Here is a 49,176-nt window from a genome sequence, read left to right as displayed (position 1 = left end):
GGGGGTGGGGTTGGTATTGATTAGCGATTTCCGGGTTGTTGGCGGGTGGTTTGTTTGTGGTTGTGTGATGGAAAGGTGAAGGTGACGGATGAAGGCTGCGTTTTTGAAGAAGATGGGTGAGGTCCAGATACGGGATGTGGCGATACGTGGGCCTGGGGATGATGAGATACGGGTGAAGGTGGATGCGTGCGGGGTATGCGGGACGGATGTGACGTCGGCTCTGGACGGGAAGGAGGAGTATCAGGGTTTCGGGCATGAGATCGCGGGGACGGTGCTGGAGTTGGGGCCTGGGGTCCGGAACGTTTCGGTGGGTCAGAAGGTGGTGTTGGAGAGCGGCAGCGCGTGCGGCCGGTGCGCGAATTGCCGGAACTGCCGGCAGGAGCTGTGCACGGACGTTCAGTCGTTCTGGTTCACGCAGTATTTCGGGTTCGCGGAGGAGATGATCACGCCGGCGGTGACGGCGATACCGTACGAGGGGGTCTCGCCGCAGGAGGCGTGTCTGTCGGAGCCGGCGGGTGTGGCGGTGGACATGCACCGGCTGGCGGATATCCGGATCGGGGATCACGTGGTGGTTTCGGGGCTGGGTCCGATCGGGCTGATGGCGCTGCGGTTGGCGAAGCTGTCGGGCGCGGAGAGAATCTACGGCTGTGCCAGGTCGCATTCGACGGCGCGGATTGAGCTGGCGCGTCGGTTCGGGGCGGATGAGATTATCGAGATCGACAAGACGCCGGTCGAGGAATACCGGTTCGAGCGGGCGCCGGACCGGTTCATGGTGAGTTCGCCGCCTCGGACGCTGCCGGCGATGATCAAAGTCGCAGCCAAGGGGGCGGTGATTTCGTACATCGGGATCGAGTACGGGAAGGGCGCGGATATCACGTTCGACGCGAACGAGTTTCACTTTAAGAAGATTCAGTTGCGGGCTTCGTACGCGTCGCCGGCGATGTATACGCCGATGGCTTTGAATCATATCGTGAGCGGCCGGATCGACGCGGCGGCTTTGATCAGCCACACGTTTCCGCTGGCGCAGATCGGCAAGGGTCTGGAGGTGGCGGCGTACGACAAGGCCGGCGCGGTGAAGGTCATCATCAATCCCAACGCGTAGAGAAGTGAAAACGAGTAGACAGGTAGAAAGGTTTGTTCATGGAGCCGAAATACGCTTTGATCGGATGCGGGAGCATATCGCCGTTTCATTTTAATGGCCTGAGGAAGGTGGGCGGCAAGATTGTGCGGGTGGTGGATATCGACGTGGCGAAGGCATCGCGGATGGCTGAGCCATTCGGGGCGAAGGTGGGGGCCGATTTTCGGGAGGCGTTGGCCGATCCGGAGGTGACGGTGGTCAGCGTGTTGACGACGGCGAAGTTTCATCCGGAGATGTGTCTGGCGGCTTTGGACGCGGGCAAGGACGTGATCTGCGAGAAGACGCTGGGGCGGACGGTGGAGGATGCGCTGACGATCGTGAAGGCGGCGAAGGCGAGCAAACAGCTCTTTTTCACGGCGTACATGAAGCGGTTTTTCCCAGCGGTGGTGAAGGCGAAGGAGCTGCTGCCGTCGTTGGGCAAGCTGTTCAGCGTTCACGCGCGGACGTGGCAGTGCTGGGGCGATATGTACAACATGCACGATCCGTCGAAGCTGGACTACGTGACGGAGAATCACGGGAGTCCGTCGCTGAAGTGCTGCGGCAGTCACATCATCGACGGGTTGCTGAATTTGTTGGGGCGGCCCAAGAGCGTGTATGGCAAGGTGGATTACATCGGCGGCTCGGACGTGGCGGATCGGAAGGCGATCGCGCTGCTGGAGTACGAGGGGTCGCTGGTGGTGAGTTTTGAGGCGGCGACGCACCCGCTGAAGAAGATCGGGTTTGAGCGGAATTCGTGGGACGAGCGGATCGAGATCAACGGGACGGAGGGTCGGATCGATCTGCTGACTCCGATGTGGGACCACTCGGATCGGAACTCGGCGCGGCTGATTCATTATAGCAATGCGACGATGACGTCGACGGAGTATTGCTTCGACGCGGTGACGCCGTTCGATTTTGAGGTGGCGTACTTCCACGAGTGTCTGATGCGTCGCGAGCAGGGCCGGCCGGACGTGGTGGACGGGTTATGCGTGGACGTGGTGATCGACGGGATTCAGCAGTCGCACCGTCAGCGGCGGGCGATCGATCTGGACTATCGCGGGTATTGAGGCGTTCGGTGGTTTAGGAATTTTGGGAGCGGCGGCTCTTTGGGGCCGCCGTTTTCCTTGCGCCGGCGTGAAGGGCCTGGTCGAGGTCGGCGATCAGGTCGTTGAGGTCTTCGACGCCGACGGCGAGGCGGATGAGGTTGTCCTTGATTCCGAGGGCGTATCGTTCCTTGCGGGTGAGGTTGTAGTAGCTGACGGTGGCGGGGTGGGTGATGAGGGTTTCGACGCCGCCGAGGCTTGGGGCGATGAAGCAGAGTTTGAGGGCGTCGAGGAATCGTTTGGCCTGGGGCAGGCCGCCCTTGATTTCGAAGGTGACGACGCCGCCGAAGCCGGACATCTGCTGGGCGGCGATGGCGTGGTGGGGGTGGCTGGGCAGGCCGGGGTAGTAGGCGCGTTGGACTTGCGGGTGGGCTTCGAGGAATTCGGCGATGGTTTGTGCGGCGGCGTTCTGGTGGGCCATGCGAATGGGGAAGGTTTTGAGGCCGCGCAGGAGCAGGTAGCAGCAGTGGGGGTCGATGACGCCGCCCATGGCCTTGTGGAGGTCGCGGATCTGGCTGACGAGTTCGGTTCGTCCGAGGACGGCGCCGGCGAGGATGTCATTGTGTCCGGCGAGGTATTTGGTGCAGCTGTGGATGACCAGGTCGACGCCGAATTCGAGGGGCCGCTGGTTCATGGGGGTGGCGAAGGTGCTGTCGATGAGGGTGAGGATGTTGTGTCGCGCGGCGATTTCTTTGAGTCGGACGAGGTCGAAGATGTTGAGGTAAGGGTTGGTGGGGGATTCGGAGATGATGAATCGGGTTCTCGGTTCGATGGCGGCGTCGAGGGCCTGGTAGTCGCCGAAGGGGACGATGGTGCAGTCGACGCCGAAGCGTTGGATGTAGGCGCTGCAGAATTCGAGGGTCTTCTTATAGGCGTCGTCGGTGATGACGATGTGGTCGCCGCTTCGGACGAGGGCGAGGATGGTGGTGACGACGGCGCTCATGCCGGAGCCGAAGACGACGCAGTCCTGTGCGCCTTCGAGGTCGGCGAGTCGTCGTTCGGCGACTTTTTCGGTGGGGTTGCCGTATCGGCCGTACTCATAGCGGTCTTTGCCGCCCTTGGTGTAGGCTTCGATTTCGCGGGAGTTTTTGAAGACGTAGGTGGAGGTCTGGACGATGGGGGTGGTGATGGAGTCGGCGTATCGCTGGCGGTCTTCGCCGGCGTGGACGGCGCGGGTGGACAAACCCGGGCGGGCGCCTGCGTGTTTGTGCTTGTGCGTTTGCTTCATGCTGTTAGCTCTCCTGGCCGACCTTGGCTCGGGCTTTGCGATGTTCAGACAAACTAAGTTATTGCGTCGGGTCGCGGCGGTCAATAGGTCTTTGCCGCTGGCGGCCAGACCTCTATGAGCAGGATCAAGATGGTCGCTGGCTTGACTCGGGTTTGGGCGTCGGTAAATTCCATATATAGGAACGATAGTTTTATTGGCTTTGCTTATACTTCACTTCTTGCATTGCTCAACGGGTGGGGCAAGTGGCGACTTCGTTCGGGTTTGACCTTCGTTTCCGACGCGGGCCAAGGGAGAAAAGGAGACGGCGATGGCCAACGAGCAGGGGAATGATCAGGAGCGGACATCGATGGCTGCGCCGGTGGAACAGCCGGAGCCGCTGAACACGGTGTTGAAGGAGGCGGTGTCGGAGCACGCGACGGACGTTCACATCGACGTGGTGGAGCGGCAGGTGGTGGTGCGGTTTCGGGTGGACGGGATGCTGCGTCACAAGCAGAAGTTTTCGCTGGAGTCGGGCCGTCGGCTGATGAATCAGGTGAAGGTGGCGGCGAAGCTGGACGTGGAGCGGATATACTCGCCGGTGGAGAGTCAGATCGCGTATCGGAACGGTCAGGTGCGCAAGCACTTGCGGGTGACGGTGGTGCCGACGTGGGATGAGGAGTCGGTGCATTTGCGGGTGTTGTCGGTGCCGGCGGACGTGTTGGATCTGGGGCGGCTGGGTTTTGGCGAGAGCGATATCGAGCGGATTCAGACCGGGCTGCGGGCGTATCACGGTTTGGTGCTGGTGGCTGGGCCGACGGGCGCGGGTAAGACGACGACGGTGTATTCGCTGCTGTCGTACCTGAAGCTGGAGAGCAAGATCGCGGTGTCGATCGAGGATCCGATCGAGTTCGACCTGCCGTATCTTCGGCAGATGGAGGTGGATGAGCGGCACGGTTTGTCGATGTCGGAGGGGTTGCGGACGATCTTGCGGATGGACCCGGACGTGATGTTTGTGGGGGAGATTCGGGATCGGGCGTCGGCGGTGACGGCGTCGCACGCGGCGCTGGCGGGTCGGCTGGTGATGGCGACGATTCACGGTCAGGACGCGGCGGCGGCGATTGAGGCGATGCACCGGTTTTCGGTGCCGTATCACATTCTGGGCGATACGCTGCGGCTGGTGATTTCGCAGAACCTGGTGGGTCGGGCGTGTTCGGATTGCCGGACGACGCGGCCGCTGTTTCCGCAGGAGAAGAAGTTGTTTGTGGAGTTCGGTCTGGAGGCGCCGGAGAAGGTGATTCGCGGGGCGGAGTGCCGTCATTGCGTGCCCGGCCGGACGCGCGGGCGGATCGGGGTTTTTGAGACGGTGCTGATCGATCAGGGGCTTTCGCGGCTGATCAGTTCTGGGGCGCATCCGGAGAAGCTCCGCGAGGCGTTCCGGAAGGGCGGGATTCGGTCGATCGCGTTGGACGCCCTGACGAAGGTGGCGGAGGGCAAGACGACGCTGGATGAGGTCCTGCAGTTCTATTGGCCGGGCAACGGCGAGGAGCAGGCTGAGGAGGCGGCCAGAGTCCAGCGGACGGTGTAGGCGTTCTCCTGTGCGCCGCAGACGGTCGGCGGACTTTCCATCGGATTCGGCGATTTTCCTGTTTGAGGGCCTTGTCAGGGGTCGAGGTGGACAGGTATAATTGCCGATGATCGAATATCGGTAAAGGAGAGGTGTCCGAGTGGCCTAAGGAGCGGCATTGGAAATGCCGTGTAGCCGTTTACGGCTACCGGGGGTTCGAATCCCCCCCTCTCCGTTCTGCTTCAGCACGTCCGTGGGGTTTTGTGTTCCTCAGCCGGAACGGGGTATCGGGTTCATGACGCTTGCGCCCATCAGGCCGATGACCACTTCCTGCGAGAGGGTTTCCAGGGTCACATCCGCGAGTTGAATGTTGGGGCGGAGAGGCCAGCCGTAGACCATCGCGCGGCAGTTTTCGCCGAGTTGGACGTGCGGCGGCGGGTCTTTGGGCAGCGAGAAGGCGTCGCGGTGGTAGTCATAGTCCTGGCCGCCGAAATGGCAGAGGGACCAGAAGTTCAGCGGCGGTATGAGTTCGAGCGTTTCCTGGCAGCCGTCGGCGTAATTGAACCGCAGGACGGCGTTGGCGATGCGGCCCTGCATGGGGTTGGTCGATCCGCACACGAGGAGCCAGAGGGCTTCGCCAGCGGCGTTGACCGGCATTGTCACCGAGCGGGGCCAGTTGTCCCATAACGAGGTGAAGGCGATGTTCTTCTGGTCACCCAGGGCGGCGAAGGGCACGTTCTGCGGCGTGGTGACCGGGCGGCTGGGGGTGGCGAGCTTGATCTCCGGCGGCGCGAGGTCCCAGTGCTTGAAGGTCCAGGCGCTGTAGCCGTCGTAACCGATGCGCATGGAGACGGTGTTTGGGCGCGGTGAGCGGTAGTCCTGTTTGAAGATGGTTTGCACGTCGCCGTTGAGGCGGCTTGAGATGTCGATCAGTTTCCAGGTCGCGTCTACTGGGGCCTGGCGGAGGGTTGGCGGTCCAGGCGGTTCGGGCACGTTGACTTTGGCGAGCTGATAGCGGGGGACATCGCCGTCGATCCTGTCGATGGCGAGGTGATGGCCGGGACGGCCATCGTGCCGCTCGGCGGTAAGATAGGGCAGTTGACCGGTGCGTCCGGCAAGCTCGACGGCGAGATCGGCCTTGTCGCAGGTTTCCATTGTGACGGTCAGCATGGCGCATCCGGCCCATGGCTCGATGTCCCACCTGGCCGGTTGGCCGTTGACGGTGACGTGTTTGACCTTGTTGGCTCGGACCGGTACGCGGAATTCGACGGTTGCCGATTGCGTTAGGGTGAGCTGGTAGAGGTCGGTTTCGCCTTCCTGCCGGTAGGACAGTGAGAAGTCCGGGGTGCGGATGGCGGCGCGGGTCCATGCGGACGGGAAGGATGGAGCGAGGCGGACGAGGTTGTTGGGATAATCGGGTCGATAGCCGAAGAGGCCTTCGACGGTCGCCCGGCAGAACATTGTGGACAGGTCGGAGAAATCGATGGCGCAGTCCGGATGGCTCAGGCCGCCGGGCGAGCGGATGTTGGGCGAGCCGGAGCGTTGGCCGCCGGGGAAATGGAAGCCGGATTTGGGTTGCGGATCGCCGTACATGGTCTGGAGCATCGTGCCGCGCAGGAGGTTCCAGCCGTCGTCGCCCTGGCCGCCGAGGAAGTAGCCCAGGGCCATGGCGAAGTTGTCGCCGTGGTAGAGTTCGCGGACGGACCATTTTCCGGGCACCCAGTTGGAGGTTTGGCGCATTTCGCCGCCGTAGGGCAGTATGAAACGTTCCATGGCCCATTCGGTGTAGTACATGGCCTGCCAGGTCTGCTGCGGGGTGGTAAGGCCGGCTTCGATGGGGACGTGCTGGGCATAGACCCATGCGTCGTCGTGGGCCCGGCGATGGCCGCCCTGTTCGATGAAGGAGGCAAACTGGCCCTTGTCGCTGAGCCACAGGGCGGCGTTCATGGCTTGGCGGATCTTGTCGGCTTGGGCGAGGTGTTCGGCGGCTTCGGCATGGTCGCCGGCGCGACAGCGCATGTCGGCGGCGGCTCGGCGGGCGTAGTGGACGTAGGCGGATTGCTCCGGCGTGGCGCCGCCGTTGAACCAGACCGAGTCGCTGGGCCAGGTGTTGTTGAAGCTCTCGTAGAGGCCGTCGTCGTCGGGGTCGAAGCACGCTTTGCACCAGTCGAGGTGGAGTTCCAGCATGGGAAGCAACCGCTGTTCGAATGACGGGTTGCCGGTGGCCCGCCAGTCGCGGATGCATTCATCGAAGAACTGGGTCTGGAAATTGTAGAGCGATCTGGGTCCGCAGCCTTCGTATCCGAGGAAGCCCGCGCCGTAGAATCGCGAGTTTTCGGCCTGTTCGCAGCCGTCTTCGGAGGGTGTGGGCGCCGTTTTGGCGTTGTCTCGTTTGACCTGGAATTTGTCGAAATGCTCCAGGGCTTTGGCCACGCGGTCGTGCCAGCCGTAGGCGGTCGCGCCGCCCATGACGCGCCAGCCGGGAAAGCGGAGCCGCCAGGCCGACCCGCCGTGGGCGAAGGCGGGTTCGACGTAGATGCCGTCAACGGCGGCGCAGGAGGCCGGCACGGCGGCATTGAAGTACGGGTCGGGCGTCTCGACGATTACGCGTTGTCCTATGGCCTGGGCGCGGGCGAGACCCTCGGCGAAGGCGTCGGCTGGGTCGGCCACGGAGGCCGGGTCCAGGGGGCGTTTGAAGTAGAGATCATCCTCATCGGCGGCCACGGCGACGAACTGTGGTTGGCCGGGCGTCAACGGGATCCATGCCACCAGGCCATCTTTGGCGACACCGGCAGCGGCCTCGCCCATGCCATCGGGCAGTTCGAAGGCGAAAGGCTCCCACTTGTCGACGGCGGCGGAGAAGCGGCCGAGCATGCGATCGAACCGCAAGCCGTCGGCCTGGCGGGTGGCCTGTCCCGGCGTTGGCGGCAGGATGCACCAACCGGCGGTGTCGCCGGGCTTTGCTTCGTCGACGGTGAGCTGGGCGGTGAACCCGCTGGCGTCGACGAGGGTGGTGGCGAGCAGGCGCACGGTCAATCCGGGCAGACGCGGATCGGTCATTTCCCATTCCATCCGGGCTGGGCGGTAGCGGGCCACCCGCTCAGCGAAGTGGTGGAGCGGTACGCGCGTCTCACCACGGCTGACGGCGAGGCAGAGCCTGCCGGTTGGGCCGGCCAGCGAGGGCATCTCACCGGCTTTGAAGAATGCGTATCGGCCGTTGGCGTAGAGTGGGCGGTTGTCCCAGACGTCGCCGTTGCGGACGACGATGGCGTCGCCTTCGGGCCAGTAGGTCAGTCCCGGCAGCCGCTGGGCGGCGGAGTCGGCTGTGGGATTCGCGGACGGTGGAACTGGTTTTTTGGGGTCTATGTCCATGGCGGCATCCGGGTCAGAATTGGGGCAGGTGCTTTTTATTGGCCTTGATCAGTTTGTCGAGAAGTTCGCCGGCGGTGCTCCAGTCGCGGACGAGCGGGTCGGCGGCCATGACCTGTTGGGCGAGGTCGCGGTCGCCGGTGAGGGCGGCGCGGATGGTCATGTTGACCCGGATCGCGTGCGGGGTGAGCAGGACGGCCAGTTCGTCGGGCAGAGGGCCGACGGTGTGCGGGGAGATCCGGTCGGCGGTGACGGTGGCCATGGTCTCGACGACCACGCCGAGAGGCAGGTTCTGGATCTGTCCGGCGTTGGGCAGGTTGACGACCTCGACGACGGGCTTGCCGGTAGTGAGAGAGACCATGAGGGCGGAGACGGCTTCGCGGGACGGTTCGAGGCTGATCTTCTCCGGGTGGCGCGTCAGGTCCCAGGTGCGTTTTTTGGAGTCGTTGAGCCACCTGTAGCGGTCCTTGATGCGGGTCAGCTTGATGTTGTACGCCTTGCCGTAGCCGGTTTCCCTGGTGAGGACATTGGGAACGAATTCGCTGGTGTGGCGGTCGCCGGGATAGAGCATGAAGCCGGTCCGGCGGAAGAACTCGCACATGAAGACGAAGACGCCGTGGGTTTCGGCGTGGGTGAGGTTGAGGTTGGGTCTGAGCATGTGGTTCAGCGGGTCGGCTGCGAGCTTGCGGAAGAGTCCGAAGCAGTCGCGATGTCGGTATCGGGCGGAGAGGATGAAGGCGAAATGGTTAAGTCCGGCCACTTCGAGGCAGACGTCGTCCCACTCGCATTTGCACTTGCCGCGGAGCCAGCCCCAGAGGCCGTAGAGTTCGTGGCAGAGGCCGACGGTCTTGCAGCCGTGCTCGCAGAGGACCTGGGTCAGGACGGTCATCGGGTTGGTGAGGTTGAAGACCCAGGCCTTCGGGCAGTGTTTGGTGATGCTCTTGGCGAAGCCGACGAAGACGGGGACGTTGCGCAGGGCGCGGGAGATTCCGCCCGGGCCGACGGTGTCGCCGACGGGCTGGAAGATCCCGTACTTGTATGGGATTTCCAGGTCGGGGCGCATGGCCTCGAGGCCGCCGGTGGAGATGGTGATGACGACGAAATCGGCTTTGGGCAGGGCCTGGTCGCGGTCGGTCGTGGCGTGGACCGTCCAGTCGTTCCTGACGCGGGTGAGCAGGGCTTGGCAGTACTTTTCGAGGTCGCTGAGGGCCTTTTTGTCGATATCGACGAGCCACAGCTCGGAGCCGGCCAGTTCGGGCCTGACGACCATGTCCCGGACCAGGTGGGGCATCCAGTTGTAGCTTCCGCCGCCGATCATCACGATTTTGGCCACGATTGGTCCTTTCCACTGTAGGATATTCGGCATATTCTACGCAGACGCCGGTGGAAGCCAATAGCGCTTCGGCAAGAGAATCTGCCGGCAAGGCGCGGATTTCGGCGGCGGCTTTACTTTTTGTGGGAAGTTCAGTATCAATGTCGTGCAAATCGCGGCGGCGACCGCGGAGGAAAGGTGACGGGAGATGCAGGAACCGACGAGAGAGACGATCGAGTGGTGCAATTTTCGGTGGCAGGACGCTCCGGACCGGATGCGGCGGCGGGTGCTTCTGATCGGCGATTCGATTGTGGCTGGGTATCATCCGGTGGTGGTTGAGGAGCTTGAGGGGGTGGTGAACGTCGATATGCTGGCGACGTCGAAGGCGATCGACGATCCGGCCATCATCAAGGAGACGCGGTACGTGATGGAGGGGTATCGTCACGCGATCGTGCATTTCAACAACGGGCTGCACGGCTGGCATCTGGACGACGAGGGTTATCGGCAGGGGCTGCGGGAGTACGTGCGGGTGTTGCGGGATCTGGCGGGCGATGCGCGGCTGATCTGGGCGTCGTCGACGCCGATCAGCGCAGCGGGCGATATGGGCAAGCTCTGCGAGGAGCGGAATCCGCGGGTGGTGGCACGGAACCGGATGGCAGCCGAGATTATGCGGGAGGCGGGGATTCCGATCGACGACCTGTACGGTCTGGTGGTCGGCCGGGCGGATTTGCGTTCGGAGGATTCGTACCATTACGTCGAGAAGGGTCGCCGCGTGCAGGGCCAGGCGGTGGCGGAGGTGATCCGCCGGACGCTGGGCGATATCGCGGATTGATCGATTGCCATTGGTTTGACAGGATCATTGTTATACCAGGAACACGCATGAAAAAGCCGTCGGCACAGAAAGCGGTAACGGGATCGGAGTGGAAGGAAATCTGCCTGAGTGGAAGCGACTGGCGGGTCACGCACTGTCTGCCCAGCGAGTACAACCCGGCATCGGGCATCAACGTGGGGGCTTTGGGTGAGTTGCAGACACCGGAGTGGATTCCGGCGGTGGTTCCGGGCGACGTTCAGAGCGACGCGATCGACGCCGGGCTGATCCCCGACCCGAACTATGGCCTCAACAGCCGGGCGTGCGAGTGGACGTATCAGCGAGACTGGGTCTACGTCAGGACGTTCAGCGTCGAAAAGCCCGCCGATCCGATGGAGAGGGTCATCCTTCGCTTCGACGGGGTGGACTACGCGTGTCACGTGTCGCTCAACGGCCAGTGGCTGGGGTATCACGAGAGCGCGTGGACGCCCTTCGAGTTCGACATCACGGACCGGGTGAAGTTTGGCGGCAGGAACATGCTGGTGGTGACGGTGCAGCACGCTCCGGACGAGCAGTGCCAGTGGGGTCGGACGAGCCTGGTCCGGACGCTCAAGGCGCGGTTCGCGTACGGGTGGGACTGGTGCACGCGCCTGGTGCCGCTGGGGATCTGGAAGGACGTTTGGCTGGTTTTCCGTGGGGCGGCGCACGTGGCGGACGTTTTCGCCCGTCCGGTGGTCGATCCGGCCGGTCCGACGGCTTCAGTGGAGGTGGAGGTGACAGTTTGGGCGGAGCGGCCGGTGGACGCGCGGGCGCGGCTGGAGCTGAGCCTCGACGGCGGGAAGGTCGTTTCGCACGATCTTGATGCGTCGCTGCAGGCTGGGAAGAACGGCTTGAAGGCGCGGCTGGAGGTTCCCGATCCGCAGTTGTGGTGGCCGAACGGGTTCGGCGAGCAGCCGGTGTATCGGTTGGCCTGTACATTGCTCGATGCAAAGGGCGGGCGGCTGGATGAGACGGCTGTGCCGGTGGGATTGCGGAAGCTGGAATGGGTGCGTAACGACGGGGCGCCGGACGATGCGCTGCCGTACTGCGCGAAGGTCAACGGCGTGCGGGTGTTTTTGAAGGGTTGGAACTGGGCGCCGATCCGGCAGCTTTACGGGCGGCGGCATCTGGAGGCGTATCGCCGTCGGCTGGAGCTGGCCCGTGAGGCGCACTGTGTGCTGCTGCGGGTTTGGGGCGGCGGACTGGTCGAGCGGCCGGAGTTCTACGACCTGTGCGACCAATTCGGCATCCTGGTCTGGCAGGAGACGTTCATGTCGTCCTGCTGCATCGACAATCATCCGTCGACCGATCCGCGGTACATTCAGTTGCTTAAGAACGAGGCGGAACAGGTGATTCCGCAGTGCCGGAACCATCCGTCGCTGGCGATCTGGTGCGGCGGGAATGAGCTGTGCGTTCGCGGCGACGTGGTCGATCGGCAGGGGAACGTGCTGCGGCCGGAGGTCGCGGGTTGGGAAGGGTACAAGACGAACGTGGGCGGCCTGCCGTGGCTGCCGCTGACGAGCGAGCATCCGACGCTGGCGGCGATCAAGGAGTGTGTCAACCGGCTGGACCCGGACCGGCACTGGCTGCCGGCATCGGGCAGCGGACCGTGGGAGAACGCATCGTTTGACTACGTGGGCGAGATGCACGACGTGCACGGCGGGTGGATGAACATGGGACCGGTGGAACACTACCGGTTTTTCAACACGGTTGACATGATGCTGCACGCGGAGTACGGCTGTGACGGTTCGGCGTCGGTGCGGGCGATCGAGGCGTTTGTGCCGGAGTCGCACCGGTGGCCGATGGACAAGACGAACACGGTGGCGTGGCATCACGGGCGGATGTGGACGGCGTCGAACACCTGGCGGGCGGAGGAGCTGTTCGGCAAGGTGGACGACTTGGCCACGTACGTTCGGGCCAGCCAGTACGGTCAGGCGGAGGGGCTGCGGTACGCGATGGAGTCGCATCGTCGCCGCAAGTGGCGGTGTTCGGGGGCGATGCCGTGGCACTTCGCTGAGCCGTGGCCGAACGTTTGCGACACGTGCAGCGTGGATTACTACCTTCAGCCGAAGCCGGCGTATTTCGCGCTGGCCCGGGCCAACCGGCCGGTGCACGTGTCGGCCAAGTATGAGACGATCGCGTGGGGCGGCCGGGCGGAGTTCGCAGCGGAGATTTGGGGTCACAATGCGCTGCCGAAGGCTTTCGAGGGCACGGTGACCACGAAGGTGCTCTCGGCGGCGGGCGACGTGGTGTTCGAGAACACAAAGCCGGTCGCCATCAAGCCGGAGTCGCCCGCCCATTGGGATAGTGTCGTGGTGCCGGCGGCGAAGCTTCCGCAAGGGGTGTTTATGCTCTACAGCGTGCTGACCGACGGTTCCGGGGTCGAAGTGTCGCACCACTGGTCGGCCCATTCGACCGGCGAGAAGTACCCGCTGGCGCCGATGCGGGAGCTTGCCGCAGCCGAGGTGAAGGTCGAGGCGTCGCCGGAGCGGATCACGTTGGCCAACACCGGCAAGGTGGTCGCGTTCGGCGTGTGGTTGGAGGTGCCGCTGGACGAGTACGTTTTGCTGAGCGACAATTGGTTGTGCCTGGTGCCCGGTGAGACCCGCCGGATTGCGGTGCGGGGTCAGTGGAGCCGGATGACCCTCAGCGGCTGGAACGTTGCGGAGACGGTTGTCGGCTAGGCGGTTAGCTTGTCCGAGGTCAACTCAAGAAAAATATTGCGCTTTTCCGTTAATTCTGGTAGAGTATCAGTGGAGTCTTTGGAGGAGCGGATCGCAGGGGACGGTGGAGTTGGCCTGGTGAGGTCGCTTCGCCGAGCTTGGAGTGGTTATATGATCTAAGTGGTTGCCGCGACGCGGTTTGCGTTTGTGGCGGGCGGCCGTCGAGGATCGCGGCCTGCCATGTGGTCAGTCAGGGAGGAGATGGAGTGGAATCGGCCGGCGAGGTGATCTTGGTGCTGAAGGTGGCGATGAACATCGCCCCGGTCGCGCTGTACTTCATCATTCTGGGGCTGGTGAACAGCCAGTCGCGGGTGCATGTAGTGAGCGTCCGGCGTGACTGGCTGGGGCTGATGCTGGTGTTTTTCCCGGTGCTGATGTGGCCGGTGCTGTGGCTTTCGAGCGCGGGATGGGTGTTGTGGGCGGCGTTGGCGTTGGTGTTCGGCGTGTCGGTGGTTTTTTTGGCTGCCCCGTCGAAATGGTCGGGATGGGTGGTGTACAACTGCGACCGGGAGCGGGTTCGGCGCGAGTTGGAGTTGGCGCTGAAGGGGCTGGGTCTTGGGTGCCAGGACGGTGAGGACCGGCTTGCGGTTCCGGATCGCGGGGCCGAGTTGGAGATCAGCGAGTTTCGGCTGTTGCGGAACGTGACGGTCAACGTCAACGGGGGCGATCGGGAGTTTTCCGACCAGGTGGGCCGGGCGTTGGAGCGGCGGATGACCGGGTTGGAGACCGAGCCGGGTTTCTCAGCCGTCGGCATGCTCGTTTCGGGGACGGTGCTGCTGATCCTTCCGCTGTCGATGATGGTCGATCACATCGATGCGTTTGTGAAGGTCGTTTCCGACCTGATTCCGGTCTAGACCCTTGGCGGCGCGGAGCACACGATCTTCTGATCCGCTGCCCGAACGGGTGGAGATTTCCCGCCACGCGAACGCGGTCTTCCGCTGCGACTGCGCCGATCTGCTGGGGCGTGTCGGTGATGAGGCGATCGATTTGATCTACATCGACCCGCCGTTCTGCACGCAGGCGCGGCGGAACGGGGCGTCCGGGGCGAACTACGGCGATTCGTGGCGGGACGGCTTGGATGGGTATCTGGAGTTTCTGGAGGCGCGGCTGCGGCCGATGCACCGCGTACTTTCCCGTCGCGGCAGTTTGTTCGTGCACCTGGACTACCGGACGGTGCACTACGTGAAGGTGATGCTGGACCGGATCTTCGGGCCCGAGAATTTCATGAACGAGATCATCTGGAGCTACCGGACGGGGGGCGTGGCGAAGCAGTGGTTCGGGCGGAAGCACCAGACGGTGCTGGCGTACGCCAAGCGGCTCGGCGAGCATACGTTTCATCAGCTTCGCGAGGGTGAGTATCGGACGGACGGCATGAATTACGACGAGGAGGGCCGGCCGTACAAGATGACGAAGAAGGGGCGGCTGTACTTCGATCGTCGCGGTCCGGCGGTCACCGATGTCTGGGAGATTCCGTTTTTGAGCACGGTCGGTCGCGAGCGGGAGGGGTATCCGGATCAGAAGCCGCTGAAGCTGTTGGAGCGGATTGTCGGGTGTTGCAGTAATGAGGGCGACGTGGTGGCCGATTTCTTCTGTGGGAGCGGGACGGCGCTGGTGGCGGCGAAGCGGCTGAAGCGTCGCTGGGTCGGCTGCGACGTGAATCCCGATGCGGTGGTTTTGGCGCGGAAACGGTTGGCGCGGGAGGGTTGACGGCTTGTTGGTGACGATGTGTAGGTAGGCCCCGCTCCCTCACAGTCGCGGCTCTTTGAAGACGGATCGTCAGTGGCGCTGGACGAGTTGCTTGAGATTATCGAGGCTTTCGAGGGCTTTTTCCCGTGGGCGGACTTCGATGCAGTAGTCGAGGACGTCGGCTTGCGCCAAGCGGGGCAGATAGGCGTCAAAGTCCATCGAGCCTGTGCCGATGACCTGATGGGAGGAACCGTCGGTGACGTCGTGGAGGTGGACCTGGCGGATGCGGCTGAGGTTCCGCCACATGAAGGCCTGGACATGCGGGTCGTCGTGGGCCTTGGGCAGGTCCCAGCAGAGCGCAAGCTCGCCGCGTTCGAGAAAGGGTTCGAGCGCCTCCGTTGCCATGGGTGTGAGCTGGAAGTTTTCGATGCAGACGGTTACCCGCTCGCCGGTCATTTCGCTCAGGCGACGGAGGTTCTCCTCCAATGCCCGCTGGAATGTTTTGGCGTCCGCTTCAGAGATCGAACGTCCCGTACGCGGGGATGTGCCAAAGCTCGGAGGTGCTCCCGCGTGCAGCGTGATGATGGGGCAGCCGAGCTTCTCGGCGGCTTGGATCAGCGAGTTCAGGTAGCCAAACAGGCCTTCCCGCAGAAGGCGGTTGGTGGCAAAGAGCGACGCGGTGAAGTCCGGTCCGTGCAAGGTCGTTCGCAGATTGTGTTCGCAGCAGAACGCGGCGATTTCGGCGCACTGGCCGTCGGTCAGGTTCGTGACGTCCAGATGCGGCGTCTCCGCCGCCACCTGGACTCCGGTAAAACCATGCTGCCGCGCAAACTGAAGCGCGTCCAGAATCGAATCGTCGTAGACGGCATGGTAGCTGACCTTCTTCAGAATGTTCTGCACTCAGTCACCTCTCGCTAGGTCCAACCGTTTTGAGCAGGCTGCGTCCGTGAGGAAGCCGGAAGAAGCGGATCAGGTTGTGCCAACAGTAATCAGAACTCCCTGCCCATCTCGCCCAGTGCTTCTCGCACCACCTTTCGCACACGTTCCGCAAGGTCCATGGCGCGAGTTACGTCATCGCGACCGACCTGATCATGGAGACCGGGGTACCGGGTGGTGATGGCGTGAGGCGTCAATTCTTCCGCTTCCGCAAGCGTTTCGCTCCAGTCGGTATGTGGGGTGCATAGCTCCAGCAGCGTTGAAATGTTGTGCGTGTACGGGAAGTCGACGTTGCGGGAGACGAGAAACGCCTTGAGATGCTTCTCGGCGCACTGCTGAGCGTGGTATGCGACGAGGCGGTAAGGCACGGGTGACTCCATTGCCATTGCGTGTCGGGCAAGACGTATGTCATCATCGGCAAAGGCCAGCCATTCCGCAACCTTCCGCATGCGCTGCCGATCAGTTTCTTTCATAGAGCGTCCTGCCTTCGCGCGATGCGGGTCTGGCGATGGTTCCGGGGATGTCGCGGTCCCGCTCGAATTCCTCGGGCGAAAGAACGATGATGTCGCGGGCCAATCCCAAGCCGCGCAGGGCCCGATCCATGGCCACCATCACAGCCCGCCGGCTACCCGAGAACGTGCAGATGACCAGGATGTCGGCGTCACTTCGCTCGTCGGCGTCGCCGCGGGCATGCGAGCCGAACAGGATGATCCTCTGCGGGGCAAATCGTTCCACGAGGATATCGGTCGCTTGTTGAAGGATGCTCTCGCTAATCATGGATGAGTATTATAAATCGGGTCGCCTGATCTTGTCAAATCAGCCGTATGCCTGGGCGAGGAGTTCGATGGGGTGGCGGCTGGGGAGGTTGGCGAGGTGGTGGAGCTGCATTCGGCAGGTGGAGCATTCGGAGGCGGTGGCGTCGGGGTGGAGTGTTTCGACGGCGGCGCGGAGGGTTTCGGCGATCTGCATCGAGAGGCCGTACTTGTCGGCCTGCATGCCGAAAGTCCCGGAGAGGCCGCAGCATTGGGCGGGAAGGGGGGTGACTTTCAGTTCCGGGATCATCGCGAGCAGTTCGCGGCCGGGGCTTTCGAGGCCCAGCAGGCGGGTGTGGCACGGGCAGTGATAGGCCAGGTGCATCGGCTTGGCGGTCAGGTCGGTGTTGAGCCTGCCTTCGCGGGCCAGTTCAAGCAGGAAAGCGGTGGCGTCCTTCGCCGCGTCGGCCACCGTGACGGTCTTGCCGCTGCGGACGAGGTAGGCGTATTCCTTCTTGAGGCACAGCGTGGCGGTCGGTTCAAGGCACAGGATCATCTCGGCGTCGGCGAGGGCGGCGTTGAGATGGTCGAGGTTGTATCGGGCCATTCGCCGGGCGCTGTCGATGTGGCCGTAGACCAGTTCGGTAATGCCGGAGGGTTTCTGCGGCGGAACGACCAGCTCAATGCCGTTCTTGGCGCAGACCTGGACGAACGCTTCGGCGAGGGCTGGATCGTGGTATCGCGGCATCAGGTCGAGGAACCAGACGGCGCGGTGGACGGGTTTCTCCACCTTGTACTTCTTGACGAGTCGGCGGATTTTCCACAGGAACCCGGCTGAGGCGAACGGCGGCATCGACCGGGCCGGATGCACGTTGAAGGCGAGTTCGAAGACTCGTTTGACCAGCGGGTTTCGCGACATCAGGTCGGAGATGGGACCGAATTTGGAGGCGAGGGCGATGACCTTGTCGCTGTGGGCGAAGAACCGCTGGCTGAGCTTGGGCCGTCGGACGGCGTTGCGGCGGGCGCGGGCTTCGATGACGAGCGTGGGCGTATCGACGCCGCTGGGGCACTCGCGGGCGCAGTTGCCGCAGAGCAGGCACAGGTCCATGCTCAGGTCGCCCGGATAGCTTTGGAGGTCCTCGTCGGTCAGGTTGCCGGCCAGGTACTCGCGGAGGATCGCCGCCCGGCCGCGAGGCGAGAGGGCCTCATCATTCCTGGCCCGGAACACCGGGCACATGAGCTGGTCGCCGCTGCACGACTTGCACTCGCCGCACCCGTTGCACAGGTCGGCCATGCGGAACAGGTCGCGTTCGCCGAAGTCCAGGACGTTCTGCGAGGCCCTGGCGGTCGGCGCGACCTCGGCGCGGATCGCATCGAGCGGCAGGTCGGTTTCCTCGGTGATGATCTTGCCGGGGTTCAGGATGTTCTGCGGGTCGAAGAGTTTTTTGACCTCGGCCATCAGGTCGTAGACCGGGCCGTACTGCTTGCGGAGGGCCCAGCCCCGCAGGAGGCCGACGCCGTGTTCGCCGCTGATCGTGCCGCCGAGCTGCCAGGTCAACTGATAGGCTTCACGGGCGAGTTGAGCGAGGACCTTGCGGTGTTCGGGCGTTCGCAGGTCGAGGTAGGGTCGGATGTGCAGTTCACCGGGTCCGGCGTGGGCGTAGTAGGTGGCTTGGAGGTCGTGCTTCTGGAAGATCTGCTGCATGCCGGCGACGTACTGGGCCATCTTTTCGGGCGGGATGGCGATGTCCTCGACGGCGGGGATCGGCTGGTTGATCGGGTCCTTGCGATAGAGGAGGGGGACGGCGCGTTTGCGGGCTTCGAACTGGCGGGCCTGGTCGGCTGGGTCATCGAAGCGTCGAAGCTGGGCATGGCTGCCGCAGCGTTGGGCGAGCTGTTGGCGGCAATCCTCCAGGCGTCCGGCGGCGTCGTCCTTTTGGTCCGCGTCGAATTCGATCAGCAGTGACGCAGCGGCGTCCGGCAGCACCGAGGTCAGCGACGGATAGGCCTGCTTGGCCATCGCCAGGAGGGCGGCGTCCATCAGTTCGACCGCGGATGGATCGTATTTCAGGATGTCCGGCAGCGCCTCGCCCATCAGGTCGAGGCTGTCGAAATTGGCCTGCAGGAGGAGGCTGACCTTCTTGACCGGGACCAGCTTGAGCGTCGCGGCGGTGATCACAGCCAACGTGCCTTCGGAGCCCGCGATCAGGCGGATCAGGTCGGCGTGGCCGTTGCTCAGCGTGCCGGGCAGGTTGTAACCCGCGCGGTTGCGCTGAACTTTCGGCCAGTGCTGGGCGATCTGGTGTTTTTTGGGGGCCAGGAGTTGATAGGCCCGTCGGGCCAGTTCGTCATCACTATTCCCGCTGAGCGTCAACAGCCGTCCGTCCGAGAGGACGACTTCGAGCTGCTCGACGTGCTGATCGGTGTAGCCGTAGCGGAGGGAATGGGCGCCGGTGGCGTTGTTGCCGATGCTGCCGCCGACGGTGGCCCGCGAGGCGCTGGACGGGTCGGGTCCGAATCGCCAGCCGCGCGGCTGGTATGTCTGGTTGACGCGGTCCAGGATCGTACCCGGCTGAACCCGCACGGTGTTCTCGTCGTCGCTGTCGGCCAGTCCGGTCATGTGGCGGGTGAAATCGAGGACGATGCCGGTGGTCAGCGACTCGCCGGCCAAGCCGGTTCCAGCGCCGCGCGGGGCCAGAGGGACCTGGGCCTCGGCGGCGAATAGCATGGTTCGGGCCACGTCGTCGGCGTCGACCGGCTGAACCACCACCAGCGGGACGACGCGGTAGATGCTGGCGTCGGTGCTGTAGAGCAGTTGGCTGGCCCGGTCGGCCAGGACCTGGCCGCGCAGCAAGCCCTTGAGCTTGCCCGCGACCAGACGGGCATCGGGTTTGCTGTTGATCACGTGCATCAGACTCTCCGCCGTCGGTTACGTCAATTATAGGCGGTTGGCCCGCTCGTTCCGGGGCCTATGCGGAGTTGCCGGTCTTGACCGCCCGGCCGGTCTCCCACGACTGGAAGGCGGCGCGGATGGTCCGAAGGGTGGCTAGGCCCTCTTCCAGCGTACACGGGACCGGTTCGCCCGTCTCGACGCAGCGCAGGAACGTCTCGGCTTGGGCGATGAACATCTCGTCCCGATCGTGGATGGGATACGCCTTGCCATCCCATTTCTGGGTTTGCGGATCGAAGACCTCGACCGACATGGTCGGATACCAGAACCGCGCGCTGGTCTCGACGCCGACGAACTCGTAGAACCCCTGATTGGGCTTCTGGAACTGGTTGATGGTCATCACGCCGATCGCCGATTGCGGGAATCGCAGGGTCATCGCCACGGTGTCCTCGACCTCGACGTCAGGCAGGACCATGTGGTCGGCGTCGCAGTAGACCGACTGCGACGGCCCCAGCATCCACTCGATGGCGTTAATGTTGTGGGTGATGGCGTCCTGGATCGCGCCGCCGCCGGTCTTGTGGTCCTTGTAGTAGACCTTGGCGTAGGCCGGTCGGAACGTGGGGAAATGCTGGCCCCAGAAGCCGACCACCTGCCTGATCGGCCCCAGCCGTCCGGAGCCGATGACTTCCTTGAGGGCCCGCGTCGCCGCATTGCAGCGCCAGACGTAGGCGACGGCGGTGGTCAGGCCGGAACGTTTGGCCTGTTCGATCACCTCGTCAGCCCCTTGCGGGTCGACGGCCAGGGGCTTTTCGCACAGCACGTGGCAGCCGCATTCGAGGGCTCGGCTGACCATCGGCAGATGGAAGTTGGCGGGCGTGCAGATCACCGCGACGTCGAAGTCGCCCAGTGGCACGTCGTCCCAGTTGGTGAACGTCCGCTCGAAGGCGTACTTCGCGTTGAGTTGTTCGAGAAGCTGCGGGTTGATTTCGCACATGCTGACGGCCACGCCGTCCACCTTGCCGAAGCACCGCGCGTGCCGCTCGCCGATCGATCCGCCGCCGACTACCAGAACCTGCTTGGCCATGACGTCCACCTTATAAAAGAAACTGGGAAAACGCCACTATTATGAGGATTGGCGGGCGGCGGGGCAAGCGGATCCGGCTGAAGAAACAAGAAAGGAGGGCCCGCTCGGGTGACGGATCGGCGTGTGCGACGCCTAGTTAAAGTTGATGCGGATCTCGCCGTAGACCATCCGGGGGACCTGGGCCTGGGTCGTGAAGATGGAGGTGGCTTCGGGATGGGCCGGGTCCAGCAGGTTGCTGACGCCGACCGCGATCCAGCCGCGATCGTTCCAGAATTCATGCTCAGCCCGCAGGTCGAGGCGGAAATAGGAATCGATCCGTTGCGGGGCGATCGGGATATTCGGGTTGCTGGCGAACGTCGAATCCGTGTAGTAGAAGTGGCCGGAGAAGTGCCAGTCGTCGTGCGGGCTGTAGCGGGCGCCGACCATGAACTTGTGTTCGGGCGGCGTCGGAGCGTCCATGGCGCCGACGAAGGGGGTGGAGCCCCGCCAGTCGATTTCCTGGTAGGTGTAGTTGCCCAGGAGCAGGAGTTTGTCGGTGATCGGGTACTCGGCTTCGAGCTCAATGCCGTAGATCGATGACCCGCCCAAATTGTGGTATCGGGAGTCGACCAGCGGCTGGTTCTCCTTGGCGAAGTCGGTGGTCGAGCCGAAGATGTCGTTGTACTCGTGCCAGTAGAGGGTCAGGCTGGTCTTGAGCTTGTCGAAGAATGTCTGGCGGTATCCGATCTCGTAGGCCATCAGCGTGGTGGTATCGAGGTCGGGGAGGGCGACCGTCCGTCCGAGGCACAGCATCATCGGGAAGTCCACGAACCGTCCGGCGGCCGGCGGCATTAGGAATGCCCTGGAGACGGCGCCATAGATCATTGACTTATCGGTCGGCTTATACGAGATGGCGGCGCGAGCGCTGGGTTCCCATCCGCCGTAGAACTCGTAGTCGATCCGTCCGCCGAGGTCCAGCGACCATTTGGGGGCGAATTGCCACTCGTCCTGGACGTAGACGCCGATGTTGCCGGTGCCCACGAAATCTTTGCGCAGGAACTGAGGGTAAGCGTCGCCGGCATCGGTGATATCGGCGTGGGTGTCGACGCCCCAGGTCAGGGTATGGTGATCAGCCGGCTTGAATGAGTGGGTGAACTCCAGTCCGAACTGCTGATATCGGTACTGGATCATCGGCATGCCGGTGTCCTGGAAGAAGTCGTTGAAAAACCCGGTCAGTTCGAAGCGGTTGTCCTCGGCGACCTGGTGCTGCCATCGGGTCATCAGGTAGTTGGACTGGCAATTGGGGTTGGTCCGGCCCATCAGGACAATCGGGTTGGGCGAGTAGAGCCCGTCCACGATGGAACTGCCGCCCGAGAAGATGATGGTGTCATTGGCGTCGACGTCGTAGATGCCGTAGAGGCTCAGATGGCCGATCTTCGAGTCGTCCTGGACGCTCCAGAGGCCGCCGTCCAGGTATCCGTCGGTGCCCTGGTGGCTTCCGGAGACCCGCATCCGCAGCTTGCCTTCGGTAAAGCCGTATCCAAGGTATTCCTGATTGGTGCCGCGCGAGCCGCCTCGACCGCGGACGGTCAGACCGAGTTGGTCGACCGGGTCCTTGGTGACGATATTGATCAGCCCGTCGGTCGCTCCGCTTCCCCAGCTTACCGCGGCCGGTCCACGGACGACCTCGATCCGCTCGATGTCCTCAAGCAGGAAAGGCCAGCAACTCCAGTCGGTTCCGCCGAGAACAGGCTCGTAGATTCTGCGTCCGTCCACCAGCACCAAGCCCTGGTCGGAGGTCATCGAGTAGAAGCCGCGCGGCGAGACGACGTTCCATCCGTACAGCACGCTGCCAACGTCCACGCCGGGCACCAGCCGGAACAGGTCGGCAATCCGGTCGGCCCCTGAGCTTCGGATATCCTCTTCGGTAAGCACGGTCACGGCGTAGGGCAGGTCCTCGATCTTCTGGGCTCGACGGGTCGCGCCGGTGACGACCACCGGCACTTCGAGACTCAACAGGTCAATGTCCTCGAGCACCTCTTCGGTCGCGGCAAGATCCTGGGCGTTGATCCGCATCGTCGGCACGAGGGCAATCGCCGCCGCCAGCCCGACGCACAGCCTCCAATATGAGAGATTTCCAGACTGTCGACGCCTCACTGCTTGTCTCCAAACCGCTCATCCACTTTCTCAAGCGTCTCTTCGCCAACCGGCAGTCCGATCATGGCGGCGGTGCGGATGTTGATCGCGGTGTGGATGCTGTTGGCGTACTGCAGGTTCAGCTTGGCGAGGTCATGACCCGCCAGGATGTGCATCACCAGTTCGGCTGTTTGTCGGGCCACCTCGTCGGTGTCGCTGTACTGGGCCCCGAAGGCTCCGGCCTTGACGATGTTCGGTGAAAACGACCAGACCGGCCGTTTCTGTCGCAGGCCCCACAGCAGCAGGGCCTGGACGTTGGGCGAGTTGTAGACTCCGGCGTCCGGCAGCATCAGGACGGCTTGGCAGTTCCTTTCCGAGAGCGTTTTGAGGGTTTTCGAGAATTCGTCCTTTTGCGATGGGATCGGCACGACGACTAGGTTCTTCACCTTGGCCTCGGCCTGCAAAGCACGCATCGTTTGGGCGGTGTTGTCGCTGTACGGAAGGCCGATCGTCCGGACTTCCGGGGCCAGCATGGCGATCCATGCGAGTTGGTCGGTCGGTGAGACGTCGGTCGTCACGCCCGTCGTTCGTTTGGTTGCCTGGTCGTTTTCATTGGGCAGAACCAGGTCGGCTGCATTCGGCACCATCGAGTGAACCACCGGCACGTTGGGACCATCCGTGAGAACCGTTTCGGTGGCGATGGAGCCGACCGTGATGATCAGATCGGGGTTGGTTTTACGCAACTCTCGGGCGAATTGGGGAGTCTTTTCCTTGAGTTCCAGACGAGACAGATGCACGCCCGATTTGGCCAGGGACTCCTCGATGACCTTGGCTGCGGACAAGTAGGTGGGGTGGGGCGTGGTGACGAGGGTCACCCGTCGGGGTTCTGCCGGTTGGGTATCCGCCGCCCAAGCCGTCACACAGCATGTTATCAGCACCAAACAAGACCACTTCATCAAGCGGTAATCCGTCTGTCTGATTCGGTTGTCATCGTGCTACCGGCCGGTCGGGTGACCGGCAGGGCAGCCCTTGTTGCTTGTCGTGATGTATATGCTCTGCCGTTCTTTCGAAAGTATCGGTTCAGCCATTGCGGCACTGAAACTGCTGCTGTGAGCGATGACGGGGCTTAAGATGACCGCAAGAAAACGCTTGACGGTGAATAAAAATTCAATATAGTGAAGGCGATGCGAGGGTATTTGGCAAGGAGGGTCTTTTGCATGGCTGATAATTATAATGTATCAACGAAGTGCATTCATAGCGGCCAAAGGCCGGGCGGGTCGGGCGAACGGGCGGTTCCGATTTCGCAGACGACCAGCTACCTGTTCGACGACCCGAACCACGCGGCCGGTCTGTTCGGGCTGGAGCGGGAGGGGTTCATCTACAGCCGGATCGGGAACCCGACGGTGGACGTGTTGGAGAAGCGGATGGCCGATCTGGATGGCGGGATCGGCGGGCTGGCTTTCAGTTCCGGCATGGCTGCGATCAGCGCGGTGGTGCTCAACATTGCCGGTGCGGGTGACCACGTCGTCGTCTCGAGCGCCCTGTATGGCGGGACGGTTACCCTGTTCGCTCACACGCTTCGCCGGCTCGGCATTGAAACCACTTTTGTAGAGCCAACCGACACCGAGGCGTTCGGTCGGGCGATCCGGGACCGGACGCGTCTGGTTTTTGTCGAGAGCGTGGGCAATCCGAGCAATGACGTGCCGGATTTCCAACGCCTGGCGGAGATCGCCCACAAGGCGGGCGTGCCGCTGGTCTGTGACAACACGGTGATGACTCCGATTCTGTTCCGTCCGTTCGAGCATGGCGTCGATCTGGCCGTGTACAGTTGCACGAAGTTCATCGGCGGTCACGGGACGAGCATTGGCGGCATGATCGTCGATTCGGGGCGATTTGACTGGGGCAACGGGAAGTTCCCCGAGTTAACCGAACCGGATGAGAGCTATCACGGGCTGCGCTACCTGGAGCGGTTCGGCGCGGCGGCGTATCTGGCCAAGGCCCGGTGCCAGATTCTGCGCGACTACGGGGCGTGTCTCTCGCCGTTCAACGCATGGCTGTTTCTACAGGGGCTTGAGACGCTGCACCTTCGGATGCCGCAGCACAGCCGGAACGCCGAGGCCGTTGCGAAGTGGCTGGCCGACGATCGGCGGGTGGCGTGGGTGAATTCGGGGTCGCTCGGCGGACATCCCAGCCACGAGCGGTCCAAGCGGTACTTCGGCGGCTGGAGCGCCCTGTTCGGTTTCGGCGTTGAGGGCGGGTACAACGCAGCGGTGCGGTTCATCGAGTCGGTGCGGCTCTGTTCGCACCTGGCGAACATCGGTGACAGCAAGACGCTGGTGATCCACCCGGCCAGCACAACGCATCAGCAGCTTTCGGCGGATGAGCGGCGGGCGGCTGGGGTCAGCGACGACTTCGTTCGCATCTCGGTGGGAACGGAGGACGTTGACGACATCATCGCCGACCTGGACCAGGCGCTGACCGCGGCTGCGAAGGGCTAGCGGGAGGGACTATGACGGACGGATCGATCGGCATTGTCGAGACGCAGACGGTCGAGCTTTTCGTGCCGCCCAACGAGTTGCAGTTGGACTGCGGGCGGCGGCTGGGCCCGATCCAGGTGGCCTACGAAACGTACGGCCGGTTGTCGGAGGGCAAGGACAACGCGGTCTGGATCTGTCACGCCCTTTCGGGTGATGCCCACGTGGCCGGCCGGCACAGTCCCGAGGACCGCAAGCCCGGCTGGTGGGACGAAATGGTCGGGCCGGGTAAGCCGATCGATACGGACCGGTACTTCGTGGTCTGCTCGAATATCCTCGGCGGCTGCAAGGGCACCACCGGCCCGTGTTCGATCAATCCGGCGACGGGCGAACCGTGGGGGTTGGATTTTCCCGTGGTGACCATCGCGGATATGGTTCGCGTCCAGAAGGCGTTGGCGGATCATCTGGGGCTGGAGAGGCTGCTGGCGGTGGTCGGCGGATCGATGGGCGGGATGCAGGTACTCGAATGGGCTACGCGCTTTCCGGATGTGGTCGTGTCGGCGATTCCGGTGGCGACGACGGCGTGTCTCTCAGCTCAGGCGATCGCGTTTAACGCGGTGGGGCGTCACGCCATCATGGCCGACGCCCGGTTCCGCGACGGCGACTGCGCCAAGGGCGCCGCTTCGCGAGAGGGTCTGGCCATCGCGCGGATGATCGGGCACATCACGTACCTTTCCGAGCGGTCAATGGACGACAAGTTCGGCCGGGCGCTGCGCCACGCGGAAAAGTATCGGTACGACTTCGACAGCGAGTTCGCGGTTGAGACCTATCTGGACTATCAGGGCCAGCGGTTTGTCGAGCGGTTCGACGCCAAGAGCTACCTCTACATCACCAAGGCGATGGACTATTTCGATCTGGCCGGGCTGTACGGTTCGCTGCGTGAGGCGTTCGCCCGCACGCGCTGCCGGTTTCTGATCGGCAGCTTTACCAGCGACTGGCTGTTTCCGCCGGAGCAGTCGCAGGAGATGGTGCGGGCTCTGCTGGCCGGCGGCCGCGACGTGACGTACTGCAACATCGAGTCGCCGTACGGCCACGATGCGTTTCTCCTGGAGCCCGAGACGCTCGGCGGTCTGCTGCGAGGGTTTCTTGGCTCGACGCTCCGGCGGGTCCGTAGCGGTCGGGCCGTTCTGCCGTTCGCCCAGAACGGGCAGAGCGAACGGGAACTGATCGGTCGTCGGCCGGACTTTCCGGTGATCGAGCGCCTCGTGGAGCCGGGTTCGGCCGTCCTGGACCTCGGCTGCGGTGACGGCCGGCTGCTCCAACTGCTTGCGATCGACCGCGGCGTGCGCACGTGCGGCGTCGAGATCAAACAGCCGCGCGTTCTGGAGGCGGTCGGCCGCGGGCTGACCGCGATCCAGCACGACCTGGACCGAGGGCTGCCGGAGTTTGCCGACCGCAGTTTCGATTACGTGGTGCTCTCGCAGACCCTGCCGGAAGTCCGCAACCCTCAATTGGTCCTGCGAGAGATGCTGCGGATCGGGCGTTACGCCATCATCAGTTTTCCCAACTTCGCCCACTGGCAGGCCCGCTGGCGCCTCGCGGGCTGCGGCGTCGCGCCGCAGACCGCCTCGCTGCCGAACACCTGGTACGACACCGAGCGCATTCGGTTTCTCTCGCTCCGCGATTTCGAAGACTTCTGCAACTTGATGGGCGTCACGACGGTCGGGCGAGTGTGCCTGGACGGGTGCGGGCGCGAGATCCGCGGGCCCCTTTTGAACTTGCGGACCGCCCAGGCCATCTATATAATAACCGATAACAGGGGTGGCTGACCGCCGGATCGGCGAGTCAGCGTCGCTTGGATTCGCAGGAACGCAACGTACACCGTCCGATTGCGGGGGAAGACGGGATGTTCCCGTCCGCACAGGAGCACATGCCATTGGGGAGGAGTCGATCATGGGACGTCTCAGCATAATCCTGGTTTGCGCCGGAATGGTCGGTCTGCTCATCGGTTCGCTGGTGATCGCCCAGCAGCAGGGGACCACCGAGGACCCGAACCAACCACAGGAACAGCAGGCTCAGCAAGGCCAGCAGGCTCAGGAACAGACCCCACAGGAGCAGCCGCAAGGCGAATCGCCAATCGCGAGACAGGCGGCTCAGCAGCAGGATCAGCAACAGGCCCAACCGCAGGCGCAGGCTCAACCACGGGATCAGCAGACCAGCCAGAGGCTGGTGGAACGCTATCAGAGCCGCCTCGACCGGCTGCCGGAGCGGCTGAACCTCAACGAGGAACAGCGCAATCAGTTCCAGAGTCTTCGGCAGACCCACATGGAGCGTATTCGCAGTCTGGTCAGTCAGATCGATCAGGCGACCAATGAGTTGAGAACGCAGTTGGCCAACCTTGCCCAGGACGATCCGACGCGCCAACGCATTCAGAACATGCGGCTGAGCTTCTTCGCCGTCGCCATGCCCGGCGGGGCCGAGGCCCGCTTCGACTACGGCCCGCGGACCATCGCGCAGACCCTGCGCCGCGTCGATCTGCCGCCGGACAAGCAGCAGCAGGTTCGCGATATCCTGGACCAGTCGCGCCAGAAGTATCACCAGTACATGCGACAGGAATGTCAGCAGCGGATGACGGCCCAGCAGGACATGATGGACCAGATCCGCGAGGTACTTGACGAGCAGGAACTCCAGCAGTTCCAGCAGACGGCTTCTCGGTTGGAGCGGCAGCAGCAGTATGCCGGTCGCGGGCCCGGCGGCCGCGACTTCCGTCAGACCCAGCAGCGAGGGCGGCCCGGGCAGTTCCAGGATCAGCGCGGGCCCTCGGGCCAGTACCGCCAACGTCAGTATGCTCCGGGCGGGCCGCAAGGGGGCGATTTCGGGTTCGATCAGGACGGCTACGACTACCGCGAGTCTCAGGAACAGGATCAGGGCGAGAACTGGTGGGACTGGGAAGACCAGGAGAATATGCGGGAATAATCGAAGACCGGTGAAAAGCACCGGAGCTTTTTGATACCGGTAACTCCGTCAAAAGGAGCGGCTTGCGCCGCTCTTTTTGTTGGTTCACCGCCGGTGCAATAACCGCTGGGCTCATCCGTTTGTAGCTCCGGACGGTGAATACGAAACTCGGTTCAGGAGGACAGGCCATGAGACGTTCGATCATTGCAGCATCAATCTGCGGCGTTCTGGTGCTTGCGGCGGGAAGTCGTATTCTGGCGCAGTCGGAAACGGCGGGCGAGCCGGCCCGGGCGCCGACGACGGCCCGGGAGAAGGCGGGAGTGGGCGAAGGGCTCAAGAACCTGATCGCCCAGCGTCTTCGGATGGCTCCGCGCGCCCTGGAGATGACGGAGGACCAGACGGCCCGCTATCGGGAACTTGCCCGCGACTATTTCCAGCAGGTCGAGGAACTGACCAATCAGCTTAACGAGAAGACCCGGGCGTTTCGGGCCGAGGTCGATCAGGTGCTTACGCCCGAGCAGCGCGAGCGGCTCGAGCGGATGCAGATGCGGCGCGCCGGCGGGCGGAGTGGGCGTGGGCAAGGGCCGATGGGCGGGCGGCCCGGCGCCGGAGCGGGCATGATGCTCCGGCCGGGCGTGATCGAGCCGGCCCTCGATCGGACCGATCTGCCGCAGGAGAAGAAGGAACAGGTTCTGGACATCGTCCGCGGTCTCCGTGAGCAGTTCCGTTCCGTCGATCGCGGCGACCGCCAGGCTCGCCGCCAGGTGATGGAACAGGCCGTCGAGCAGATCCGCCAGATTCTGACACCGGAGGAGTTCGGTTTGCTCCGCGACAAGGTCTGCGAAGTGGTCCAGGAGCAGGGCATGGACCGTGGGCCGCGCTGGGAGGGTCGAGGCGGACCGCCGCAGGGTTCCGGCTGGTCGGATCGTCCTGGTCCGCGGCACGAGCGGTTCGGGCCTGGGCAGGGACGAGGGCGCGGGTTTGACAATCGTGGCTGGGATCGTCCTCGCAACCAGACGCCGCCTCCTCCGCCTCCAGCGGATCAAGCGCCGGCCGAGCCGGATTGGCTCTGGTAGGCGAGCGAGTCTATACCAACAGAAGACGGAGCGGCCGCGTGCCGCTCCGTTGGTTTATGCGTTCGCTATTCGGCGTCGACGGAAGCAGAAGGCGGCGCAGCCTACAGCCGCCATCCCAGTCCTTCCCTCGGGTCGCCGGTGGCTTCCTGCAACTTGTCCAGCGCCTCGTCCAGCCCTTCCGGCGGTTCCTTGGGCACGACGACCTTGAGCACCACGTACTGGTCGCCCCGTTCCTGTTCGGGCTTCTTGGGATTCGGCGCGCCCTTGCCGCGCAGCCGCAGTTTCTGACCGCCGCTGGCGCCCGGCGGAATGGTCAGCACGGTCGGCCCGTCGATGGTGGGAATGGTGACCCGGGCTCCGCGGATCGCCTCAGCCACCGTCACCGGTACGTCCACGTAGATGTCGTTCCCTTCGCGGCGGAAGTAGGGATGCGGGGTGACGTTGACGGTGATGTACAGGTCGCCCGGAGCGCCGCCGGCGAAACCGGGATTACCCTTGCCCTTGACGCGGACCTTGCTGCCGTTGGTGACGCCCGGCGGGATCTTGACCTCGATCGTCTCGGAGTGCACCTGACCCTGTTCGTTGGGCTGCTGGAGCGAGAGCCGCATCTTGGTGCCCCAGACGGCCTGTTCGAAGGCCAACGTTACCTGGTGCTCAACGTCGGTTCCTCGGGCCGTTTCGGGACGTGGACGAGCCCGGCCCCGTCCGCGGGTCCACCGGTCGGTCCTCGCGGCGCCGCTGAACAGGTCGCCGAATAGATCGTTCATGTCGAAATCCGGTTCGCCCGGCCGGCCTTCGTTGGTCCAGGTGTAGACCTTCGCGCCGCCCGGCCCGTAGCTCCACCGTTCGGAGCGATCGGAGGCGGCGCCGGCGCCCATACCCACGCCGGCGTGGCCGAACTGGTCGTAGGCCGTCCGTTTCTGCGGGTCGGACAGCACGTCGTAGGCTTCCTGGACCTCTTTGAATTTGGCGGCTGCGTCCGCTTCCTTGCTGACGTCCGGGTGGTATTTCCGGGCGAGTTGTCGGTAGGCCTTTTTGATCTCCTCCTGGCTCGCCTTTCGCGAGATTCCGAGGATGTCGTAGTAGTCTCGTGCCGGCATCGTTCGCTGCTCCCTTCGCGTCTACGGCCATTATACGAACGGCCGCCCCCGCAGACAACACGGGACGCCGCCTCCGCGGACGGCTTGCCTTACATGCTGAACATCCGTTCCAGGTCGTACTGGCTGTAGGTTCGGAACGCGATCATGGTGGTGGTCTTGGTGATCGCGTCGAGTTTGAGCATGCGGCTGGTCACGACGTCGGCGAGCTGCTCGTTGGATTTGGCCCGCACCATCACCACCAGATCCCATTCGCCGCCCACCGAGTAGACCTCGGAGACCCCTTCCATTTCGAGGATCTTCTGTGCCGTCTCGTTGACCGCGTCTCGCCGCACGTTGACCATAATGATCGCCGTCACCATGTCCGCATCCTCCGTCGATTGTGTTTTGGCCCCAGTCTACCCGGCGTGCCGGCGAGGGTCAACGACTGCTCGATCCGGTTTGGTTGCCGGCATGTCGAGAACGTTCTCGCCCTTGATTCCGTGGTCGCGGAGCGTAGAATCCGTCCAACGTAGGCCTTTGTCCAGAAAGGATCGTCCCATGTCCGAGCAGCGTCTTTCCGCCGAGCACGGTACCGTTTGCTTCCTTCCTGACGACCGCCACGGCTATTTCGGTTGGCCGTCGGTGGCCCGGACCGCCTCCGGCAAGCTGGTGGCGGCCGCGTCCGGCCCGCGTTTCGACCACGTCTGCCCGTGGGGCAAAACCTCGATCTTCGAGTCGACGGATGAAGGCAGGACGTGGATCGGTCCGAACGTCATCAACAACACGCCGTTGGACGACCGCGACGCGGGGATTATTTCGCTCGGCGGCGAGAGGCTGCTGGTCTCGTGGTTCGTCTACGACGTTCGCAGCCTCTTTGCGTGGGCCAGGGAGAGCTACAAGCTTTCGGACGACGAGATCGCCCGCTGGCAGGCGGTATTCGACACCTGGTCCGATGAGGTGGTTCGCAAGTGGCAGGGGTCTTGGGTGCGGACCAGTTCCGACGGCTGCGCGTGGTCCGACTTCTATCCGGTTCCCGTTTCGGCTCCGCACGGGCCGATCCGTCTGGCCGACGGTTCGCTGCTCTATTTGGGCAAGGAGTTTCCCTTTCACGGGGTGGAACCCATCGGCCAGATTCTCGCCTGTCGCAGTACCGATGACGGCAAGACCTGGACTACGCTGGGGCGCGTGCCGCTGGCGGATGACACCCATCCGGACAACTTCCACGAACCGCACATGGTTGAGCTGCCGTCCGGCAAGCTCCTCGGAATGATCCGCTATGAATATGCGAAGCGTCCCAACGAGAAGTACATCAGTTTCAGCCTGTTTCAGACCGAATCCGAGGACGGCGGCAAGACCTGGTCGCCGGCCAAAGACCTGCGCCGGTACGGTTCGCCGCCGCACCTGATCCGCCACTCGTCGGGCGCGGTGGTGTGCGTCTATTCCTACCGCAAGCCGCCGCTGGGCCACCGGGTGATCATCAGCCGAGACGAAGGGGCAGTCTGGTCGGATGAGTACATCCTTCGCGACGACGCTCCACCCCGCGACCACGGCTATCCGGCTTCGATCGAGCTACCCTCCGGGGAAATCTTCACTGTTTACTACCAGCGGGCCGACCACGAGCACAAGAACTGCGCCATCCTCTGGTCGCGCTGGCGCCTGCCGTAAGCGATTCCGTCGCCTTCAGCAAAACGCACGATTCTCACCGAAGGCAGGTTGATCCGACGGGCCTTTCATGTCACGTCGGCCAGGCGTTTTCCGATCTCTTTGCAGAGCCAGTCGACGTACCAATTCGGCTCGTCGTTCAGACCGATCGTACGGATGAATCGTCGGTACTCGCGTTCCCACGATAGGACCCGCTCCAGGGCCTGCCGGGCCTTTTCGCGGTGCTCCTGACCGCCGCCATCCAGGAAAACCGCCCGGTGGTGTGTCCCGAGTACAGCCTGGCGGAGACCCTCCAGTTCGATGTCCGTGATTCGCAGGATATCCATCTCGCTGCGAATGCGATCGGCCAGGACCTCGTCGTCACCGACCTCGCTTGCGGCCGTCTCCAGCAGCAGTCGGCAATTGCTCTGCCTCGACTGGGCCTGCTCGATCCGGCTCGCGTGCTCCAGGGCGAACCGATCGCTCGTATCGAGCGGCTCGAGCAGCAGCGAGCCGCCTTTGCTCCCGACGTACTGGCAGCCGACCAGGGCCAGTTCGAACAACTCGACCATCGCCCGGTGATACTTCAGCATGGGTTCGGACGCCCGGCCGTACCAGTGTTGGCAGAAGTCCTCAAGCAGGGCGTTCGGGTCCGCGTTCGGGTTCCAAACCGCGCGGGCGAAGAGCATGTAGTTTGGATAGGCGGCATGCCACTCGCGGGCCATGATCACGAAGCACTGGTGGGCCAACGGCCGCCTGGCCCAGCCGGCAAAGTGCCGAGCGTCGTCGAAGATCGCCCTTGGCGTGACCGGCTGCATCCAACGGAACTTGAACGAGTCGATGTACCGCTCGAAGGTCAGCACATCGGCGAAGCCCGCCTCGCGGATCTGCTCAGCCTGGCGACGGTAGCTCTCGCATCGTAGGCACCCACCAATGCCGTGTACTTCGCACCGCTCTGTCAGCGACAGCAGGGCGACGACCTTGGGATGCGGGCGCACCGTCATCGGTTCGCAGACAGTGTCATGATATGCAATGAAACTGACCTTTGCCGGCGAGCCCATTTCCTCGAGCACTTCGGCCAGTGCATTGCTTACTCGTAACGACTGGTCCGCCGGGCAAAGGGCGCGGCACCGGTCGCACTCGCACCAGCCGCCGCCGGGAAGGTCGTCCGGCCAAGCGTGCCAGATCACGATCTCGGGACACGCCTCGACAATCCGCCGGAAGTTGGATTGGATCACCCCCAAGGCCTCGCGGCTGGCGGTGCAGAGATTGTGATCGCCGGTGCGTTGTCCGTTCTTGAGACGGAAGTACTCCGGACGCTCGGCTACGTTACGTTCGGTTCGCGGCAGCAGCGACATCAGGTCGTGGGCCCCCGCTTGGATTAGAAACCCCCGCTTGCGGAACTCGGGCATCCAGTGGCTATGGGCGCCCCGGCCCCACGACTCGATCGTCCACTGAGGGTGATACGTATTCAAACGCATCTTGGCCGACCAGTCGATCTGGGAGAGGGTAAACTGGTCACCGAAGCACGTGGCGTCGATCAGCCCCCGCATCGCGAACGCGGGCTCTTCGATGATCGGGCGTTTGGGAAGTTCCACCACCGTCCGCTGCGGCACGACCTCGTCGCCCGGGCCGATCCACCGGCAGCCCTGAAGCTCCAAGAATGCGTATACGCCATAGAGCACACCGCGCGGGCCGGCGCCGCGGATGATGACCCGTGCCGCCTCGGACTCGATCCGGAACCCGTCTTCGCGCAGGCCTATTGCTTCGGGGCATTCAATCCACAGGTCGAACCGCGGGCCTTCCTGAACGCCCATCGCACAAAGGTAGCGGTTCAACTCCTCAGATGCGAACGCGATGACCGGATCATCCGACCGCTGCGGCTCGATCATCCACATGCCCTTCTTCTGTGACATGTTGCCGCTCCGCCTGAATCACACTTTGAGTCGAATCCGAAACCGGATGGTGTCGGCCGAGTGGTCGTCCCACGAGACCAACCGGCTAAAGGATCAGCACGTCATTGTAGTAGCGCGATCTAGTTGATCAAGGACGAGAATCCCATGAGGGGACACCGCCTGGATGTCTTTCCATGGCTACCTAGACTCTCTCCAGATGCAGTTCGGTGGCGTGGATCCACTCGTCTTCTGGCGGCGGGTAGGGCCAGTGGTTGCCGACGTGGTAGACCGACAGCACCCGGCCCGGAGCGGTTTCGACCAGCCGAGGGTAGTGGTTGTGGCGGTTGACCGCCGGATCACCCAGTTGCAGCGTCTGGCTCCACGTCTGTCCATTGTCGAGGCTGAAGTTGAACTGATTGCCCGAGCCCGCGCAGACCAGGACGTCGTCGGCCGTCCGGAGCAGGGCGGGAAAGCCGCGAAAGCCCATCGGCGTGGTCGTCCACGGACCCGCCTTCCAGCCGTCGGCAGTCTTGCGGACGACGACCTGGCCGCAGTTCAGATAGACCTCCGCCCCGGTCGCCTGCGGGTTCGCGTGGCGGATCACCACGAGAATGTCGCCGTTGGCCAGTTCGACCGCCTCCGGTTCGTCGTTGGACCGATCAGGCAGGCCGCGGGCGACCACCAGCGGAGCGGACCACGAGCGGCCGCTGTCGCTTGAGAAGAACAGCACCGCGTCAGTGGCCGGAGAGATCGTACCGCTGGCGGGGTCGGGATGGTCCAGACAGCCGTAGGCGGGCAGCACGACCGTACCGTCCGACAGGCGGATCGGATGGCACCAGACCAGGAGGCTGTGAGACGGATCGTTCACCGCCACCGGCTCGCTCCAGGTCTGTCCGTCGTCGGTCGATCGTACGGAGGCGATCTCGCCGTAGAAGTGGTAGTTGTTTTTCTCGATATCCCACGTGGACCACCGTCCGCCGATTCCGAGCAGCGTCCGATTGTCCAGGGCCAGCGCCGGCAGCACGAGCGATTTGGTGCTGTCGGACCAGTCGTAGAACCTCTGCTTTTGCCACGACCGGCCGCCGTCGGCCGAGTCCAGGGACAGCCAGCCGCGTCTCATTTCCTTCGGCAGGGGGGTCAGGTATTCCCAGTGGTACCCCTTTTCCAGCCCGTCGAAGGTGCCTTCGATGTTGCTGAAGAGCACCCGCAGGCGGCCGTCGGGCCACTGCATCAGGCTGGTCCAGCAGCTCCACTTGGGGCCTTCGGGTGTTTCGTATACCTTGCGGTGCGAGACGCCGGAAACCCTCAGCGGCAGCTTCTCCTGGCCTGCGGCCGGCTTGAGACCGTCAAAGAAATCGGCGTAATTGACGTAGTAAGCGTCATTGTGCTGGCGTTCGACCATGACCGGCTCCTGTTCATGACCGTGTTTGGCCGCGATTGTAGTGCCGCAAGTGGGTTTGTCAACCTACTGGTGTATTTTGTCCGTTCCATGTGGCCGCTTGCCGTTGTCAGGAAGTCGCGATTGTGAGGATCAGTCCCCGTGGCGGGTCTTTCCTGTCCTGGACCGGAGCATGGTATCACCGGTCTTCCGTGCCGTCTGCGATCTGCCCGCGCCTCAGCCTGGCGACGCTGGCGCAAGCTCAGATGGTAGTCCGATCCGTCTCGTCCTTCGCCCGGCCTGAAGCATCCCGATGCAGCCGTCAAAGACATTGGCCATAGTTGCTGGCCAGGATGGCCAGGTCGCCCGCGCCGACCGCTCCGTCACCATTGAAGTCGCCGTCGGCCCAACCCATGCCGCTGGTCGTTCCGTAATTACTGGCCAGAATGGCCAGATCGCCAACGTCCACCGAACCGTCATGATCGGCGTCGCCGGGAATCGGCGGCACCACGACCGGCTGTTCGGACGCCCATGGCGAACCGGCCAGGGCCGCATCGACCGTCTGCACGCTCACGTAGTAGGTGCCGGGCACGTGGACAATCACCGACCACTGCAGGTTCTCCTGGACGTTGCCGAGGGCCGGAACGCGGCGGAAACCGGTGGTTGGGTCGGCCATCGCGGGCGTCACGTCCTGTCCGCCCGGAGCCGTTCCCAACCGCAGGTTATACGACAATCCGGCCTGCGGCGTCTCAATATCGGTGCCGGGATTCCAACTGAACGTCATCTTGTTCCAGGACACCGTTGGCGGAAGTGACCACATCGGCGCCGCAGGAGGCGTATTGGGCGCCGTCGCGCCATTGCGGTAGATCTTGCTCTGGAACGCACTGCCGCTGAAGCCGGCTAGAGCCAGGTCCAGATCGCCGTCGTTGTCGTAGTCGCCCCAGGCGACGGCTGAGTCCATCATCGCCGCAAGCCCCATGCCCATCGCGGTGAAGGTGACGAAGTCGTTGCGGTAGAGTGTGGTGTAAGGTACGCCGCCGGCTGCACCGGTCAGGGCGATGTCGATGTCGCCGTCATTATCATAATCGCCCCAGGCCACGTCGCCGTTGCTCACGCCGGTGAAGGCCACTCCGGTGTTGGGGAAGACGGCAAGTTGATTGTCGTAGAGGATCGTGCTGTCAATGCCTCCGGCGGCCCCGGCCACGACCAGGTCCAGATCGGCGTCGTAGTCGTAATCGCCCCAGGCCATCAGGCAGGAATCGGCCAGGACGAAAGGAACGCCGCTGTCCATGAACACGCCGCCGTTGTTCTGAAAGAGTCGGGTCACCGGGTTGGCGGCGGCGTCTCGTCCGGCCAGGGCCAGATCCAGATCGCCGTCGTTGTCGTAGTCGCCCCAGACGGCTTCCGAAAGTCCGACGGGGATTAAGGCGGCGCCAATGTCCGTGAACGCGCCGCCGCCGTCGTTGCGGTAGACGATGGCAAACGGAACGCCCGCGGCATCATATCCGGTCAGGGCGAGGTCCATGTCGCCGTCGTTGTCATAATCGCCCCAGTCGACCGAGCCATCCTGGACGCCGATCAGGCCCGCACCAGCGTCGATGAAGTTGCCCGCTCCGTCGCCCTGATAGACCCGGCTGATTGGCATGAGGCCGTTGTCGAGCCCGCAGAGGGCCAAGTCGAGGTTGCCGTCGCCATCGTAGTCGCCCCAGGCCAGCGAAGTGTGCGTGATCCCCGGCAGCGGCGCGCCGATGTCCGTGAAGCTCGCGCCGCCCAGGTTGCGGTAAACCTTGGTGACATATCCCGCTCCGGTGTCGCCCGCGAGCGCCAGGTCGAGCAACCCGTCGTTGTCGTAATCGCCCCAATCCACGTCGCAGTATGCCACGCCGGCCAGCGCGGCGCCGATGTCGGTGAACTGACCGGTCACCGCGAAGCTGCCGGCCAGCGTGCCCGACTGGGTGTCGGGATTGGTCACCACGACGTTCCAGGCGCCGGGCGTGGCCCCTGCCAGGTTGAACGTGCAGGTGATCGTGGACGAATTCACAACGGTCACCGCGGTGGCGCTAATGTTCGGTTGGCCGGGCATGGCCAGCATGACCGTCGCCCCGGTCTGGAAATACGCGCCGGATATCGGATTGATGTTCACGGTGCTTCCGGCCGCTCCGGTGTTCGGATTGATGCTGTAGACCTGCGGGGCCGGACTGGTCAGTCGCGAAAGCGCCGGGTCGCCGTAGAGGTTGAAGTCCAGCATGTTCATCCAGGACGCGTCGCCCCAACCCAATCCGAAATTGGACCGGCACCAGACCAGGGCCGCTCCGGCGGTGTCCGGGGTCGCCGCCGACATCCGATTAAAGATGCGGTAGGCGTAGGAGGCGTTGTCGCCGTACGAGCCGCCTCGCGAGGTGTTCCACGACCCGATGGCGTACCAGGTCACGCGGCTGCCCGAAAACGTGCCGATGGCGCCCTGTTTGAGCAGGCTGTAACCCAGATTGCCCGAGTTCTCCGGGTAGCCGTTGAGGCAGGAGACCAGGACCGCGAACGAGGGGTACGAATCGTTCAGCGAGCTGCAGTCGCTCGAACTGAACATGGTGTACCATGTGGTTTCCTTGTGCGGCGACGCATTGCCGCAGATGTTGGTGTAGCTGCCATCCGAGGTCCAGCAGAACCGCGACGCGCCGGTCTGACTGCCGTGAGCCCACCACGTGACAAACCCGTAGGTGTTCTGCCACTCGTTGACGATGTTGGTGGTGGTCAGGGCCGCATTGCAGGAGGTCAGCGGATAGGCTGAGCCGTTGGAGTAGACGCCGGTTCTTTCGTAGAGGGTGTAGGCGCTGAAGCCGGCGCTCGAGGCCAGCGACTTGATCGCCTCGCCCCAGTCGGCCCCGAAGGTACGCCAACTGGTGTAGGGGTAATCAATTCCCGAGTCGCTGGCGTCACCGTCGCCGTTGTTGTCCTGGGGTCCGTGGTTGGATATCGCGGTCGGGATGAGGACCTTGCTCCGCCACGCCCGCGTGGAGCTTTGCGTGTAATTGATGCACTTCTGGAGAATGCTGTCCAGGTCGGTGGTGGACCCGTAGTAGGGGATCCGGCCGACCATCAATTCGCAGTACTTGTCGGCCCCGCCCGTGCCGTAGTCGCCGCTGTACTCCCCGTAGTATCCGTCGCTGTCGAGGTTCCAGTTGCCGCTCAACTCAGCGAAGTACATGTCCGTCGGAACGTCCGCCCCGGGGCGCGGGTAGCACATCCGCATTGGGATCGACTGGTTTGAAGTGAATGTCGTGGGATGAGGGTCGCCGATCAGCAGGACGTACGAGATGCCGTCGGTGGTCCAGTGCGAGCCGAGCCACGAGCGGATATTGTCGGCCCGACTGTAGCATGATGTACCGGTGACGTAGTGGGTGTCGTCCGCCGACGTCCCTTCGGTGACGACCTTGACCGCATGGCCGCAGGCCTGCAGGTTTGTAATGAAGCTCGATAGATTTGAACTGGTGCTCTGGATCGTGCTGGTGGTGATGATCACGTAGTCCGCCGCCGTGCCCGCGGCCGGAGGCGGCGACGAGGATTCAGCCGGCAGCGCGGCGTCCTGGGGATTGATGATCTCATCGAGCATCAGAAACGGGTCGGTTTCGACACCGGATGCCGCTGGCATGCTCGGCAGTTCTCCCGTTCGCGGCGCGGCGACGGCGATCTGCGCTCCGTTCAGAACGTGAACCGCTCTGCCGGCCGGGTTGAACTTGGCGCACCAGATGCGAACCTCAGCCACTTTCCACTGCCGATACTCGCCCGTCGAGACAACCTCCACCGCAGCGGCGGGAAAGTCAGCGTTTCGCGCGTAGATCGCCACGTCTTTCCCGTTACGAATCCTGGCCTTGTTCTTCCTGCCCCAGTCGATGATCGGCATCGTCCCGTCCCACGTCACCGCGGGCGGAGCGGGCGCGATGTCATAGCCGCCGTGCATCGGCGACCATTCCTCATCCACCGCCCATGCCTGAATCTGGCTCAAGTCCGCGTCCGCGGGCAGCAGCACCTTCACCTGGTAGTAGGGCAGTAGCGGCTCGCCCGGCTCGCCGCCCAATGGCAGGCCGTCCACGTCGACCACGTCCAGGCCCTCCGGGCCGGTGGCCATCCGCACCGTCCCCTCAAAGCCTGAGACGGAAAACTCCGTCGACCACAGGTCACCCGATAGCTCAGCCGCCTGTGCCGGGGTCCAACACCCCAGCAGAACGGCAACCGCCGCCACAATCGACCCGGCAAACGCTCCTCGACCAGCCCCGCAATCCATCGCCTCTCCTTTCAAAAGCTCAGGCGACGACTTGGGCCGCCGCGGACAAGAAAAACCAGGCGAAGATTACGCCGAAGTGACTTTGGAACATGCGATGGACCCGCTTGAGGATCGCAGATCCCCGCAACAACCTAGTATAGGCGGGCTGACAATGACATGCAGGAGAGTATAAGCGTGACTGATCAACGATGGACGCACTCGCTTCCCCTTCTTCCAAGGCTGAGTATCCCTCTCATGGATACCTTTGGACGCGCCTATAAGAGGGCCGGGAAGAACCCGCTCTCTCCCGGACACCTTATACGTCCACTATAACCGACCGGGCGCAGGAGTCAAGGTGGAACGGTCATGGATGCTCGGACAACGACCGGGACGGATAGGAGCTGCGGCGTCCTATAAATCGTTGCGGCGGCAATCTGTGTGAAAGAGTGGGGCTTCTGGTTCTGGTCGATCAGGCCTTCTCCAACTCCTCGTCAAAGACGACCGCGACCTTGCCGCATCGACCGCCGGCCATCAGGGCGTAGGCCTCGCCGGCTTTGTCCAGCGGGAAACGGTGGGTGATGAGCCGGTCGGGGTGCAGGCCCCATCGCACCAGCCGCTCGACCAGTTCCTCCATCCGCCAGAGGTTCGTCACCCACGAGCCGTAGATGGTCTTCTGGTCGTGGATAATGTCCGGCGACGGCTGGAAGCTACAAGTGCCGCCTTCGCCGAGGAATACGATCCGGCCCCACTTGCGGGCGGCCTGTATGCAGGTCAGGCGGGCCCGGTCGTTGGCGGAGCAGTCAACCGCCTTTTCCACGCCGTGGCCGCCGGTCAGCTCGCGGACCTGGGCGACATTATCGGAACCGGCAGACAGGACCTCGTCGAAGAGCCCTAACGAACGGGCGATCTGGATGCGTTCGGCGGTCACCTCGATGCCGACGACCCGGCGGGCGCCCATCGCCCTGGCCAGCATGGCCGTCGCCAGACCCACCGGCCCCAGGCCCGTCACCAGCACGTCGTCGTTGCCGCTGATGCCGATTTTCTCCAGGCCCTCGTAGACCGTGCCGAACCCGCACGCCACCTGAGCGCCGTCGCTGTAGGTCAGCCGCTCGGGCAGCAGGACCAGGTCCTTCTCCTCGGCCAGGAGATACTCAGCCATTCCGCCGTTCCGCTGCCAGCCGTAGGCCCGACGGTACGTCTCGCTGGTGCACGAGATCATGTACCCGCGGCGGCAGTCGTTGCAGACACCGCAGCCGGAGATGTGATAGACGATCACCCTATCTTCGCGATGGAACCGCCGGCAGCCCGGCCCGCACTCGACGATCTGCCCGCAGGGCTCGTGGCCGGCTATCATCCCCGGCTGATAGCCTTCCGGCCCCTTGCCGAGATGCTGATGGTAGATGCAGCGGATGTCCGAGCCGCAGATCGTCGACGACTTCATGCGGATCAGCACCTCGCCATGGCCGGGCGAGGGTATGTCGAATTCCTTGAGTTCCACCGTGCTGTTGCCGGGAAGAACCGCGCCTTGCATCCTGGTATTCATCGTTTCATGTCCTTCATACGATCGATCATGTGGCGATTTGGCCGTCTACGTCCCAAAGATCCTCCCAGCACTGACCGGCCTTCCAGAGAAACACCTGTCCCTTGATCAGCCGGCAGCGGCGATCAATGCCGGCGATCGCCTGCATTTCCTGGGCCGTCAGCGGATCGCTGATCACGCCTCGCAGGTTGCTGAGGTACTTGGCCCGCGTGACGGAAAAGGGGATGGGGATCTGGCCCCGCTGAACGGCCCACTTGAGGCAGATCACCGCCGGATGCAGATTGTGCCGGCGGGCGATCTCGACCACGACCGAATCGTCGATCGGCGAGGTGTCGTCCGGCGTTCGATCGCGCTCCGGGCGGTTGGGTGAGCCGATCGGGCAGTAGCCGATCGGCTGGATTCGATGGTCCAGACAGAACTGAAACAACTCAGGCTGCTGGAAATGCGGGTGCAGCTCCATCTCGTTGCACGCGGGTTTGATCCGCGCGTCCCGCAGAAGCAGCTTCAGCTTGGCAACGGTCATGTTGGACGTGCCGATGTGGCGGACCAGACCCATCTCAACCAGCCGCTCCATCCGCCGCCACGTATTCATGTAGTTTTCATGGATGTACGGTTGGGCGTTCTTGCTGCGGCTGAGGACGTCGCAGCCGGGCGGATGGTAGTTGGGAAAGGGCCAGTGGATCAGGTACAGATCGAGGTAGTCGAGCCGCAGATCCCGAAGCGACCTGGCGCACGAGAGCAGGACATCGTCCGGGCCGTGCATGTCGTTCCAGAGCTTTGAGGTGATCCAGAGATCCTCGCGTCTCAGGTTCGCTGCGAGAGCTTCCTGTAACGCCTTGCCGACCTCCTCCTCGTTGCCGTAGACCGAGGCGCAGTCGATGTGCCGGTAGCCGACCCGCAACGCGCCTCGGACCGCGTCGGCCACCTGCCCGGCTGAGTACCGGTCCGAACCGAACGTGCCGAGCCCGATGACGGGAATCCGGGCTCCGGTATCGAGGGTTTTGGAGGGGATCCCAGCGGGATCAACCGCATCATAGTCCAGCGCAAAGCTCGTCATTGGTCAGAGGCTCCGCCAAAAACTTCATTAGACGCCGACCGGTACGGTCGGGCTATGGATTATCCATCGAAAGCATGGATATTCTTTGGAAATGCGGATAGACTGGGCTCATGCTTAAACGGCTGTTGGACCTGATCGAAATCGACCTTCTGAACATCGAGCACTACCGGGTGCACACGGAGTGGCGGCACCGGAACGTCAGCAGTCCGTACAGCCGGCTGTATCTGATCACCGGCGGCGAAGGGTTCATCGACTGCCATTCGCCGCGGCGGACCATTCACCTGATTCCGGGCCGGATGGTGTTGATCCCGTGCTTCACCCGCGTGGACTTATTTTGTCCGCGGAGCTTCGATCACTACTACATACACTTGACGACCCGGCTGCCCAACGGCACGGATCTACTGACGACGCTCGGCTGCGGCCGCGAGGTCGCCGCTCGCGAGCACGGGATCAGCCGCAAGCTGTTCGACCGGCTTCGGGCAATCAATCCCGGCCGGGAGCTGCGCGAGCGTGACGCCAACCAGCCGATTTACCGATCCGTTCTCAACCAGAGCCGACAGCTCGATCAGGACAAGACCGCCGCCCAGCATCTGGAGACCAATGCCCTCCTGCGGCTGCTGCTGGCGCCCTTTCTGAGCGTCCATTCGCCTTCCAGCGTTTCCAACACGCTGGAAGGGCTGCGGCGATTCGACCGTGTCCTGGAGCACATCCAGCAGAACCTGGCCTCACCGATCGCGCTGGCGGAACTGGCGGAGTTGGCGGAACTGAACGCGGCGTATTTCTCAGACCTTTTCGGCCGGCTCATGGGCCTGCCGCCCATCCAGTACGTCAACCGCCGCAAGATGGAGCACGCCCAGACGCTGCTCTTGACCACCGATCGGCCGCTCAAGTGGGTCGCCCGGCAGTGCGGATTCGACGATGAGTTCTACTTCTCCCGGCTCTTCAAGAAGATCACCGGCCTGGCCCCAGCCCACTACCGCCGACAGGCCAGGCTGACGTGAAATTCCTTGCCTCACCGACCGTCCGGATTGCGAGTGGCGGGGACTCGTCTGCTCAGACCTCACGACAACGCCGGCGGGCAGCGCAAGCCGGGCCGAGGTCGTTTCCTTCCCTTTCACGCAACGAGACGGTGGACCGGCCTCCAGAACGGGGATGATCCTGCTACCGCGGGTCTTTCAGTTGGTCCAGGTGCTCGCGATTGCCCTTTTGAACGTATTCCAGATTGGCGAGTAACGCGCGAACATCGGCAATCCTGCGATCCATCTCCTGGATCTGTGCGGCAAGTTCATCGGCTTGTTTCTGCAGCGCGACGTCCCGGTCGTACGTCTCTCGACGGGTATGCCCCGACGGGACCAGCAGGCACAGGGCAAGGACGGGAAGCAGAAGGGCAACCAGCACCGCGATGATTGCCACCACGACCAGAAGCTCGATGAGGGTGAGTCCGTCCTCCTCTCGATCGCGTTGCAGCTTCACGACTTACCCGCGTGCGTCCGTCGCGACCGTCCGGCTCCTTTCTGAACCACCAACACCTCAGGGCAGAGGAAACGCCTCCGCCAACGTCGAAAAGTCCCGCTGATCCAGCGCCTTGAAGAAAAGGAACGCGAAATCATCGTAGTGAATCAAGGAATAGGGAAGACTCCCGGCTCGGAGATACTCCGTGTGTCCGACGTCGATGAATTCCGCATGTCCATCCGAATAGGCGACGCTCACTCCGTACGGATTCAGGTGCGGCCAGGAGTCAAAGCCCCAGCCGCCGTAGTCCGGAATGAAAATGTCCGACGACACGGCGATCGGGTACTCCAGCGCGCCGTACTGCACCGTCTGAAGCCACTGAATCTCGGCTGGCGTGATATACTGATACTCGCTCTTATACTCACCGAAGAACCGGTACAAGTAGCCGCAGAAGCGATAGTATGTCCCATACGACGTCTCTTCCCAGCCGTAGGGATAGGTGAACCATTTCTCCCGCTGGCTGGGGCAGTACAATAGCTCCGGATCGGTGATGAAACCCGTTTCGATCAGGTGTCCCAGGCAGTCCCACTCTCCCCGAGTGGCGACTTGGAATGTATAAGAGGCATTCATTCCATCGCTACCGGGGGGAAAGTGATCGTTGTACTCCCCGGCATAGGCGACCATCGCAACGGCCATCTGCTTCTGGTTGCTCAGGCACTTCACTCGCTGGGCGCTCTCCCTTGCCTCGCTCAGCGCCGGAAGCAGCATCGCGGTCAGCACGGCGATGATCGCCGCCACCACCAGAATCTCGATCAGGGTGAAGCTGTAACTGCATTCGTGGTAATGGCTTAGGTGGAGGCTCGTGTCGGAACGCCTGTGAGGGGATAGAACCGCTTTCCGGCGAGATGTTCTTGCCGGGCAGGTCTCTTGACGAACTCGGCCACTGTCCAGATGAAGAAGATCACGCATTGCCACGTCCTGTATTAGCTTCATCCTGGTGCAAGTGTTGCACCAAACCAGACTCCATACGTTTCTTATCTTTGCATTCGCGACAAAAGTCAAGGAAAAAGCTTGACAGTGAGCACGTTATCAAATACCATGAACGCACGTTGAGCACGTGCTCACACGTCGCGGACTTCTGAGGGAATCATGGGAACGCCGGTCAGAATCAAGGACATTGCCAACGACGTTCAGCTCCCGGTATCCACGGTGGGCAACATCCTGCGGAATGACCTGCGTTACGACAAGGAGCTGCGGCAACGGGTTACCGACTCGGCCCAGCGGCTCGGTTATCTGCCCAACATCCTGGCCCGTGGGCTCAAGGGCGGAAAGACCCAGACCGTGGGAATCCTCTTCTCTCTGGGCGGCCCGCACAGCCCCATCGAGCTGGTGCGGATGATCGCCGGCGGGGTCCATGAACGCCAGTACGCCACGCAGCTCTCCGACAGCCTCTGCGAGTCGGACGTGGTCCAGGACGCGTTGCGAGACTACATCCGACGCGGCGTCGAAGCGGCGGTGGTGCAAATCATCCCGAACATGCCCCTCAAGAAGTTCGAGGGTCTGTTCCGGCATTTCCGGGCGGTGGTATTGGTTCCATCGTTTCCGCTGGAGACGACCGCCGATCAGGTGGTCCTGTCTCGCCGTCAGGCCATCTATGACGCGGTGGACCATCTGCTGGATACGGGCCGACGGCGGCCGATGATCCTCGTGCCGCCGGCGCCGAGGGAGGAGAAGATCGATCCGTTCCTCTCCCGCCTGCGGGAACGGAGCTGCGTCTACCAGGATGAACCGGTGATCTGCCATCGGAGCCATCGTCCCGCCACGCACATGGCCGAGGTGGCGTGGGAGGCACTGGAGACGCACTGTCCGGCCTCCGTTCCGTTCGACGCCCTGTTGTGCGGGACGGACGAGGCGGCGGTGGCGGCCTGCAAGTGGCTGGCGACCCGCGGCAAGAGTGTGCCTCACGACGTGGCGGTGGTGGGGTTCAATGACAGTACGTACTCGGGGTTTCTCACGCCGGCCCTGGCGAGCATCAACCGCCGGGACGAGCAGGTGGCACACCGGGTGACGACGATGCTTTTCGGCCGGCTTGAGAATCCCGACCTGCCTCCGCAACGGGTGGATATTGACATGGAGTTTGTGCCTCGGGAATCAGCGGGATAGCGCGAGAAGCCTGAGGTTGGAGAGAGCCTCCACGGCGGCGGACGGTCCGCAGCGTGAGAGCATGGGACATACTGGTTGTGGAAGGAGATGAACGATGAAAAGAGTGGTTGGTTTGGTGATGGTGTTGGGAATCGTCTGCTCGCCCGCGTGGGCGCAGGAGACCCTGGTCCGGTTCGAGAAAGGCCTGAACGGCTATGACGGTCTGGTCGATGGAGGCATCCGATCGGAAGCCGGCAGGCAGACCTACAACTACGGTGCGTCTTCAGACATCAGTGTCGGCTGGGAGCTTGAGGATGCGGAGTTTGTCGGGTTCTCCCAATGGAAGGATATCTTCGGGAGCGGCGCGAATCAGGTTCCGCTGGGCGCGACCATCGTCAGTGCGGAGTTGGGATTGACTCTCCGAGCCGCCCAGGGAACGGAGGACCGGATCATCACCGCCTATGCGATGACACGGGAAATCACCGACATGGGCAGCGGGGCCAGCAATCCGGCGGCGGCCGGGGAAGTGTGCTGGAGCTACCTCGCCTATGATACGACGATGTGGGGCGGCGACACCACCGACGGACCGGTGGAGGGAGTGGACTACACCACCAACCACGCCAGCAGCCTGACCATCAACGTTGCCAGCGACAATGGGATCACCGTCTCTTGGGACGTGACGGACATCGTGAACGACTGGTACACCGGCGCGCTGCCGAACTACGGCTTCCTGCTCCGCGACGGTGCGTGGGCCGACAACGAGACCCGGAGCAACTTCTCCAGCGCCGAAACGTCGAACACTGGCGACCTTCCCTTCCTGAAGATCACGTACGAACCGGTGCCCGAACCGGCGACGATGGGTCTGGTCGCCCTCGGCGGGTTGGCCCTGCTGCGGCGAAGGTCGTGAAACAGTAAGGAATCCAGCTCTTTCCTTTTCTATCATCGACGAGACGCGGGGCGGTCCGGATGGGCCGCCCCGCACAATCTGGAGGGAGAATTCTGGATCGAAGGCCCGGACTTCGTGTTCAACGGCCAAAAACCGTTTTACGTCCAGGACAACAGCGTCGGGGCGGTGTTCCTGCCGATGCATCGTTTTCACTTTCGCTGGAATTGTGCGGACGCCAATCAGCAGGCGAACATGAACATGCTCCGCCTCCACAAAGGCGGCTACTTCTTCCCCAAAACGCTGGACGTGGCCGACGAGATGGGCATGCTGATGATGCAGGAGACCAACTTCCGCCAGATCATCCGAGATCCCGGCCAGTGCGACGTGGACCATCCGGTTCGCAAAAAAGGCGATCACGCCATTCCGGAAACGGTCGAACAGGCGAAAGTCCAGCGGAACCACCCCTCGCTGGTGATCTGGAGCACGGAAAACGAACACGGCGTAATCCAGGAAAACGACGAAATCACTCCGGCCGTGCGGGAGCGTGCGGAACTGCTGCTGAAACTCAACGGCGCGTTCAAGGAGATGGACCCCACTCGCCCGACGGTCAACAACGGCGGGACGATCTTCATGTTCACCGACTACCACAAGGACCCTCGTGTGGACATCCTCGACGGGCATTACGTCAATCCCCGCGTCTGGGACAACTGGAAGAAGAAATACAACAAACCCTGCACCATGGGCGAAATCAGCCTCGGCGGGCCGTTCGCCTGGACCTACCAGGGCGAAGTGAGGAGCATGAGACAGCGCGGCGAAGACCCCCAGCCGTACTTCTGGAACGCCGTCAACGCGGCCGCTCAATACATGGAAGGGCGTCTCCGGTCGTTCCGCTCGGCGGAACTGGCCGGCCTCTGGCCGTTCGCCGCGATGCAGCGATACCATCCGTTCATGCCCGTCTGGGAGGGTGTGGATTACCGAATGGACACGCCGCCGATCCATTGGCCGGCGCAGAGCGGGCTGGACTTCAAAGAGAAGAACCTCTCCTACGGTCGTGACATCTACAACTTCTACGACCCGACCGTCCCCCGCTGCGCCTACCTGCGCACGTACGATCCATTAAAAGACGCCCAGCGCGAAGTGACCAAGCTCGAGCCGCGCTTCAGCCCCGAACTGATCGTGCAGGTGCTCGACGCCGACGGCCACACCGTGCCCAATACCGCCGTCTGGCTGACGCCTACCGATCAGCCGGCCAATCCCTTCGGCGTCGTCACCGATGGCGACGGAAAAGCATGGTTCTGGTGTAAATCCGGACCGGGCGAGTACACCGCCTGGGTGCAACATCAGGGCCGCTGGTTCACCGCCGACGTCACACCCGCCCCAGCCGGCGAGTGGATGCAGGTCAAGACGGCGGCCCTTCGTCTGCCGAGGTCATAGCCTGCGTTTCGTCTCCGCGAGATCGCCTCCGTCCGCGGTCCAATCCGAGAGGTGCTGCATCACCGCCCGGACACGTCGATGGTGCGGCTGGGCTAGGGCCTGGAGCGCCGTAACGCCGAAATTCCCGCCGTCAGCCACCGCCGATTCTCCAGTGGATTCTTGAGGAAGAGTACTGTTTTTGAGGGCAGTACGAAAAAGGTGGTCAAAAGGCGGAACTTGGCGGATTGGATGTCCGTCCTGACACAATGGACGGAACTGACGGTAAAATACTGACTTAGGGAATACGAGGCTGGTGCGGGTTGTACGAACAGCACAGGGATATATGTGTAATATAAGCTAAAAACATTTTTAGGTTGACAATATGGCGTTTATATGTATGATGGGTGGCATGGAAATGGTGAATTCCTCAACTGAAAGCTCTGGGGTGATGCACGTGGAGAACCGTTTGATTTCCGATCGGGTGGAGCATCATCTTCGCAAGCGGATCGAGAATCTCCGTGCCGGGACGATGCTGCCGCCTCAGGAGGTGCTGGTGCGGGAGTTGGGCGCCAGTCGGCATACGATCCGCGAAGCGATGGACCGTCTCAAGCGGGACCAGCTTGTGGAGTCCACCCGAGGCCGGGGGACGTTCGTCACGTCTCGGCCGCGAACCAAGCCCGCCGTTCACCTGGTCAGTTCCTGCATGGACCATCCCTACAACCTGATGTGCATCGGTGTGCTCACCGAAGTGCTCCGCGAGCGGGGGTATCTGGTCCACTTGCCCGGTTCGCGCACGTCCGGCGACGAGTGGCGCGACATCGTCTGCGGGCACGAGCAGTCGGCTGGCGTGATTCTGATCGGCGATTTCGGCCGCGAGGATCTGCAACGCCTGTCGGAGACATGCCGCCTGCCCCTGGTGCACGTTTCGGACACGGATGAACAGTTTCGCCGCCCCCCGCTGTGCGACACGGTCATCAACGACAATGCGGCGATGGCGTTTCAAGGCACCGACTATCTCATCCGGCAGGGACATCAGCGGATCGCCTTTCTGGGATGGGGTTCCGAGGGAATCTGGGACCGTGAAGTGCGCCGGGGATACCAGGAATCGCTGCTGGCCCACAGCCTTGAGCCGCGGGAGGACTGGGTGCTTCGCGTGCCGGTGGCGACGGCGCCCGATACGGGACCGGCGGCGGACAAGAACGCCCAACTGGAGGCGAAAAGCCGC

The 49,176-nt window shown here is 63.3% G+C and carries 35 protein-coding genes, 1 tRNA gene and 1 pseudogene; 18 read left to right on the top strand and 19 right to left on the bottom strand.

Features of this window, described 5'->3' with window-relative positions; all coding sequences use genetic code 11:
- Positions 1-88 precede the first annotated feature (88 nt).
- Together GXY33_11805 and GXY33_11800 are read left to right on the top strand one after the other, a co-directional pair.
- Positions 89-1,102: an alcohol dehydrogenase catalytic domain-containing protein gene (locus GXY33_11805; protein NLX05815.1), complete on the top strand. Its 1,014-nt coding sequence runs from the start codon at positions 89-91 to the stop codon at positions 1,100-1,102.
- A 38-nt stretch (positions 1,103-1,140) separates the two neighbouring features.
- Positions 1,141-2,184, top strand: a complete 1,044-nt coding sequence (locus tag GXY33_11800) for a Gfo/Idh/MocA family oxidoreductase (GenBank protein ID NLX05814.1) — start codon at positions 1,141-1,143, stop codon at positions 2,182-2,184.
- A 13-nt stretch (positions 2,185-2,197) separates the two neighbouring features.
- Here the strand turns inward: GXY33_11800 and GXY33_11795 are convergent, their stop codons facing one another.
- A complete protein-coding gene (locus GXY33_11795; protein ID NLX05813.1) occupies positions 2,198-3,448 on the bottom strand; it encodes a PLP-dependent transferase in 1,251 nt (416 codons plus the stop codon).
- Positions 3,449-3,755: 307 nt separating this feature from the next.
- Here GXY33_11795 and tadA point away from each other — a divergent pair, with 307 nt between their 5' ends.
- On the top strand, positions 3,756-5,012 hold the full coding sequence (gene tadA, locus GXY33_11790) for a Flp pilus assembly complex ATPase component TadA (protein ID NLX05812.1): 1,257 nt from the start codon (positions 3,756-3,758) through the stop codon (positions 5,010-5,012).
- A 125-nt stretch (positions 5,013-5,137) separates the two neighbouring features.
- A tRNA-Ser gene (locus GXY33_11785) sits at positions 5,138-5,226 on the top strand.
- 35 nt (positions 5,227-5,261) lie between these two features.
- Here GXY33_11785 and GXY33_11780 read toward each other — a convergent pair.
- Both GXY33_11780 and GXY33_11775 read right to left on the bottom strand, forming a co-directional pair.
- A complete protein-coding gene (locus tag GXY33_11780; protein NLX05811.1) occupies positions 5,262-8,363 on the bottom strand; it encodes a hypothetical protein in 3,102 nt (1,033 codons plus the stop codon).
- A 13-nt stretch (positions 8,364-8,376) separates the two neighbouring features.
- Positions 8,377-9,693, bottom strand: coding sequence for a hypothetical protein (locus GXY33_11775; protein NLX05810.1), 1,317 nt, complete (start codon positions 9,691-9,693; stop codon positions 8,377-8,379).
- Positions 9,694-9,880: 187 nt separating this feature from the next.
- On the opposite strand from GXY33_11775, the gene GXY33_11770 reads away from it, so the two are divergent.
- From GXY33_11770 to GXY33_11755, 4 genes are all read left to right on the top strand, one after another.
- Positions 9,881-10,504, top strand: a complete 624-nt coding sequence (locus GXY33_11770; GenBank protein NLX05809.1) for an SGNH/GDSL hydrolase family protein — start codon at positions 9,881-9,883, stop codon at positions 10,502-10,504.
- Between the two features lie 47 nt (positions 10,505-10,551).
- Positions 10,552-13,203, top strand: coding sequence for a hypothetical protein (locus tag GXY33_11765; protein ID NLX05808.1), 2,652 nt, complete (start codon positions 10,552-10,554; stop codon positions 13,201-13,203).
- 245 nt (positions 13,204-13,448) lie between these two features.
- Complete coding sequence (locus tag GXY33_11760) at positions 13,449-14,096, top strand: hypothetical protein (GenBank protein NLX05807.1); 648 nt, start codon at positions 13,449-13,451, stop codon at positions 14,094-14,096.
- 4 nt (positions 14,097-14,100) lie between these two features.
- Positions 14,101-14,949 (top strand): site-specific DNA-methyltransferase, encoded by an 849-nt coding sequence (locus tag GXY33_11755; GenBank protein ID NLX05806.1) that lies wholly within the window; start codon positions 14,101-14,103, stop codon positions 14,947-14,949.
- Positions 14,950-15,018: 69 nt separating this feature from the next.
- Here the strand turns inward: GXY33_11755 and GXY33_11750 are convergent, their stop codons facing one another.
- The 7 genes from GXY33_11750 to GXY33_11720 form a co-directional block, all read right to left on the bottom strand.
- Positions 15,019-15,828 carry a sugar phosphate isomerase/epimerase gene (locus GXY33_11750; protein NLX05805.1) on the bottom strand — a complete coding sequence of 270 codons (810 nt, stop codon included), beginning with the start codon at positions 15,826-15,828 and terminating at the stop codon, positions 15,019-15,021.
- Between the two features lie 89 nt (positions 15,829-15,917).
- A complete protein-coding gene (locus tag GXY33_11745) occupies positions 15,918-16,337 on the bottom strand; it encodes a HEPN domain-containing protein (protein NLX05804.1) in 420 nt (139 codons plus the stop codon).
- Positions 16,324-16,599, bottom strand: a complete 276-nt coding sequence (locus GXY33_11740) for a nucleotidyltransferase domain-containing protein (protein NLX05803.1) — start codon at positions 16,597-16,599, stop codon at positions 16,324-16,326. The genes GXY33_11745 and GXY33_11740 overlap by 14 nt, the downstream gene beginning before the upstream one ends.
- An 81-nt stretch (positions 16,600-16,680) precedes the next feature.
- Positions 16,681-19,527: an FAD-binding protein gene (locus tag GXY33_11735; GenBank protein NLX05802.1), complete on the bottom strand. Its 2,847-nt coding sequence runs from the start codon at positions 19,525-19,527 to the stop codon at positions 16,681-16,683.
- A gap of 58 nt (positions 19,528-19,585) precedes the next feature.
- A complete protein-coding gene (locus GXY33_11730; GenBank protein NLX05801.1) occupies positions 19,586-20,590 on the bottom strand; it encodes a Gfo/Idh/MocA family oxidoreductase in 1,005 nt (334 codons plus the stop codon).
- A gap of 132 nt (positions 20,591-20,722) precedes the next feature.
- A complete protein-coding gene (locus GXY33_11725; GenBank protein NLX05800.1) occupies positions 20,723-22,726 on the bottom strand; it encodes a TonB-dependent receptor in 2,004 nt (667 codons plus the stop codon).
- On the bottom strand, positions 22,723-23,661 hold the full coding sequence (locus GXY33_11720) for a hypothetical protein (protein ID NLX05799.1): 939 nt from the start codon (positions 23,659-23,661) through the stop codon (positions 22,723-22,725). Before GXY33_11720 ends, GXY33_11725 begins: the two co-directional genes overlap by 4 nt.
- A 261-nt stretch (positions 23,662-23,922) precedes the next feature.
- Here GXY33_11720 and GXY33_11715 point away from each other — a divergent pair, with 261 nt between their 5' ends.
- The 4 genes from GXY33_11715 (at position 23,923) to GXY33_11700 (ending at position 29,210) form a co-directional block, all read left to right on the top strand.
- Positions 23,923-25,203, top strand: a complete 1,281-nt coding sequence (locus tag GXY33_11715; protein ID NLX05798.1) for an O-acetylhomoserine aminocarboxypropyltransferase/cysteine synthase — start codon at positions 23,923-23,925, stop codon at positions 25,201-25,203.
- Positions 25,204-25,214: 11 nt separating this feature from the next.
- A complete protein-coding gene (locus GXY33_11710; GenBank protein NLX05797.1) occupies positions 25,215-27,008 on the top strand; it encodes a homoserine O-acetyltransferase in 1,794 nt (597 codons plus the stop codon).
- A 124-nt stretch (positions 27,009-27,132) separates the two neighbouring features.
- Positions 27,133-28,155 (top strand): hypothetical protein, encoded by a 1,023-nt coding sequence (locus GXY33_11705; protein NLX05796.1) that lies wholly within the window; start codon positions 27,133-27,135, stop codon positions 28,153-28,155.
- A 167-nt stretch (positions 28,156-28,322) separates the two neighbouring features.
- Positions 28,323-29,210, top strand: coding sequence for a hypothetical protein (locus tag GXY33_11700; protein NLX05795.1), 888 nt, complete (start codon positions 28,323-28,325; stop codon positions 29,208-29,210).
- A gap of 101 nt (positions 29,211-29,311) precedes the next feature.
- On the opposite strand, the gene GXY33_11695 is transcribed toward GXY33_11700, so the two are convergent.
- Positions 29,312-30,310, bottom strand: a complete 999-nt coding sequence (locus tag GXY33_11695) for a DnaJ domain-containing protein (GenBank protein NLX05794.1) — start codon at positions 30,308-30,310, stop codon at positions 29,312-29,314.
- A gap of 89 nt (positions 30,311-30,399) precedes the next feature.
- Positions 30,400-30,669: an Lrp/AsnC family transcriptional regulator gene (locus GXY33_11690; protein NLX05793.1), complete on the bottom strand. Its 270-nt coding sequence runs from the start codon at positions 30,667-30,669 to the stop codon at positions 30,400-30,402.
- Positions 30,670-30,847: 178 nt separating this feature from the next.
- Here GXY33_11690 and GXY33_11685 point away from each other — a divergent pair, with 178 nt between their 5' ends.
- Entirely contained in the window at positions 30,848-31,954 is a 1,107-nt protein-coding gene (locus tag GXY33_11685) for an exo-alpha-sialidase (GenBank protein NLX05792.1), read from the top strand.
- Positions 31,955-32,019: 65 nt separating this feature from the next.
- On the opposite strand, the gene GXY33_11680 is transcribed toward GXY33_11685, so the two are convergent.
- The 5 genes from GXY33_11680 to GXY33_11660 all read right to left on the bottom strand — a co-directional run bounded on the left by GXY33_11680 (position 32,020) and on the right by GXY33_11660 (position 42,058).
- Positions 32,020-33,846 carry a DUF4838 domain-containing protein gene (locus GXY33_11680; GenBank protein NLX05791.1) on the bottom strand — a complete coding sequence of 609 codons (1,827 nt, stop codon included), beginning with the start codon at positions 33,844-33,846 and terminating at the stop codon, positions 32,020-32,022.
- 181 nt (positions 33,847-34,027) lie between these two features.
- A complete protein-coding gene (locus GXY33_11675) occupies positions 34,028-35,227 on the bottom strand; it encodes an exo-alpha-sialidase (GenBank protein ID NLX05790.1) in 1,200 nt (399 codons plus the stop codon).
- A gap of 298 nt (positions 35,228-35,525) precedes the next feature.
- Positions 35,526-39,482, bottom strand: a complete 3,957-nt coding sequence (locus tag GXY33_11670; GenBank protein ID NLX05789.1) for a hypothetical protein — start codon at positions 39,480-39,482, stop codon at positions 35,526-35,528.
- 448 nt (positions 39,483-39,930) lie between these two features.
- Positions 39,931-40,992 carry an alcohol dehydrogenase catalytic domain-containing protein gene (locus tag GXY33_11665; protein ID NLX05788.1) on the bottom strand — a complete coding sequence of 354 codons (1,062 nt, stop codon included), beginning with the start codon at positions 40,990-40,992 and terminating at the stop codon, positions 39,931-39,933.
- A 37-nt stretch (positions 40,993-41,029) separates the two neighbouring features.
- Complete coding sequence (locus tag GXY33_11660; GenBank protein NLX05787.1) at positions 41,030-42,058, bottom strand: aldo/keto reductase; 1,029 nt, start codon at positions 42,056-42,058, stop codon at positions 41,030-41,032.
- Between the two features lie 110 nt (positions 42,059-42,168).
- Between GXY33_11660 and GXY33_11655 the strand changes: the two genes are divergently transcribed.
- Complete coding sequence (locus GXY33_11655; GenBank protein ID NLX05786.1) at positions 42,169-43,059, top strand: helix-turn-helix transcriptional regulator; 891 nt, start codon at positions 42,169-42,171, stop codon at positions 43,057-43,059.
- A 367-nt stretch (positions 43,060-43,426) separates the two neighbouring features.
- Here the strand turns inward: GXY33_11655 and GXY33_11650 are convergent.
- Both GXY33_11650 and GXY33_11645 read right to left on the bottom strand, forming a co-directional pair.
- Positions 43,427-43,525: pseudogene (locus tag GXY33_11650) on the bottom strand (prepilin-type N-terminal cleavage/methylation domain-containing protein).
- Positions 43,526-43,588: 63 nt separating this feature from the next.
- Positions 43,589-44,479 carry a type II secretion system protein gene (locus GXY33_11645; GenBank protein NLX05785.1) on the bottom strand — a complete coding sequence of 297 codons (891 nt, stop codon included), beginning with the start codon at positions 44,477-44,479 and terminating at the stop codon, positions 43,589-43,591.
- A 180-nt stretch (positions 44,480-44,659) separates the two neighbouring features.
- Between GXY33_11645 and GXY33_11640 the strand changes: the two genes are divergently transcribed.
- The 4 genes from GXY33_11640 to GXY33_11625 form a co-directional block, all read left to right on the top strand.
- Entirely contained in the window at positions 44,660-45,673 is a 1,014-nt protein-coding gene (locus tag GXY33_11640; GenBank protein NLX05784.1) for a LacI family transcriptional regulator, read from the top strand.
- A 94-nt stretch (positions 45,674-45,767) separates the two neighbouring features.
- The gene (locus tag GXY33_11635; GenBank protein ID NLX05783.1) at positions 45,768-46,559 is read left to right on the top strand and encodes a DNRLRE domain-containing protein; all 792 of its coding nucleotides are present in this window, start codon (positions 45,768-45,770) and stop codon (positions 46,557-46,559) included.
- A gap of 114 nt (positions 46,560-46,673) precedes the next feature.
- Positions 46,674-47,972, top strand: coding sequence for a hypothetical protein (locus GXY33_11630; protein ID NLX05782.1), 1,299 nt, complete (start codon positions 46,674-46,676; stop codon positions 47,970-47,972).
- Between the two features lie 445 nt (positions 47,973-48,417).
- Positions 48,418-49,176 (top strand): GntR family transcriptional regulator (locus GXY33_11625; GenBank protein NLX05781.1); only part of this gene is annotated, 759 nt, incomplete at its 3' end.

The organism is Phycisphaerae bacterium, from assembly GCA_012729815.1.
In the GTDB taxonomy this organism is placed as follows: Bacteria; Planctomycetota; Phycisphaerae; order JAAYCJ01; family JAAYCJ01; genus JAAYCJ01.
The sequence above is the reverse complement of the archived record's forward strand: the minus strand, read 5'-3'. Positions and strand labels throughout refer to the sequence as shown.

Bases quoted from the DNA above. Each gene is read 5' to 3' on its own strand.
- GXY33_11805 (NLX05815.1), top strand. From the start codon at position 89: ATGAAGGCTGCGTTTTTGAAGAAGATGGGTGAGGTCCAGATACGGGAT.
- GXY33_11800 (NLX05814.1), top strand. From the start codon at position 1,141: ATGGAGCCGAAATACGCTTTGATCGGATGCGGGAGCATATCGCCGTTT.
- GXY33_11795 (NLX05813.1), bottom strand. From the start codon at position 3,448: ATGAAGCAAACGCACAAGCACAAACACGCAGGCGCCCGCCCGGGTTTG.
- tadA (NLX05812.1), top strand. From the start codon at position 3,756: ATGGCCAACGAGCAGGGGAATGATCAGGAGCGGACATCGATGGCTGCG.
- GXY33_11780 (NLX05811.1), bottom strand. From the start codon at position 8,363: ATGGACATAGACCCCAAAAAACCAGTTCCACCGTCCGCGAATCCCACA.
- GXY33_11770 (NLX05809.1), top strand. From the start codon at position 9,881: ATGCAGGAACCGACGAGAGAGACGATCGAGTGGTGCAATTTTCGGTGG.
- GXY33_11765 (NLX05808.1), top strand. From the start codon at position 10,552: ATGAAAAAGCCGTCGGCACAGAAAGCGGTAACGGGATCGGAGTGGAAG.
- GXY33_11745 (NLX05804.1), bottom strand. From the start codon at position 16,337: ATGAAAGAAACTGATCGGCAGCGCATGCGGAAGGTTGCGGAATGGCTG.
- GXY33_11735 (NLX05802.1), bottom strand. From the start codon at position 19,527: ATGCACGTGATCAACAGCAAACCCGATGCCCGTCTGGTCGCGGGCAAG.
- GXY33_11730 (NLX05801.1), bottom strand. From the start codon at position 20,590: ATGGCCAAGCAGGTTCTGGTAGTCGGCGGCGGATCGATCGGCGAGCGG.
- GXY33_11720 (NLX05799.1), bottom strand. From the start codon at position 23,661: ATGAAGTGGTCTTGTTTGGTGCTGATAACATGCTGTGTGACGGCTTGG.
- GXY33_11715 (NLX05798.1), top strand. From the start codon at position 23,923: ATGGCTGATAATTATAATGTATCAACGAAGTGCATTCATAGCGGCCAA.
- GXY33_11710 (NLX05797.1), top strand. From the start codon at position 25,215: ATGACGGACGGATCGATCGGCATTGTCGAGACGCAGACGGTCGAGCTT.
- GXY33_11705 (NLX05796.1), top strand. From the start codon at position 27,133: ATGGGACGTCTCAGCATAATCCTGGTTTGCGCCGGAATGGTCGGTCTG.
- GXY33_11700 (NLX05795.1), top strand. From the start codon at position 28,323: ATGAGACGTTCGATCATTGCAGCATCAATCTGCGGCGTTCTGGTGCTT.
- GXY33_11695 (NLX05794.1), bottom strand. From the start codon at position 30,310: ATGCCGGCACGAGACTACTACGACATCCTCGGAATCTCGCGAAAGGCG.
- GXY33_11690 (NLX05793.1), bottom strand. From the start codon at position 30,669: ATGGTGACGGCGATCATTATGGTCAACGTGCGGCGAGACGCGGTCAAC.
- GXY33_11685 (NLX05792.1), top strand. From the start codon at position 30,848: ATGTCCGAGCAGCGTCTTTCCGCCGAGCACGGTACCGTTTGCTTCCTT.
- GXY33_11680 (NLX05791.1), bottom strand. From the start codon at position 33,846: ATGTCACAGAAGAAGGGCATGTGGATGATCGAGCCGCAGCGGTCGGAT.
- GXY33_11675 (NLX05790.1), bottom strand. From the start codon at position 35,227: ATGGTCGAACGCCAGCACAATGACGCTTACTACGTCAATTACGCCGAT.
- GXY33_11670 (NLX05789.1), bottom strand. From the start codon at position 39,482: ATGGATTGCGGGGCTGGTCGAGGAGCGTTTGCCGGGTCGATTGTGGCG.
- GXY33_11665 (NLX05788.1), bottom strand. From the start codon at position 40,992: ATGCAAGGCGCGGTTCTTCCCGGCAACAGCACGGTGGAACTCAAGGAA.
- GXY33_11660 (NLX05787.1), bottom strand. From the start codon at position 42,058: ATGACGAGCTTTGCGCTGGACTATGATGCGGTTGATCCCGCTGGGATC.
- GXY33_11655 (NLX05786.1), top strand. From the start codon at position 42,169: ATGCTTAAACGGCTGTTGGACCTGATCGAAATCGACCTTCTGAACATC.
- GXY33_11645 (NLX05785.1), bottom strand. From the start codon at position 44,479: ATGCGTGATCTTCTTCATCTGGACAGTGGCCGAGTTCGTCAAGAGACC.
- GXY33_11640 (NLX05784.1), top strand. From the start codon at position 44,660: ATGGGAACGCCGGTCAGAATCAAGGACATTGCCAACGACGTTCAGCTC.
- GXY33_11635 (NLX05783.1), top strand. From the start codon at position 45,768: ATGAAAAGAGTGGTTGGTTTGGTGATGGTGTTGGGAATCGTCTGCTCG.